This window comes from Mycolicibacterium psychrotolerans, from assembly GCF_010729305.1.
In the GTDB taxonomy this organism is placed as follows: Bacteria; Actinomycetota; Actinomycetes; order Mycobacteriales; family Mycobacteriaceae; genus Mycobacterium; species Mycobacterium psychrotolerans.
Genome location: NZ_AP022574.1, coordinates 1,809,166 through 1,865,439 on the forward strand (window position 1 = coordinate 1,809,166; position 56,274 = coordinate 1,865,439).

The window sequence follows — 56,274 nt, forward strand, 5'->3', positions numbered from 1 at the left end:
CGCCGGTGAGCTGGTGCAGTCCGATGCCGAGCAGCGCGAGCACGATGCCGATCAGGGCGGCGGTGTCCTCGGCGAACACCGCGCGAGTGGTCGGGTCGGAGGTGTCCAGCACGTGGTCGAGCAGTTCCCTGTCGTATCGGCTTGCCTCGCCGCGCAACTGGCGGAACGCCTGGAACAGCGACGAGGCTTCGAGCACGAAGGCGACGCCGAGCACGACGTAGGCCACCAGATAGTTCTCCGGTCCCGACTCGCCGTGCACGATCTCGGTGACGCCGTGCCACACCGACACGGTGCCGCCGACGACGAACAGCCCGACCGCCGCCAGCAGCGACCAGACGTAGGCCTCGCGGCCGTACCCCAACGGTCGGTCGGAGTCGGGCGGCCTCTTGCTGCGCCGGTTCGCCACGATCAGGAAGCCCTGGTTGGCGGTGTCGGCCCAGGAGTGGGTGGCCTCCGCGGTCATCGACGCGGACCCGGAGATCACCGCCGCCACCGTCTTGGCGACAGCGACGGCGAAGTTCGCGGCCAGCGCGATGGCCACCGTGAGCATGCTCTCCCCGCCGCTGTCGGCGCCGAGGGGAGAACTCGCGTCGGGCTCAGCGCTCATGACAGCGAGCGTTACCCCGCTGCCTGCAGGTGCAAACCGGCCGAAGTGGGCATTCCGGTCACCCGGGTCGGCGGGGCACTTACGCTTTCGGTGTGCGATTGGCATGGCCGCTCATCGGGCGGTCCGGGGAGATGGCGTCCATCGAGGCCGCGCTGTCGGCCTCGAGTGGGTCGGGTGTGCTCGTCTGCGGCCCGACCGGGGTCGGTAAGAGCCGGCTGGTGCGGGAGGCGCTGGCGAGCGCGGCCGCCCGTGGCTGGCAGACCCGCTGGACTGCCGGGACGTCCTCCGCGCAGGCGATCCCGCTGGGTGCCTTCACCGCGTGGGCGCCGTCGGGGGTCGGCGACACGGTCGCGCTGTTGCGCGGGGTTCTGGACGCCCTGACCGCGCCGAGTGAACCCGCCCCGGTGGTGATCGGCATCGACGACATCGACCTGTTCGACGACCTGTCGACGTTCGTGGTGCACCAGATCGTGCAGCAGCGGCTGGCGAAGGTCGCGATCACCGTCCGGGCGGGTGACACGATCCCCACCGCGGTCCAAGAGGTCTTGAAGGCCGGAGAGTTCGATCGGCTGGAGCCGGCGCCGATGAGTGCCGAGGACACGGCGGCCCTGGTGGCCGCGGCTCTCGACGGGCACGTCGAGGCCGTGACCGCGCGCCAGCTGTGGGAGCTCACCCGGGGCAACGTGTTCTATCTGCAGCACCTCGTCGAGCAGTCGGTCGCCGACGGTGCACTGATCCACAAGGGCGGGTGCTGGCGGTGGTCGGGTGATCCGGCGGTTCCGCTGGGTCTGGCCGACCTGATCGAGTCCCGGATCGGTGACCTGCCGGAGCAGGTCGGCGACGTGGTCGACGTGCTGTCGGTCGGCGAACCTCTCGATCTGCCGGTGCTGGCCCGGATCACCGACATGGCCGCGATCGAGGAGGCCGAGAGCCGCGGCCTGGTCACCCTCGAACCCGCGGGCGGCGCCATCGAGGCGCGGGTCGCGCACCCGCTGTACGGCCAAGTACGGCGACACCGCGCGCCACGCAGCAGATTGCGGCGGTTGCGCGGACTGGTCGCGGCGGAACTCGCCGCCATCCCCGAATGCGACGACGTGCGCATGGTCGTCCGTCGCGCGACGCTGGAACTGGACTCCGACTGTGCGCCGGACCCGAGGCTGCTCGTCAGGGCTGCGCACGGAGCGGTCTGGCTCGGGGATCTGCAGCTCGCCGATCGCATCGCCGCGGCGGCCGAGCGTGCGGGCGCCGAACTGGAGCCCAAACTAGTTCGAGGACACGCACTTTCATGGCTCGGACGTGGTGAGGAAGCCGAAGCTGTGCTGGCCGGTATCGACACCGCGGGCTTGCCCGATCGGGACCGCGCCCGGCTGGCGTTCCTGCGCGCGAGCAACATGCTGTGGGACCTTGCCGACCCGGCGCAGGCCAAGGAGATCATCGATGATGCCTCACACGTCACGGCTCCCGAAGCCCGCACCTATATCGACGCCTTCCTGACCGTCTACTGGTTCGCGATGGACCGCCCGGCCGAGGCGCTGCTGACGGCCGGGAATCTCGCGCTGCGCGACATTCCGGTGGTCGGCGCGGAACTGGCCTGGGCGCTCGCCCACATCGCAGCGGATGCGGGCCACATCTCGGACGCGGTGGCCGTCGCGGAGACCGGATACGCCGTCGCGGCCCACTCCCTGGATGCGCCGCACATGATCTTCAACATCGCCGACGCGCACGTGAGTGCTCTGCTGTTCGCCGGCCGGGTCGACGAGGCACGGGATGTCGCGGACCGGATGCGGCGGCAGGCGGCGAGCCTGCCCGGCGTCGCTCCTCTACTCGGCGCGGCCGTCGCCGGCCGGGCCGCACTCGGCGCCGGTGACCTCGGGACCGCCTGCCTTCTTCTCGGGCAGGCGGTCGAAGGCCTGTCCGGTCCGCATCCCGTCGGATGGGGTTACCGGTACCGGATGCCGTACGCGACCGCGCTGGCGATCCGCGGCCTGACCGACGACGCCGTCGCAGCACTCGCCCCGTTGGCCGATACCCAGCGCGGATTCCGGTCGCTCGACTTCGAGCGCAGCCTCGCCGAAGCGTGGATCTCCGCGGCGCAGGGGGCGGTCAGTGAAGCGGTCTGCTCCCTCCAGGCGACGGCGGCGCGGTGCCGGAAAGCGGGCAGATACGCCGAGGAGGTGATGGTGCTGCAGATCGCCACGCAGTTCGGCGACAGGACGGCCGCGCAGCGGTTGGGGGAGCTGGTTTCGGTGGTCGAAGGCCCGCGCGTCGCGCTGGCGAGCCGGTTCGCCTCGGCGATCCACGCCGACGACGCCGCTCAATTGGCCACGCTCGCGGACGAATTCGAGCGGATGGGCGATCGGGTCGGCGCGGTCGATGCGGCAGCGCACGCCGCGCGTGTGTACCGGCGGCACGACCGAAAGGGTTCAGCGCTTGCGTATTCCGCGCGGGCGGACGCCTTGGCCGACGCGTGCGGCGGTATCCGGACGGTGGCGCTTCGGCAGAGCGCTGAGAAAGTGCCGCTGACCGAGCGCGAGACCGAGATCGCGATGCTGGTCGGCGAGGGCTTGAGTAATCGCGCCGTTGCGGAGCGGCTGACGCTGTCGCCGCGCACCGTCGAAAGCCACATCTACCGCGCTATGGCGAAGACGGGGGCGGCGAGCCGCGAGGAACTCGCGGCGCTGTTCAAATGGCGCAAGCGCGGCTAGCCGAAGCGGTCGATGGCTGGTGCGGCCAGCGTTCACGACGGCCTTCCGGCGACCGCCTCCATCGCCGCCGCCCATACCGAATGTGCCTCGAAGCCCAGCGATTCCGCCATCTCGCGATACGACCGCACCAGGTCACCGTGAGCGGCGTCGTCGCCGCGGGTACGCGCCAGCAGCGCTCGCAGGCGCAACAGCGTGATGTCACGCATCGCCGATCCGTGGTCGGCGCGCAGGCCCGCCAGTTGCTCGATCAGCCGGTGCGCCTCGTCGAGGTCGTCGCCGGTCCCGCGCTTCAGCAGAACCTCCACGAGCTGGCCGGTGCCCAGAATCGCCCACCCCAGGCGGCCCGCCCCGTAGAGTTCGTCCACGGCTTCGCGCATCACCGGGAGGGCGAGGTCGATCTCACCGCGCCTGGCTGCCTCACCGGCCGACCACAATGCGGCATTCGGCACCAGCGACGGGATGTGGGCCGGCAGGTGGATGTCACGAATATCGTGCAACATGTGCAGGCCGCGGCGCCGGTCGTCCTCGCTGTCGCGACTCAGTAGCGCAATCGACTGAGAGAAGATTGCCCCGGTCAACGCGAAATCGCTGCTCGACCGCTGCGCGATCTGCACCGTCTCCTCGAACGCCGCCATCGCGTCGTCGTCGGCGAAGAGCACTCCGGACGCGATCGCCAGTGCGTAGGTCCACGCCACGACGGTGGCCAGCGTGACGGGATCGCTGCGTCGGGCGAGGACGACGGCGTCGCGGATGTCCGACCGCCAACCGGGCAGGCCCAGCCAGGACCGGGCGACACCGCGGAAGGCCAGAGCGACAGCCCGCGGCGATCCCAAGCCGAAACCCGAACCGGTGGAGGGGTTGTCGGCGGTCAGGTCGATGACGGTCTCCGACCACCGCAGCAGCTCGGCGAATTCGCCGGAGTTGAACCAGTTCACGAACCCGATGAAGGCCAGCCCGGCGGTGAGGTCGGGATCGCCGATCGATTCCAGCAGCGCCATCTGCTCGGACGCCATCAGGGATCCCTCGCCCGGGCGGCCCGCGTAGAGCAACTCGGTGATCAGTCCGGTCATGCCGATCGCCAGCGACACCTTGTCTCCCGTGGCATCACACAGGACGCGCAGTTCGCCGAAACGGCCGCCGCTCCTGTTGACGCCTCGGACCTGCCAGTCGGTGGCACACAGCATCGTTCGCGGCGCGATGCGCATGGTGGGTCGGGACGGTATGGCGTCGGGCAGCTGTTCGGCGATCACCGCGGCGCGTTCCCAGCTCTCCCGGGCCGCGGCGATGTCGCGTCCGGTGGCCCAGGCCGCAGCACGCATGTGCCAGCCGTACGCCGCCGCCAGTTCGCCCGCGGCGCGCAGATGTTCGGCGATCACCGCGGCGTTCTCGTCGACCCTGCCGGGCTCGGACTCCTCGATGGCGGTAGCCAGGCGCCGATGCCACCGCGAGCGGTGGGATTTGAGTTGCGACTCGTAGGCGACTGCTCGGATCAAGGGATGACGGAAGGCGTAGACCACCTCCGGGGTGTCGCTCACCTGGTCGATCAGCTCTGTCCTGAGTAACTCGTCTACAGCCGGCTCGCCCTCCAGCGCGGTGAGCAGACGGCGTCCGAACCGCACCCCGATGACCGAGGCCGCGGTCAACGTCCGCTGCGCGGGCGCGCTCAACCGGTCGATGCGCGCCTCGATGGCCGCCTGCACCGTCGCGGGCACGCTGAGTTCTGCGACGTTGGCCTGGCACCGGTAGTGGCCCGGGTCGCCGACCAGTACGCCGCGCTGCACCAGTTCGCGCACCATCTCCTCGGCGAAGAAAGGGTTGCCGGCGGCCCGTGCGGTGATGACGGCCGCCAGCTCGGCGACCGAATGATCGCTGCCGAGCAGCTCGGTGGTCAGTACCGCGCCATCGGCATCGCTCAGCGGTGCCAAGGTGATCGAGTGCGCGCCCGGCACAGTGATGAGCGCGCCGACGTACTCAGGCCGCGCGGTGACCAGAAGCATCGCCGGGGTGCCGGCCAACGAGGCGAGGAGGCCGGCCATCATCGCTTCGCTGGCGGTGTCGATCCACTGGGCGTCCTCGACGACGAACAGAGCGGGCGCGGTTCTGGTCGACACCATGGTGCTGATGAGGGCCGTCAGCCGGCGTCGCCGGGCATCCGGATCAACCGATGGCAGCCCGACGGCGGGATCGGCGATGCCGAGGAGGTCATCGAGCAGCAGCAGATCCTGGGGGTCGGCATCCGGGAGCCGGGTGTGCACCTGGACGCGCGCCGCGTCGGGATCCTCGCCGAGCCCGAGGCTCAGCCGCAGCAGCTGCGACACCGCCCAGAACGGAACGTCGCGGGCGTGCGACTCGCAGAAGGTCCAGAAAACCTCCATGCCGCACGCGCCTGCCAGCGCCGCGGACTCCCGTGCCACCCGGCTCTTGCCGACACCGGGCGCTCCGGTGACCGTGAGAACGCCTCCGCCGCCGGTGGCCGCCCGGCGCACCATCGCGTCGAGCACCGCCATCTCCCTCCAGCGGCCCACCAGCACGGCTTCGTCCTGGCGAAGCGGGCGCGCGGGCGCGTTGACGGCCAGCAGCCGACGCACGGACACCGGATGATCGATTCCCTTGACTCGCACCGCCTCGGGTGGGCCGAGCACCACGGCGCGCTCCACCAGCGCCGCCGTGGACTCCGACATCATCACCCCACCGGGGGGAGCCGCCGATTCGATCCGCTGGGCCATCCCCACCGCTTCCCCGGTCGCGCCGTAGCCCAGCGTTCCCGAACCGATGTCCCCGGCGATCACCAGACCGGAGTTCAGCCCGACCCTCACTTGCAGATCTACGCCGTCGCGCTCCTTGACCTCGCTCGCCAGCAGGCCTGTTTGTCTCTGAATCTCGTTGGCGGCCAGACACGCCCGGATAGCGTGGTCCTCCAGTGCGACCGGGGCGCCGAACGTGGCCATCACCCCGTCGCCGGTGTGCTCGACCGTCCCGCCATAGCGGTCGACGACCGCGGCGGCGCGTTCGAGCAGGTCGGTCATGATCTCGCGCAAGCGCTCGAGGTCGAGCACTGACGCGATGTCCATCGAGCGCACCACATCGGCGAACAACACCGTCACCTGCTTGTACTGGGCCGCGTCAGGCTCGGTGCTCAGGCGAGTGCCGCACTCGTCGCAGAACTTCGCGCGGGGCCGCAGCCCGGTACCGCAGAAGGCACACACCACAGGCGTCGTCATCTGCGCACCGCCGATCTGGGGACGGGCTCGCTCCGGTCGTCCTCAGAATAGGAAGCGGGGCAGCCCGGGAGGCCGGAATCGACGATCGCGTCGATGGCCCTGACCACGATGATTACCGAGATATGACTTAGCTGGATTTCGGAGTGTGCGAGCGTGGCTGCCGGGTTACGATTTGCCGCATGGCGGTCCGAGCTTCCAGTGAGACGGTGATCGACGCCCCGCCCGCGGTCATTCTCGACGCGTTGGCCGACATCGAGGCGGTCACCTCGTGGTCGTCGTTGCACAAAGAGGCCGAGGTCCTCGATCGCCATCCCGACGGCCGGCCACACCACGTCAAGGCCACCGTCAAGATCATGGGCATGAGCGACAAGGAACTGCTGGAGTACCACTGGGGCGAGGACTGGGTGGTCTGGGACGCGCAGCAGACGTCGCGGCAACGCTGCCAGCACGGCGAGTACAACCTCATCCCGGAGGGCGAGGACAGGACCCGGGTGCGGTTCGATCTGATCCTCGACCTCGCCGCCCCGTATCCGGCGTTCCTGGTCAAGCGCGCCAAGCGGATGGTCCTCGACGTCGCGCTCGAGAACCTGCGCCAACGGGTGATGGCCGACTCCCGCTGACCCGCAACCGTTCGCATCACCGTGAGTTCTTCGGTGCGGACGGAATCGGCGGGCCGGCCCGATGGTTGCTGGCCATATGAGCACCGGAATAGTGCTGTTCGCGCGGCCCGGAGCCGACAACGCAGTGGACGACATCGTCGACCAGGCGCGCCGTGCCCATCAACTCGGCACGCGCCATGTCTGGGTCGCCCAGCAGTTCGACCACGACGCCATCTCGCTGTCCGGTCTGATCGGCGCCGCGGTGCCCGGTCTCGGGGTGGGCACCTCGGTGGTGCCGTTCAATCCGCGGCACCCCCTGACCGTGGCCTCGCAAGCGCAGACCGCCCAGGCGGCCGCGCACGGCAACTTCAGTCTCGGGCTCGGCCTCGGCGCGCACGAACCCGAGCGGATCGCCTACGGCACGGCATGGCCGAACACCATCGCGCGGCTGCGGGAGTACCTCACGATCCTGCGATCGATCTTCCACAGCGGTGGTGTCGACTTCCACGGCGAGGAGTTCACGGCTGCGCCCGCATGGCCCGCCACGCTGGCGGGCGGCACCCCAGTGCCCGTTTATGTGGCGGCGATGGGCCCGAAGGCGCTGGCGGCGACGGGCGAGCTCGCCGACGGCGCCCTGCCGTATCTGGCGGGTCCCCGGACCATCGCGGAGTTCATCGAGCCGACGATCGCCCGGGCCGCCGCCGATGCCGGGCGTACGCGGCCGCGGATCATCGCCTTCGTGCCTGCGCAGGTGACATCGGACGGCGACGCTGCCCGGGACGCGGCCAACGAACAGCTCGCTTTCTACGCGACCATCCCGTCGTATCAGAAGGTGATCGCCCGGGAGGGCGTCGAAAATCTGGCGGAGCTCGCCGCGATCGGGGATGAGGAGACGGTGCTGCGGTCGTTGCGGCGCTACCTCGACGCGGGTGCCACCGACGTGGTGCTCAGTCCGCTGAACCGCGACCGGCCCGACGAGACGCTGTGGGAGCTAGCCGCGTCGCTGTAGCGCCCGCAGTCGCCGGATCGCTTCGTCGAGGGTCGGCTCACGCTTGCAGAAAGCAAAACGCACCAGATGATTCCAGTCGCCGACGTGTGGTGCTTCCGGGTCGCAGAACGCCGACATCGGGATGGCGGCCACACCGACGCTTTCGATCAGTTCCGAGCAGAACGTCCGGCTGTCGTCGTAGCCCAGCGGGCGGGGATCGGCACACAGAAAGTAGGTGCCGACGCTGTCGTAGACGTCGAAGCCGATCTCGGTCAGCGCCGCGCCCAGCCGGTCCCGTCTGGTCTGGAACGACGCGCACAGCGCCTCCACCCATTCGTCCTCGGTGTCCAGCGCCTGAGCCACCGCGGGCTGGAACGGCGCGCCGCTGACATAGCTCAGGTACTGTTTGGCCGCGCGCACGCCGGCGATGAGATCAGCTGGGCCGCAAGCCCATCCGATCTTCCAGCCGGTGACGTTGAACATCTTGCCCGCACTCGAGATCGTGATGGTGCGTTCGGCCATGCCGGGATAGTTCGCCAGCGGCACGTGGCGGTGGCCGTCGAACGTGAGGTGCTCGTAGACCTCATCGGTGATCACGAGCAGGTCGGCGGCGACGGCGAGCTCAGCCAGGCCGCGCAATTCGTCGTCGGTGGCGACCATGCCGGTCGGGTTGTGTGGCGAATTGACGATCAGCGCCTTGGTTTTCGGCGTCACGGCGTCTCGGAGCGCATCGACGTCGATGGCGAACCGCCGGCCGTCCCGGCGCATCGGCACGGCGCGGCGGTGGCATCCGGCCATCGCGATGACGGGCGAGTACGAGTCGTAGAACGGCTCGATCAGCAGTACCTCCGAGCCGGGTTCGACGAGGCCAAGCACCGATGCCGCGATCGCCTCGGTGGCGCCGACGGTCACCAGCACCTCGGTGTCGGGGTCGTAGCCGGTGCCGTAGCGGCGTTGGCGCTGAGCCGCGATCGCCTGCCGCAGGGACTCGGTACCCAGACCGGGCGGATATTGATTGACGCCATCGGCGATCGCGTTCTCGGCGGTCTCGAGCATCGCGGGCGGCCCGTCTTCGTCGGGGAAGCCCTGGCCCAGGTTGACTGCGCCGAGCAGCGCGGCGCGGGCGGACATCTCCGCGAAGATCGTCACCGCGTAGGGCTGCAGCCGCTGGACCGTCATGACAGTCGAGGCTAGTGCCGGTTCACGGACCCGGGAATGAACACGTCCGTTCAGGCGCTTGAGTCCAGCATGACCTTCACCCTCGGCGAACAGTCCGCACTTCTGCAGCCCACCGCCATCGGTGCAGTGAGCGTCGCGAACCGTCTCTTCATGGCGCCCTTGACCCGGTCACGCGCCGATGCCGACGGCACCCCGTCATCGCTGGCGGCGGAGTACTACGCGCAGCGCGCCGCAGCGGGGCTGATCATCAGCGAGGCCACCGCCGTGTGCGAGCAGGCCAATGGCGCCTACATGAACACCCCCGGCATCTACACCGACCGGCAGCAGGACAAGTGGGCGGAGATCGCCGCGGCCGTGCACCGCTCCGGCGGGAAGATGTTCGTGCAGTTGTGGCATGTCGGGCGCATGGCCCACCCCGAGATCAGCGGGTTCGAATCGGTCGGGCCGTCGCCGATCGCCGCGGAGCTTGTGACGCACACGCCCACCGGCAAGAAGCCGCTGCCGGTGCCGCGCTCGCTGACCGTCAGCGAGATCGCCGAGATCGTCGGTCAGTTCCGCGCCGCGGCCCGCCGCGCGATCGACGCCGGCATGGACGGTGTCGAGATCCATGCTGCCAACGGGTATCTGCTGCACGAGTTCCTGTCCGATGTCGTCAATCAGCGCACCGACGTCTACGGCGGTTCCCCGCAGAACAGGGCCCGCTTCGCCGCCGAGGTCGTGGAGGCGGTCGCTGCGGAGATCGGAGCCGACCGGGTCGGGTTGCGGATCTCCCCCGGGAACACGGCAGGCGACATGCACGAGATCGATCAGGTCAGCGCCTACGAGTTGCTGCTGTGCCGGATCGCCTCGCTGAAGATCGCCTACCTGCACGTGGTGAGCCAGCCGTCGGCGCCGCCGTTCGCGGCGCTGCGCACGCAGTGGGACGGCACGCTGGTGCTCAACACGCCGCGTACCGTCGACACCGACTTCGCGATGCTCGAGAGCCTCGCCGAGTGGGGCGTCATCAGTGCGGCCGCCGTCGGGCGGGCCTTCCTCGCCAACCCCGATCTGGTGACGAGGCTGACCGCGGGTGCCGAACTCAACGAGCCCGATGTGGCGACGTTCTACGCCCCCGGTCCTGCGGGTTACATCGACTACCCCACGTTGGACGAATTGGTGACGCCCCGATCGGCGTAGGTGTGAAGTGGCCGGAGGCGGGAAACACCTCCGGCATGGCTACCTACCGCGTGCTCAACCCCAAGGGCGACATCGTCGAGACCAAGGACATCGAGAGCGCTGAGGACGCACACGCCTGGTTCGTCGATCAGCGCGCCGACAACTCCGAGTTGGGGTGGCGCATGGAGGTCGAGCACGACGGCGAGTGGTCGTTCTTCGACGACACCGAGGGCTCGCCCGACTAGCCAGTTCTGTTCGCGACAAGACACGAACTCGCGTGATCTGTGACCGGATCACGCGAGTTTGCGTCTGCTCGCCACTGTCCAGAGAGGACGGCCCAACCAAGCGGTTGGGCGAGGCTGCTAGCATGCCGCTAGAGGAGCAGCCTCCCCGCGGGACCCGTCATGGGACCACCGCGGCCCCCAATCTGAACAGGACCTGGAGAGCACATGTCCGAAGATGCCTTCATCTATGAGGCGGTCCGCACCCCGCGCGGCAAGCAGCGCAACGGATCGCTCAACGAGATCAAGCCCGTCAACCTCGTCGTCGGCCTGATCGACGAGATCCGGTCTCGCCACCCCGACCTCGACGAGTCGCTGATCAGCGACGTCATCCTCGGTGTCGTCTCGCCCGTCGGCGATCAGGGCGGCGACATCGCCCGCACCGCGGCGCTGGTGGCGAAGCTGCCCGAGACCACCGGCGGTTTCCAGCTCAATCGGTTCTGCGCCTCCGGCCTGGAAGCCGTCAACCTGGCCGCGCAGAAGGTGCGCTCGGGCTGGGACGACCTGGTGCTCGCCGGCGGCGTCGAGTCGATGAGCCGCGTTCCCATGGGCTCCGACGGCGGCGCCTGGGCCAGCGACCCGGAGACGAACTACCGCATCGGCTTCGTACCGCAGGGCATCGGGGCAGACCTGATCGCCACCATCGAGGGCTTCTCCCGCGACGACGTCGACGCCTACGCCCTGCGCAGCCAGCAGAAGGCGGCCGCCGCGTGGTCGGGCGGCTACTTCGCGAAGTCCGTCGTGCCGGTCAAGGACCAGAACGGCCTTGTCGTCCTCGACCACGACGAGCACATGCGCCCCGACACCACGCTCGAGGGCCTCGCCAAGCTGAAAACCGCGTTCGACGGTATCGGCGCGATGGGCGGCTTCGACGACGTGGCGCTGCAGAAGTATCACTACGTCGAGAAGATCAACCACGTCCACACCGGCGGCAACAGCTCCGGCATCGTCGACGGCGCGGCGCTGGTGCTCATCGGTAGTGAGAAAGCCGGCCAGTCGCAGGGGCTGACCCCCCGCGCCCGCATCGTCGCCACCGCGACCTCCGGCGCCGACCCCGTCATCATGCTGACCGGCCCGACGCCTGCCACCAAGAAGGTGCTCGATCGTGCCGGCCTGACCGTCGACGACATCGATCTGTTCGAGCTGAACGAGGCGTTCGCCTCGGTGGTGCTGAAGTTCCAGAAGGATCTGAACATCCCCGACGAGAAGCTCAACGTCAACGGTGGCGCCATCGCGATGGGTCACCCGCTGGGCGCCACCGGCGCCATGATCACCGGAACCATGGTCGACGAGCTCGAGCGACGCAACGCGCGGCGTGCGCTGGTCACGCTGTGCATCGGCGGCGGCATGGGCGTGGCCACCATCATCGAGCGAGTCTGAGAGGCCTGAGACAACATGGCAGAGAACACCATTCAGTGGGACAAGGACGCCGACGGCATCGTCACCCTGACGCTGGACGACCCGACGGGCTCGGCCAACGTGATGAACGAGCACTACAAGGAGTCCATGCACAACGCCGTGGAGCGCCTTGTGCAGGAAAAGGATTCGATCACCGGCGTGGTGATCGCCAGCGCGAAGAAGACCTTCTTCGCCGGCGGTGACCTCAAGGGCATGATGAAGGTCGGCCCGGAGAACGCAGCCGAGTCGTTCGCCGAGGTGGAGTTCATCAAGGCCGACCTGCGTCAGCTGGAGACCCTGGGTGTGCCCGTCGTCGCGGCGATCAACGGCGCCGCCCTCGGCGGCGGCCTGGAGATCGCGCTGGCGTGTCACCACCGCATCGCCGCCGACGTCAAGGGTGTCGTCATCGGCCTGCCGGAGGTCACCCTGGGTCTGCTGCCCGGTGGCGGCGGCGTCGCCCGCACCGTGCGGATGTTCGGCATCCAGAAGGCCTTCATGGAGATCCTGAGCCAGGGCACCCGCTTCAAGCCCGGCAAGGCAAAGGAGATCGGTCTGGTCGACGAACTGGTCGCCAGCACCGACGAACTCGTTCCTGCCGCCAAGGCGTGGATCAAGGCCAACCCCGAGTCGCACACCCAGCCGTGGGACCAGAAGGGCTACAAGATGCCCGGCGGCACCCCGTCGCACCCGGCGCTCGCGGCCATCCTGCCGTCGTTCCCCGCCCTGCTGCGCAAGCAGCTCAAGGGTGCACCGATGCCGGCGCCGCGGGCGATCCTCGACGCCGCCGTCGAGGGTGCTCAGGTCGACTTCGACACCGCCACACGCATCGAGAGCCGCTACTTCACCTCGCTGGTGACCGGTCAGACCGCGAAGAACATGATCCAGGCGTTCTTCCTGGACCTGCAGCACATCAACGGCGGTGGATCGCGTCCCGACGGCATCGAGCCGGTCAAGATCAACAAGATCGGTGTGCTCGGCGCCGGCATGATGGGTGCGGGCATCGCCTACGTCTCGGCCAAGGCCGGTTATGACGTTGTCCTCAAGGATGTTTCGCAGGAAGCCGCCGACAAGGGCAAGGGCTACTCCGAGAAGATCGAGGCCAAGGCGCTCGAGCGGGGTCGCACCACCCAGGAGCGCTCCGATGCGCTGCTGGCCCGGATCCATCCCACGGCCGACCCGGCCGATCTGAAGGGCGTCGACTTCGTCATCGAGGCCGTCTTCGAGAACCAGGAACTCAAGCACAAGGTGTTCCAGGAGATCGAGGACATCGTCGAGCCCAACGCTGTCCTCGGTTCGAACACCTCCACGCTGCCGATCACCGGTCTGGCGACCGGGGTGAAGCGCCAGGAAGACTTCATCGGCGTTCACTTCTTCTCGCCGGTCGACAAGATGCCTCTGGTCGAGATCATCAAGGGCGAGAAGACCTCCGACGAGGCGCTGGCCCGGGTCTTCGACTACACGCAGGCCATCGGCAAGACCCCGATCGTCGTCAACGACAGCCGCGGGTTCTTCACCAGCCGCGTCATCGGCACCTTCGTCAACGAGGCGCTGGCGATGCTCGGTGAGGGTGTCGCTCCGGCGAGCATCGAGCAGGCGGGCTCGCAGGCCGGCTACCCGGCTCCGCCGCTGCAGCTTTCAGACGAGCTCAACCTCGAGCTGATGCAGAAGATCGCGACCGAGACGCGCAAGGCGACCGAGGCTGCGGGCGGCACCTACGAGCCGCACCCGGCCGAGACCGTCGTGAACACGATGATCGAGATCGGTCGTCCGTCGCGGCTCAAGGGCGCGGGCTTCTACGAGTACGTGGACGGCAAGCGCGTCGGCCTGTGGGAGGGCCTCGCCGACACCTTCGGATCAGGTAAGGCCGACATCCCGCTGCAGGACATGATCGACCGGATGCTGTTCGCGGAGGCGCTCGAGACGCAGAAGTGCCTGGATGAGGGCGTTCTCACCTCGACGGCCGACGCGAACATCGGCTCGATCATGGGTATCGGCTACCCGCCCTACACCGGTGGTTCGGCGCAGTTCATCGTCGGCTACCAGGGGGCGGGCGGTGTCGGCAAGGAGGCCTTCGTCGCCCGCGCCAAGGAGCTGGCCGCCAAGTACGGCGAGCGGTTCACCCCGCCGTCCTCGCTGACCAGCTAGCCATCGCGTCGAAATCCCCCGGAATCGCAACGGTTCCGGGGGATTTCGCGTCAGGCCGGGGCAGTGCCCGGTTCGGCGGGTAGCGGCATCGTCTCGTAGAGACGCACGCCCCTGTCGTTGAGCCGCGCGACCGAGCGCGTCAGGCCACTGGGGAGCACGGAGACGAGCCGAGCCACACCTACGAGTGCGTTGATGCCCCAACGGCTGCTCGGCACAACGGTTTTGGCGTTCACCTTCGCCAGTGCGCGGCTGCTCAGCACCGGACCTCGCATCGCGGTCTCGTAGGCCGCGAACGCCGCTGCATAGTCACGGGCTGCCCGCCGCAACTCGGTGGCCAACACATAGGCGCCGTACACCGCCAGGCTGGTGCTGCCGCCGACGGCCGGGCCGGGGCAGTAGCCTGCGTCCCCGACCAGGGTCACCCGTCCCCGTGTCCAGGTGTCCATCTGCAGTTGCGTGATCGCGTCGAAATAGAACGCCGGCGTGCTGTCCAGTTCGACGAGCCAACGATCGACCTGACCGCCCATCCCGGCGAAGGCGGCGCCCAGTTGCGCCTTCTGCCGTTCGACGTCGCGGTGGTCGTAGTCCAGCTGGTGCTCCGGCCGGAAGACGAACACGGCCCTGGCATCGTCGAGGTGATCAGCGGTGTAGACCATCGCCATGCGCCTCGGCTCGTACACTCCGGCCATCTGCCCCTCACGGGCCAGCGATTTCGGCACGGACACCACCGCAAGGTAACCGCCGAGGAACTGCTCGGAAACGTTCTCACCGAACACCAGTCGGCGCACGCCCGAGTGGAGACCGTCGGCGCCGATGATGATGTCGAACCGCTCGTCGGCAGCATTCTGGAAACTCACCGTGCCGTCGTCGGATATCGACGTGATGCGGTCACCGAATCGGTAGTCCGCATCGTCACGGCTCGCCTGGTAGTAGATCTCGCTCAGGTCATCCCGCATGATCTCGACATGGCGATCGGACATCACGCCGATGAGTTTGACGTAGTCGATGTGCGCCGGCCGTTTCGACCACGGCCGGTTCACTGTGAGTATCGTTGTCCCGGTGGCCCGTTGCTGTATCCGGGACATCACGCCCATGCGCTCGGAAATCTCCATCGCGGGGCGGAACAGGTCGATCGCGTGGCCGCCCGTCTTCCGTAGCGCCTGGGCGTGCTCGACGACTGTGACGTCGACGCCGCCACGGGCGAGCCAGTATGCGGTGACCGGGCCGGCGATGCTGGCACCTGAGATGAGCGCGCGCATCTCTTCTCCTCTGCTTACTTAACGGTCGGTAAGTGTACGTCGGCGAGCTTACCGTCCGTTAAGTCAGTTAGGGTGGGTACGTGACACGGCCGACGTCGGACACTCGCCATCGCATCCAGGAGGTGGCCCGGGGGCTGTTCGCCCAGAAGGGCGTGCAGCGCACCAGCCTGCAGGACATCGCCGACCACCTGGAGATCAGCAAGCCTGCGCTGTACTACCACTTTCGGTCACGCGACGACCTGGTGAGGAGCATCCTGCAACCCCTGGTCGACGAAGGACAGGAGTTCGTGTCCGCCCACGAGCGACGCCGGGGCAGATCCCGTGCGACACCTCGGGAACTGCTCGAAGGATATTTCGACTTCCACTATCGGCACAGGGCCGATCTCGTCCTGATCGTCTCTGAGCTGACCACTCTGGCCGACCTCGGCCTGATCGACGCGATGTTGGCATGGCGTGAGCGGCTGGCCCGGTTGGTGTTCGGCAGTCGGCCCACCCTGGCGCAGTCCACCCGAGCCGTGATCGCCTTCGGCGGACTTCAGGACTGCTGTCTGCAGTTCCCCGATGCGCCGTACGAGGAGCTCAAGCAAGCCACCGTTGCCGGGGGAATGGCCGCCCTCGGCCTTTAGAACGAGCCCATGTCCGACGACAGCCAGTGCTGCGGCTGCATGAAGATCGCGACGTTCGCGCCGAGGTTCTCGCGGGCGAACTGAAGGTAGCGTTCGGCGCCGTCGCCGCTGAGGTAGCGGTGGGTCATCTCGACCAACTGCTCGTCGGTGCCGGGCTCGATCCGGCTCACCGCGCCGTCGACGGCGACGTAGCGGGTGGTGGGCTCGACCCGCTCGACCATCAGCGAGAAGAACCCCTGCTCCTCGATCTGCCGGGCCTTGCGGGAGTCGACACCGGTGAGCACCCACGGCTCGCCCCCGGGGTGGTACTGATATCAGACCGGTACGGTCAGCGGTCCCCGGCGCTCGCCGGCGGACACCGACAGTGCCGCGATGTGGCGCTCGGCCAGGAATCGTTCGCGCTCGTCTTGTGATAGGGCCATGACCTCAGGGTAGGCGCGGGGTGCGACGTTCCCGGGCTGCTGAGTCCTGAGGAGGCGTGACCCCGTGCGCGACGCCGTGGGCTGTGTGGACGCCCGTCACGACATCGCTCAGTACGCGAAAGATTCTGTGGTCGAACACCTTTCGGCGTGGTCGTTTGTAGAGCATGCTCCTATGCTGCCCGGCCGGCGTCCAACGCAACAGTGGCCCTGAGGCCACTGTTCGTTAGGATAGTGCCATGCACACCGTCACGATCCTCGCCTATGACGGCATGACAGGTTTCGAGTCGGGATTGGCCGCGGAGATCTTCGGCATGACGGAGTTGTCCCCGCTGTTCTCCGCGGGCATCGCCCGCCCGTGGTACTCGGTGCGGTTGTGCTCGGAGAAGCCCGAGGTGCGATTGCTCGGTGGTGCCACGGTGCGCACCTCCTACGGGCTGGCAGAGCTTGCCGACGCGGACACGGTGGTGATCCCGAGCGTGCGCGACATCGACGAGCCGACCTCGCCGGCGCTCATCGAGGCGATCCGCGCGGCGGATCGGCGGGGGGCCCGGCTGGTGTCGATCTGCTCCGGTGCCTTCGCGCTGGCCGCGGCAGGGGTGCTCGACGGTCACGCGGCCACCACGCACTGGATCTACGCCGACGCACTGCAGGAACGCTATCCGGGCATCGCGATCGACCGGGCGCCCCTTTACGTCGACAACGGGCGGGTGCTGACCAGTGCCGGTTGCGCCGCCGGTCTGGATCTGTGTCTGCACATCGTGCGATCCGATCACGGTGTCAGCGTCGCCAACGACGTGGCCCGGCGCCTGGTGATCGCCCCTCATCGCGCGGGCGGGCAAGCGCAGTACATCGAGACGCCGGTGCCCGAAGCCACGGACGACGGCCGCATCGCTGCGGGCATGGCCTGGGCGCTGGAGCACCTCGATGCGCCGATCACCCTCGATGAACTGGCCGCGCAGTGTGCGATGTCGCGGCGCAGCTTCCTGCGCCAATTCGCCAAGGCCACCGGCACCACCCCGATCCGTTGGCTCATCGAGCAGCGCGTCCAGGCGAGCCTGCCGCTGCTCGAGGCGTCGTCCCTGTCGATCGAGCAGATCGGGGCCCGCGTCGGTTTCGAGTCACCGGTGACCTTCCGGTACCACTTCGTGCGCCAGATGCAGACCACTCCGAGTGACTACCGCTCCTGCTTCGCCGGCCGCCCGGCACAATGATCGGGTGCGCGAAAGCTTCACCGAGAACTTCGCGGCAGCGTTGGCCGGCTACGGCGACCGCCCGTGTATCGAGTTCGACGGCCGTTGGTACTCGGGCACCGAGGTCAAAGCCTACGGTGCTGCGCTGACGGCCGCGTTTGATGACGCGGGGGTCGACCCGGCGGCGCCGGTAGGGCTGATCGTGCGTAATCGGTTGCCCCACGCTGCAACGATCATCGGCTGCCTCGCTGCCGCTCGACCGCTGGCGATGATCTACTCGTTCCAATCGTCCGAGGCCATCGGCCGGGACATCGAGCAACTTCGGCTGTCCGCGATCGTCGCCGACCGTGAGGACTGGACCGCCGATGTCGTCGCCGCTGCCCGTCGCGCGGGCAGTGCCGGTGTCGCGCTCTCGACAGCACCGCCCGCGGTCGCAGCCGTCGTCGGTCTGGACCGACGGGACACATTGCGTGAGCATGAGCGCGCCGGGGCCGGTGTCGCGCTGCAGATCCTCACCAGCGGCACGACCGGGCCCCCGAAACGCCAGGCGATCAACGTATCCGCGCTGCAGCGCACTGTTTTCAGTGTCACGAGCGGCGAGTCAGCGCCCTACGACGACCCGCCGGAGCTCGCCTACTGGCAGTTCGGCGGTATCGGGGTCTGCCAACTGGTGGCCGGTGTGCACAACGGCCGGCGCATCGTCATGCTCGAACGGTTCAGTGTCGACGGCTTCGTCGACGCCATCAGGACGCACGGGATCACCCGTTGCGGCGTACAGCCGGCGGTCATTCGGATGCTGCTCGATGCCGAAGTGCCGAAGCACGACCTCAGCTCGCTGGAGTATCTGATCAGCGCGTCGGGGCCGCTGGATCCCCAGACGCGCGACGAGTTCGAGCAGCGCTACGGAATTCCCGTCAGATTGGCTTACGGGGCAACCGAATTCGCCGGATCGCTGTGCGCATGGACGCCCGAGACGGTGCGCGAATTCGGCGCCTCCAAGCGCCAGAGTGTGGGACGTGCTCTTCCCGACACCGAGTTGCGCATCGTCGATCCCGGCACGGGTGCCGAGATCCCGGTCGGGGAGCAGGGACTGCTCGAAGCCAAGGTCCGTCCGTTGGGCCCGGACTGGATCCAGACCACGGACGTCGCCAGCATCGACGCAGATGGATTCGTGACGCTGCACGGGAGGGCGGACGGCGCCATCAACCGCGGCGGATTCAAGGTGCTCCCCGAGACCGTGCGCCGCGTGTTGATCATGCATCCCGGTGTCCGCGACGCGTGCGTTGTCGGCGTGCCCCACCCGCGGCTCGGGCAGGTGCCTTTCGCGGCCGTCGAATCCGAGCCGCGCAAGCCGCGACCGGCCGAGCGCGATCTCGATGATCTTGTCCGGCAACATCTTCCCGTTTACGCACTGCCGGTGGCGATCGTCGTCGTCGACGAGTTGCCGCGCACCCCCGCGCTCAAGGTCAGCCTCCCCGCCGTCGCGGCCCTCTACAGGGGCGGTGATCCACGGGCATAGAGTCGATGTCATGCGCTTCGGACTGTTCATCCCGCAAGGCTGGCGACTCGATCTGGTCGGAATCGACCCCGGTGAGCAGTGGGGGGTGATGCGCGACCTCGCGTCCTACGTCGACGACGGTGGAATCTGGGACTCCCTGTGGGTGTACGACCACTTCCACACCGTTCCCATGCCGACCAAGGAGGCAACACACGAAGCGTGGTCGCTGATGGCCGCCTACGCCGCGAGTACGTCCCGAATCAAGCTGGGGCAGATGTGCACCGCGATGAGTTACCGCAACCCGGTGTACTTGGCCAAGGTCGCCGCGACGTGTGACCTCATCTCCGGTGGCCGGATTCAGATGGGCATCGGCGGCGGCTGGTACGAACACGAATGGCGGGCATACGGTTACGGGTTTCCCTCGGCCGGCGTTCGGCTGGCCCGCCTCGACGAGGGCGTGCAGATCATGGGGGACGCGTGGCGCGAGGGTGTCGTCAATTTCGAGGGCAAGCACTATCAGGTGGACGGGGCCATCGTCGAGCCCAGACCGCTGCAGAAGAGTGGCATCCCGCTGTGGGTTGCGGGCGGCGGTGAGAAAGTCACCCTGCGCATCGCGGCGAAGTATGCGCAGTACACCAATTTCACGTCGGAGCCGGAGGGCTTCGCGCACAAATCGCAGGTACTCGCCGCGCATTGCCGTGACGTCGGCACCGATTTCGGCGCCATCGTCCGCTCGGCCAACATCAACGCGGTCGTCGGCTCGACCGAGGCGGAGGTCCAGGACCGTCTGAACGGAGTGCGATCGCGAATCGGCGCGTTGACGGGCGATGCGGCCGCCGACGCGATGCTGAACTCGATGAGCACTCCAGCGGCCGGCAGCGGTACTCCTGAGCAAATCGTCGAAGCGTTGCAGAAGCTGCGCGACCTCGGCTGCGACTACGTCATCTGCTACTTCCCGGAGGCCGCGTACGACCGCTCGGGACTCGAGCTGTTCGAGAAGGAGATCATCCCGGCACTGAGCTGACGTCCTGGCGGTCGCGATGTGCCGCGAACAGGTCGTCGGCGACGAGATGTTCGCGGCGCTCGCGTCAGCGCTACTGCGTCGGGAACAGCGGTGGCGGCGGCGGCGACACCACGGGCACGTATGGCTTCGGCGCATTGGGGTCCGGCGGCGGCGGTGGTGGCGGCACACCCCACTCGTATCCGGGCGGCATCGGCCCGTTGACGGGGTAGTAGCCGGGCGGCAGTGCCGGGGCGGCGCCGCCTCCCGCGGTCGGCGCCGTGGCCGTCTCCGAACCCGGGGCGTTGAGAGACGTGAAACCGGGCGGCAGGGCGGGCGCCGGGCCTGCGCCCGGGGGCGGAGAGCCCGCCGGCGGCATGTTCGGCATGTCGGCGGTCCCGAGGAAGTTGTACGGATCCTTTGCCTGGTGCCAGGCGTCGCGCAGGAAGCCGAGCGGACCGTCACCCGACCCGTACTGCGCGTTCGGGATCTCGGGCACGGTCGGCGGGCCGATCGGTACGGGCGCGGGCGCGGGTGCGGCAAGTGCCGGATCGACTGGCACGACCACCGGCTGGCCCGGCGCCGGGGGCGCCCCGTCGGGGCCGGGAACGGGCGTCGGGATCGGCTGGGCACCGGCCAGGGGAGCCGACACGAGGGCGCCGAAAGTCAACGCGGCGGCCACGCCGGCGGCGCGCAGAGAGCTCATGGCGCGTACGCGCTGGTCTCGTCCATCACTGGTCATGTCTTCCTTCGGCGTGCTGTGAGGTCGTCCCGACTCGAGAAATGAGGCTAGCCGGTCCGCGAACGCGGCGCGCACTCTCAGCTCGATTGGGCACGGTGGGACAGCACGTTGACGACGTTGCCGGCGGCATCGGCGAAGAAGAAGCGACGCACCCCCCACTCCTCGTCGCAGAGCGGGTGGACGATGCGCAACCCGGCGGCCACTGCGCTGCGGTATGCGGCGTCGACGTCGTCGACCTCGATCGACACCGTCGGATCGACCGCCGCCGTCGCGTCGCGGGTGAGCAGACTGAGCTGATGGCGATGGTCGGGATCGGCGAGCGTGACGATCCAGCCATGGTCCATGACCACGCCGAGTCCGAGCACAGCCCGGTACTGGTCGACGGCGGTGGGCAGGTCGGTGACCGAGACGACGGGTACCACGCGTCCGACCGTCATATGGCCGGCCCGAGCAGGTCGTCGGCGTCCTTGATGACGTATCCGTAGCCCTGCTCGGCGAGGAACCGTTGGCGGTGCGCGGCGTACTCGGCGTCGAGGCTGTCCCGTGACACGACGGAGTAGAACACCGCGCCGCCCCCGTCGGCCTTGGGTCGCAACAGCCGCCCCAACCGCTGCGCCTCCTCCTGGCGTGACCCGAACGTTCCTGAAACCTGAACGGCCACACTGGCTTCGGGAAGGTCGATGGAGAAGTTCGCCACCTTCGACACCACCAGCGTGCGGATCTCGCCACGCCGGAAGGCGTCGAACAGCGTCTCGCGCTCGGCCGTCTTCGTCGATCCCTGGATCACCGGCGCGTCCAACTCGGCGCCCAACTCGTCCAATTGGTCCAGGTAGGCGCCGATCACCAGCGTCGGCTCGTCCGGGTGGCGGTTGAGGATCGACTTCACCACGGCGATCTTCGTGTGCGCGGTTGCGCAGAGCTTGTACCGCTCATCGGGTTCGGCGGTCGCATACGTCATGCGCTCGTTGTCGGTCATGGTGACGCGGACCTCGATGCACTCGGCTGGCGCGATCCAGCCCTGCGCCTCGATGTCCTTCCATGGGGCGTCATAGCGTTTGGGCCCGATCAACGAGAACACGTCGCCTTCGCGCCCGTCCTCGCGGATCAATGTCGCCGTCAGCCCCAGCCGCCGCCGGGACTGCAGGTCGGCCGTCATCCGGAACACCGGTGCGGGCAACAGGTGCACCTCGTCGTACACGATCAGCCCCCAGTCCCGGCTGTCGAACAACTCGAGGTGTTTGTACTCGCCCTTGGTCCGGCGCGTGATCACCTGATACGTGGCGATCGTGACCGGCCGGATCTCCTTCTTCTCGCCGGAGTACTCGCCGATCTCCTCCTCCGTCAACGAAGTCCGGGCGATCAGTTCGCGCTTCCACTGCCGTCCCGCCACCGTGTTGGTCACCAGGATCAGAGTCGTGGCGCCGGCTTTCGCCATCGCGGCGGCACCAACCAGCGTCTTGCCCGCTCCGCACGGCAGCACCACCACGCCCGAGCCGCCGTCCCAGAAGGAGTCGGCGGCCATCTGCTGATAGTCGCGGAGGTGCCAGCCGTTCTCATCGAGCGAGATGGGGTGCGCCTCACCGTCGACGTAACCGGCGAGATCCTCGGCGGGCCAGCCGATCTTCAGCAGCATCTGCTTGACGCGGCCGCGTTCACTGTTGTGGACGATGACCGTGTCGTCATCGAGGCGGGCGCCCAACATCGGAGCGATCTTCTTGTTGCGCAGTACCTCCTCGAGCACCGCGCGATCGAAGCTGACCAAGGTCAGGCCGTGCGCCGGATGCTTCACCAGCTGCAGACGGCCGTAGCGCGCCATGGTGTCGACGATGTCGACGAGCAGCGGCTGCGGTACCGCGTACCGCGAGAACGACACCAATGCGTCGACGACCTGTTCGGCGTCGTGGCCGGCGGCTCGCGCGTTCCAGAGCGCCAGCGGAGTGATGCGGTAGGTGTGCACGTGCTCGGGCGCGCGCTCGAGCTCGGCGAAGGGGGCGATCGCGGCGCGGGCGGCACCCGCCTGCTCGTGGTCGACCTCGAGCAGCACGGTCTTGTCCGACTGGACGATCAGTGGGCCGTCGGTCATTCCGGGCCTCGGTGGGAAGTCATCCTGCCCATTATCCGGGTTGCCGTGACGATCTCGGATAGCGGCGCCGACTAGCAAACTTCCGTGCCTACTGTCAACAGTCTGTTCATCGGGATGACGACGTGGTAAGTGGGGTTGCGCGCAGCTACCTGGCGTGACGTGCGAGGTGGTTGCCGACCGAATTGACCTTGATGCACAAACATTGCTGCAGAACAGTCCGACGAATAATAGGTCATGCAGGACGTTGCTGAATGTGCATCCTGAGAACAAGTCCTCAGAAACCGTAGTCATACGCGTCAATTTGCCCTAAGGTCATTTCCGCGGGGTGTCGCCAGACCATGGTCAACGCACGCCCAGCTATCAGTCGCGGGGGCGAACAGGCACGGGGGTCTGGGCGATGACGGAGGCCGGGCGCATGAATGGAAAACCTGTCGGACATCGGCTGTCGCGGTCGAGGTTGTCGGACGGACAGTTCTGGGCGGCGAAGGATCTGCTCGACGACGCAAGGCCCATCGCGTCACGTCGCCACGCGCGGGCGGCGGAGGCGAACTACGCCGCCCACATCGGGCGGGTAGGGGCGCTGGCCGTGTCGCTGGGGATCGGGCTTGCCGTCGCTCACTCTTCGACGGGCGTCGCCGCGGCTGCCGACGGCGATACGGACTCGGCATCGGCATCATCGTCGGCGAACACCACGACGGCCGGACCGTCCACCGGGCCCTCGCGCACATCGGAGGCCGACGATGCGGGGGCGTCCGACTCGGGTGCGGACACCGATGCAGGCGACGACTCCGACGACCGCGCCGACGAACCGTCCGACGACGACCCGTCCGAGGAGACCGACGGCGCGTCGACCGACGACCCGTCCGACGAATCGGTGACCCCGTCGGACGAGGCCGTGAAGAAGCGGTTCCCCCGCCTCCACACCCGACCGGCCGTCGTCGACACGCCATCGCTCGAGTCGGAAGGGACCAGCGTCGGCGAGGAGGCCGACCCCGACACCGTCGACGCGCCGGCCGTAGCCGCCCCGCCGGCCGCGCCGCCCATTCAATCTCGCTCGGCCGCACGAAAGCCCGTCACGATGTCGGTGGCCGAGTCCGTTCCTGCCCCCGCGGAACCCGTCGCCGACGAGAGTGTCACGGTGAGCCTGGCGAGTGCGGTGACCTCCGACGCACTCGCGCCGCTCACCGATCCGCTCGCGCCGGTGTCATCGCCGCTCAACGATGCACTGCTCGCCTACGTCCGACGGCTGATCACCCACACGTTCTTCAACAAGACCCCGGTCGTGCATTCGGTCACCACCGAACAGATCCTCACCGGGCAGGTGCTCATCACCATCGACGCGGAGGACCCGAACGGCGACCCGCTGACCTACGACATCGTGCAGCCAGACACCGGCCTGGTGTTCCGCGACCCGATCACCGGTACGTTCGTCTACACGCCGACCGTGCCCGTCATCGGTGACTCCGTACCCGTCGAGTTCAAGGTGGTCATCAGAGACGACTCCGAGGATTTCGGCTTCCTGAGGGTGCTGCACTCCGTGGCGCGACTGTTCGGGCTCGCCCAGGCCGACAACTACACGCAGACAGTGTCGTTCGTGGTCGATCCCATCGTGCAGATTCCGCCGTCCGTCATCGCGGTCGGCAATCTGTTGCCGTACACGCTGGGTGGGGATCCCATCAAGTTGCTCTCGATCGCCGAGATCCTCGATCCGGACTCCGACTCGCTGAAGAGCGCAGTGATCAAGATCAACACCGGTCGGCAAACCGGCGACACCCTGAACTACGTTGCGGCCGAGGGTATCACCATCGTCGGTACGTGGAACGGTGTCGATACGTTGACGCTGACCGGGTTGGCGTCCAAGGCCGACTACGAGGCGGCATTGAAGGCGATCACCTTCAGCGCCACCGACCTCGGGCTGTTGGGCCGCGGAGTGGGCATCACCCTCACCGACGAGCAGGACGTCAACGGCGTCCTCGCGACGCCCGTGCTCGTCACCGTGGTGCCCGGCATCGTGATCAAATTGCCTCCTGGGATCCTAGCGCTCGGTGGCCTGACCCCGTTCACGCTGGGCGGTAGCCCGGTCAAGCTGTTGTCGGTCGCCGAGATCACCGACCTGGACTCGGACTCGATGAAGAGTGCGACGGTGAAGATCACCGCAGGCGTGCAACCTGGGGACACGTTGAACTACGTTGCCCCCGAGGGCATAACGATCACCGGGTCGTGGAATGGAACCGACACGCTGACGCTGTCGGGCGTGGCGTCGAAGGCCGATTACGAAGCGGCATTGAAGGCGATCACCTTCAGCACCACCGACCTCGGGCCGGCGAGCAGAATCGTGACGGTGTCTCTCACGGATGCCGACGATGTCACCGGGCTGGGTGCGCCCGCCACCCTGCTGGTGCTTCCGGCAGTGGTCATCGAGCTTCCGTTGACCGTGACGGCGCTGGGCACGCCCGTGTACACACTGGGCAAACCGCCGGTCAAGGTCGTCTCGTCGGTGGACATCGCCAACGCCGACGGCGGTCAGCTGACCGGAGCCGTCGTGACCGTCGCGGCGCTCGCCCGGCTCAGCGGCGACAAGCTCACCTACACCGGAGCGGTCGGAACCATCGACGTGGTGCAGACCAACGCCTACACGCTGACACTGTCGGGGGCCGCGAGCGTCGCCGACTACGAAGCGGCATTGAAGCAGATCGCCTTCAGTGCAACGCAGCTCGGTCTCACCCGGACGGTGACGATCACCGTCACCGAGGCCGACGGCGACACCAACCCGCTTCCGGGAATCGTCCTGGTGAACACGTTGACGCCGCTGTCCCCGACGGTGACGGTGGTGTCACTCCCGCCGACCTACACGATCGGCAAGACCGGGGTGAAGGTGGCTTCCACGGTCGCGATCGGCGATCTCGACTCCGACACGTTGACCGGAGCCACGGTGAAGATCACGCTCGGCCGGCAGTCCGGCGACATCCTGAAATTCACGACGCTGGCCGGCATCCCGATCACGGGGACATGGAACGGCACCGACACGCTGACGCTCACCGGCACCGCGACCAAAGAGCAGTACGAGACGGCTCTGGAGTCGGTGACGTTCACCGCCACCACCCTCGGCCTGCTCGGCCGGACCATGAGCATCGACGTCGTCGACGACTCCGATCTGGGCGCCCTCCTTCCCGCCACCGTGCTGGTGGGCGTCAAGAACCCGGACCGGCCGACGATCGCCACCGTGGGCGCGACGATCGTGAAGGTCAACAACACGGTCAAGCCCATCACGTCCGCCACGATCATCGACACCGACTCGTCGGTGCTCACCGGTGCCAGTGTGGCGATCACCGCCAACTTCAAGAGCGGTGACACGCTGGCCTACACGCCGATCGCGGGCAACCCGATCACCGCGGTCTACACCCCGAGCACGGGGGAGTTGAAGCTCTCCGGAACGGCCACGATCGCGCAGTACAAGCAGGCGCTGGAAGCGGTCACTTTCAAGGCGACACAGGTCGGCGGTCTGCTCCCCACCCGAACGATCACGGTCAACGTCACCGACGACTCCAACCTCAACGCGTTGCTCTCCGGCATCGTGCTGACGACGGTGTCGCTGATCTGACAACCGCGCGTCAGCCGGAGTCCGCGGACACCACCGAGGTCACCCGGTGGATGGCGAACTCGCGGACCCGGCCCGACGCCGGGTCGTACGCGGTCAGCTGGCCGCCGCGGACATTGATCGGCGCCACCACCCGCTGACTGGCCACCCCCGCCGGATCGACATAACCGATCACCACCGACTCTTGATGATGGGCCGCCTGCTGCAGTTCGGAGATCGCGACCGCCGGATCCAGACGCAGCCCGGATGCCGGTGTGGCGGCGACCTTCCGGAGCACCGCGACGATCGCGGCGAGGGTCTGATCCGTCGGGGTGGCGTTGGGTCGGTAGGTGCGGCGGCGTACCGGCGCGGCAACGCGAGCGCCACGGCTGCGCAGGTCCACGATCGCGCCGGTCGTGTCCTCGGCCGCCGGCGCGAAGCCCGCTCTGCGCAGGGCGGCCAGTACCTCGGAGATCGGGGCCTGCGACACCGCGACGGTCGGTGCCAGGAGGCGCAGTTCGACGGCTTCGGTGGCCGGCGCGGCGGCCGCCGCAGCGAGCAGCGCCGCATCCTCGCACCGCACGAAGGAGGACGCCATGCCGACCCGAAGCTGCCCGTGCCGCCGCGCGACATCGTCGATCATGTAGGTCAATGCCTGCGGCACAGGGGTTTTGGAATGGCGGCTGAACAGCGCGTGCAGCTCGCCCGCAGTCTTGCCGGTGTCCAGCGCGCGCCGCACCGACGCCTCGTCGATCCGGTAGACCATCGCGGCGCCGGCCGACTCCACCGTGGCCACGGCGCCCAACTGCTCGGCCAGCGCCCGTTCGAGCGGTCCCGGAACGATGACCGTCAGGTCGGCCTGGAGCAGGAAGTGGTCGATCGGCGCGGGAAGGGCCTTGTCCATCGCGGCGATGACGGCATCGTCGCCCTCTCCGGCGAGCAGTCGCCGCAGCGGGGCAGCCAGCGCCCCGCGGCCGACCGCGCCGACGGCGTGGGCTTCGGTGAGTAGATCGGCCACTGGATCGGGCTGCAGCCGCGCCGACCAGCGGGGCCGCTGCCACACCAACGCCCTCGAGGCGCTCCCGGCGTCGACCCCCGAGCCCGGGGGCAGGTCGGCCAGCAGCATGAGCAGCAGCCTGCGGTCCAGCGGCGCCGCCGTGGAGAACAACGAATCAGACAGCGCCGCATAGGGTTTGCCATCCGGTCCGCGAGCACCGACCAGGCTGGGGCGCCCCGGCAGATCGAGCCACGCCGACGCCATCAGGTGCCACTTGACCGCGGTCGGCGATTCGATGAACCGGTCCGCGGCCACCGTCGGCGCCCAGAAGGAGCCGGCCGCGTCGGCCGGCTCCGGCTCGGGGATACCCGCTGCGATCAGGCCCGCCGACAGCGCGACCTCGAGGATCAGGCCGAGCCGGCGCTCGTCGACACCGGTCGCCTTGGTCAGCCGCTTGACTTCCCGAACCCCGAGCCCGCCGCTGCGCAGCTCGGGAGCCGGTGCCACGCTGAGCGTTTCGAGCACGAGCTCGACCTCGCGCAGAAGGTCGAGCGCGGCACCGGCGGCCACCGCGTCGATATCGGCGGTGGTCGTGGTCGACACCGTCGGGTCCGGTCGGGTCAGACTCACCGGACCCGGTGACTCGCCGCGCAGCACCTGACCGACAAGCCGCGGAAGAATCACCGTGTCGGCGTCGAGACGCCGCAACAGTCCCGCGCTGAGCAGCCGTTGTACCGGTCGGTCCGGCGGCGCGTCGGGCAGAGCGTCGCGGGTCCGGCCGATCGGCGAACCCTCCAACAGCCTGTCGAGCAGCTCACGCTCCGCGACGTCGAGCGCGTCGATCGCCTCGGTGACCTCGGCGCCGGACAACGCGTCAGGCTCCAGCGTCGCCTGCCCCGGATACCAGGGCAGGCAGTTGGCCGTTTCGGCGGCGACCCGGAGTGCGCCCGCACCCTCGGTGTCGCCCCACACCAGCGCGCGCTCGGTGAGGTTCCCGACAGCAGCCCGCACCGAGGAGTCGTCGGCGCGTCCGCCGAGGGCCTCGTCGAGCGCGGCGAAGGACACGGCTGCGCTGTCGGCGTGCAGGGTAAGCAGGGCGTCGAGCACCGTGAGGTGCAGGAAATCGAGGTCGTCGGTGGCGGCCTTGATCGACTGCCGCGCCGCGGCGCGGGCGGCCAGCGCCGCGATCGTGCCCGGTGGGGGCTGGGTGAGGTCGGGCCGCAGACGCAGCAGCCGGACCAGTTCCTGGTCGCCGCGCTCGGCCAACCACACGCCCAGCGGCATGCCGGGGCTCATCGCGCTCATCCTGACCAGCGTAAAGCAGCCTCCCACGCTCGCCAGCCGGCGATCGGCCTGCCACAATGTCTCCCGTGGCTGATGACAAGAAGAACCGTTACGTCGATCCAGGCTGGCCCACGGGTGACGCCGACGACCACGCCGTCAGTGAGCTGGCCGCCGACCGCACCGGGGCCCTCTCGCCATTCGGCGACATCACGTTCCCGCTGCCGGCCGAAGAGCTGCCGTTCATCCAGTCTTCGACCGTCATCAACAAGTAGCGATGGCGGATCGCCTCTCGCACCTCGACGAGACCGGCGCCGCCCACATGGTCGACGTCACCGCCAAGGACGCCACCAAGCGCGTCGCGGTGGCCGCGGGTACCGTGCGTACCCGCGCCGACGTCGTCGACCTCATCAGTACGAACGGCCTGCCCAAGGGTGATGCGCTGGCCACCGCACGTGTCGCCGGGATCCTGGCCGCCAAGCGCACCAGCGACCTCGTGCCGCTGTGCCATCCGCTGGCCATCACCGGCGTGGACATCGACTTCAGCGTCGGCGGTGACGAGGTCGGCATCACCGCGACCGTCCGGACCACCGACCGCACCGGTGTGGAGATGGAGGCGCTGACCGCCGTCAGCGTGGCCGCACTGACCGTCTACGACATGATCAAGGCCGTCGACCGGGCGGCCTCGATCGACGACATCCGCGTGCTGCACAAAGAAGGCGGCAAGACGGGTACGTGGTCGCGGTGACCCCCGCCCGCAGGGGCGTGGTCATCATCGCGTCCACGCGGGCGTCGTCGGGCGTGTACGAGGACCGCTGCGGTCCCGTGATCGCCGCCTGGCTCAACGACCGCGCCATCGCCACCGCGGCCCCCCTCGTCGTCGCCGACGGCGCGCCGGTCGCCACCGCGCTGCGCACCGCGCTCGACGACGGCCCCGACGTCGTGATCACCTCCGGCGGCACAGGGATCTCGCCGACCGACTCGACGCCGCAGATCACCGCCGAACTGCTCGACTACCAGATACCGGGGCTGGCCGACGCGATCCGGCGTTCCGGGCTGCCGCATGTGCCGACGTCGATCCTGTCCCGCGGGCTCTGCGGGGTCGCCGGACGCACCCTGATCGTGAATCTGCCCGGTTCGATCGGCGGGGTGCGCGACGGCCTCCGTGTCCTCGACGACGTCCTCGACCATGCGCTCGACCAACTCCGAGGTAAGGACCATCCGCAATGACCGTCGTCGTGCGTGCCGAACTCACCGATCGCCCGATCGACGTGTCCGAACACGAGGCACTGGTGGCGCATCACGCCGCGGGGGCCGTGGTGTCCTTCGCCGGCGTGGTACGCGACCACGACGGCGGGCGCACGGTCACGCGCCTGGAGTACTCGGCGCATCCGTCGGCTGGGCAGACCCTCGCCGACGTCGTCGGCGCGGTCGCGGCCGAATCCGGCGGCGTGCGCGCCATCGCGGTCAGCCACCGCGTGGGCAGCCTGCAGATCGGCGACGCGGCGCTGATCGCCGTGGTGGCGGCAGACCACCGCGGCGCGGCGTTCCAGACGTGCGCGCGACTGGTGGACCGCGTCAAAGAGCAGCTACCCGTGTGGAAGCACCAGTTCTTCGCCGACGGCACCGACGAATGGGTCAACTCCGCGTAGCGGACCTCAGGCCGGCGGCAGAACCGCGGCAGGCGCGGGCAGCGGTGCCTCGGGGGCGACCGGTGCTCCTGGGGCGGGCGGGGCAACCGGGTCCAGAGCCGCCGGGCCGCTGGTCAGCGGCCGCTGCGTGAGCGCAAGCAGCGCGTCCTTGCCCGAGATCTCCTGAGTCTGGATGGCGTGCCAGATGTCCTTCAGGTACGTCACATTCGGGCTCGCGTCGGTCACCACGCTCGGATCGACCGTGGTGCCGGGCGGCAGATTCTGCGGGCTGACGAGGTGCGGCATCCCGTCAGGGAGCGGAAGCTCGCCCGACACGGCCTGGTTGGCGATGTCGTAGGCCGGGCCGGGAACGGCAGCGGCTGCGGCGAGCGGAGCCAACGGGTCGGGCGCCGGCGCGGCGACGGCGTTCGGCGCGGGCGCCGGGGCCGGGGCCGGGGGCAGCGGGACGGCAGGGTCCGCGGGCGCGGGCTGCTGCGCCAGGTCGCCGGGGTGCAGCGCCCAGACCTGGGGTTGATCCACAGGCGCGGGGCCCCGCGCGGCGTCCCAGTCGGCGGCGGTCACGACGGGCTCGGCCGGCGGGAGCGCATCGACGGGCGGCGGGGCATCGGCCGGCGCGATGTTCGCGACGTCGACCACCGGGGGTGCGGCGTCAGGCAGCGGAGCCGGTGCGGGAAGCGGGGCATCCAGCGGCGCGGCGTCGACAGGCGCGGGGGCCGGCGGCAGGGGATCGCCCGGCGGCGGAGGAAGCGGGGCGTCCATCGGAGCGGGAGCCGGCGGCAGGACCTCCGGGGCCGGCGGCGCGGCGAGCGGGTCGACGGGCGGCGGGGGGAGCGGGGCCTGAGCCGACATCGCATCGAACGGAGCAGGCGGCGGAGGCGGCGCGAGAGGATCGGCCGGCGGGGGAGGAGGCAGGAGACCGTTCAGGCCGAGCGGATCGACCGGGGCCGGCGGCGCCTCGTTCACGACGTTGCGGGGCGTTGCGGCGGAGAGCGGCCCGCCGCACGAGGGCCAGGCGCCCTTCCCCTGAGACGCCAGCACGCGCTCGGCGACGGCGATCTGCTCTTCCTTGGTGGCCAGATGGGCGGCCGGGGCGAACTCGCCGCCGCCGTGTCCGGACCAGGTGCTCGCCGAGAACTGCAGGCCACCCTGGTAGCCGTTGCCGGTGTTGATCGCCCAGTTGCCGCCGGACTCGCAGCTGGCGACCTTGTCCCATTCGTTGTCGGTCGCCGCGCCGGCGGTACCGGCCAGCGCCAGGCTGCCGCCGCCGATGACAGCGCCGGTGACGGCGATCTTGGCGACGCTTACTGCTGAATTGGTGGGCTTGCGATGCCGTCCACTCATAAGTGCGCGTGGTCCTCTCGTAGGCGCCCGCGAGGTCAGCTGTCGGGTTCGGGTGGGAGAGGTCGCCCGGCCGGCGGCGTCGGAACGACGCCGGCTTCACCCCAAGGAGCCGAGTCGGCTCCTGGTCCTTCTGTCTCGGTGGACCGGTGGGTCCCCCGCCTCCATCCAGGTTGGGTCTCGTTGTCCCCGCGGACCAACGGATGGAGTTCGGCGCAGTTGGTACGCGGCGGGCCGGTCAAAGTGGGGGCGATCGGCCTGGTTCAAGACCGTAACGGCTCGCCAAGGTCCCGTCACCTCGTGTCCACCGTCGTGTCGCCGGCCAGGGCAAATACTAAAAAATCTCTAAAATCCCTGCAGAGAGCGTTGTTCCTGCAGGTGCCGCGCGTCTCAACCTCGCCGTAGCCATCTCGTGACCATTCCGTGATGTGACGTAAATCACGGAATACTCCTGTCTCGAACGGTCGTCTACCCACCGGCGAAGGGTGGTAACACGTCAACCGTCTGCCCGTCACCCAGCGGAGTCCGCGTGTCGCGCACCGCAACTCCGTCACGCAAGTAGGAACACCGGGCAAGCACCGCGGACAGGGCCGCCCCGCGGGCCCGAAGGGTGTCCACCAGATCGGCGACCGTGGCGCCCGGCTGCAGGTTGACGGTCTCGTGCTCGACCCCCGCAGCAGCGCGCGCCGCGGCGAAGTACCGCACTGTCACGCCCACCTCGTCAGCCGCCGATCGCGCTCATCGGACGGTCCGGCTGGACGAAACCGGGGTCGTTGATGCCGTGCCCGGCGGCCTTGGCCCACATCGCGGCCCGCCATGCCGCCTCGAGGGCGTCGTCGTCGGCCCCGGTGCGCAGCAGGGCCCGCAGGTCGGTCTCGTCGCGGGCGAACAGGCAGTTGCGGACCTGGCCGTCGGCGGTGAGCCTCGTCCGGTCGCAGCTGGCGCAGAAGGCGTGCGAGACGGACGCGATGATCCCGACGTCGCCGAGCACCGCAGCGCCCGCTTCCGCGCCCGACCGCACCTGCCACAGCTCGGCCGGGGCGGAGCCGCGCGGTCCCGGGTGCGGGCTGAGCGTGAACTCTCGGCGCAGCGCGGCCAGGATGGCGTCAGCACTCAGGGTGTGCTCGCGCTGCCAGGAATGGCCCGCGTCCAGCGGCATCTGCTCGATGATGCGCAACTGGTAGCCGTGCGCCAGACAGAACCGCAGCAGGGCGACGGCGTCGTCCAGCCCGATGACGGGGTCGAGCACCGCGTTGACCTTCACCGGCGACAGCCCGGCGGCCTGTGCGGCGCGCAGGCCGGCCAGCACGGCGTCCAAGCGGTCACGGCGGGTGATCGCCGCGAACCGCTGCCGGTCGACGGTGTCGAGCGAGACGTTGATGCGGTCCAGGCCGGCGTTCTTCAGCGCCTCGGCGCGCCGGGCGAGCCCGATCCCGTTGGTCGTCAGCGTGATCTCCGGACGCGGCCGCAGCGCCGCCGTCGCCGCGACGACGTCCTCGAGGTGGGGGACCACCATCGGTTCGCCGCCCGTGAAGCGCACGCTGGTGATGCCGAGCCGGGTGACCGCGATGTGCAGGAGCCGGATCAGTTCGTCGACCCGCAGCTTCTGCTCGGCCGGTAACCAGTCGAGGCCCTCGGCCGGCATGCAGTACGTGCAGCGCAGATTGCACAGGTCGGTCAGCGACACCCGGAGATCGGTCGCGACTCGGCCGAAGGTGTCGACGAGCGGTCCGTCGGCGGGCGCGCCCGACACCGGCCCGCGCACCGACGGCACCCCGAGGGCGACGGCGCTCACCGGGTCACGCCGAACGCTGTCTGGGCGGCGTCGCGGCCGCTGTCGAGGGGCACGATCTCCTTGCCGAGCGGCATCAGCGACACCGGAATCAGCTTCAGGTTCGCCAGCGCCAGCGGGATACCCACGATGGTGATCGCCATCGCGACAGCGGTGAGGATGTGCCCGATCGCCAACCACACCCCGGCGACGATCAGCCAGATGATGTTGCCGACCAGGGCGCCGGGGCGAACCCCTGGCTTGTCGACGATCGTGCGGCCGAACGGCCACAGCGCATAGAGCGCGATGCGCAGCGCCGCGAAACCGAAGGGGATGGTGATGATGAGCACGAAGCAGATGAGCGCCGCGAGCACATAGCCCAGAGCCAGCCACAGGCCACCGAAGATCAACCAGATGACGTTCAGGATCAGGCGCATCTCTTCCTCCAGCGGTGATTGCAGCCTACCGACATAAGGGGGTGCTGGCTGCGGCGACGTCCGAGTAGGATCTCCCACGACGCGTCCCGGCGCAGGCGGGGCGCTTCCTCTATGTAAAAGGTCTGTACCCACGATGGGCAGCAGACATATCGGCTCAGACAGACAAGCAGGTGAGACCAGTGCCGACCGGCCGGGTGAAGTGGTACGACGCGGAGAAGGGCTTCGGGTTCCTCTCGCAGGAAGACGGTGAGGACGTGTATGTGCGTTCCTCGGCGTTGCCCGCCGGTGTCGAGGGCCTCAAGGCGGGCCAGCGCGTCGAGTTCGGTGTCGCCGCCGGACGCCGCGGCCCGCAGGCCCTGAGCCTCAAGCTGATCGACCCGCCGCCGAGCCTGACCCGGACGCGGCGCGAGGCCACGGCCGCCGAGCACAAGCACACCCCCGACGAACTGCACGGCATGGTCGAGGACATGATCACGCTGCTCGAGGGCGCGGTGCAGCCCGAGCTGCGCAAGGGCCGCTACCCGGATCGCAAGGTGGCCCGCCGCGTGTCGGAGGTCGTCAAGGCCGTCGCGCGCGAACTCGACGCCTGACAGCAGGCCCGGCGGGGTAAGACTGAGTCATGAGCTATGTCGCCGACCCGTCGGCCTCTGACGGCGATTTCAAGCGTGACACCGACTACATCACCACCCGCGTCACCGCGGACGGCCGGGACGGCTACCCCGTCGAGCCGGGGCGCTACCGACTGATCGTGGCACGCGCGTGCCCGTGGGCGAACCGCACGATCATCGTGCGTCGGCTACTGGGGTTGGAAGACGTTCTCTCCATTGGGTTCTGCGGACCCACCCACGACGAGCGCAGCTGGACGTTCGATCTGGACCCCGGCGGTGTCGACCCGGTGCTCGGCATCCACTACCTGCGCGACGCATACAACAAGCGCATCGCCGACTACCCCAAGGGGGTCACCGTCCCCGCGATCGTCGACGTGCCGACCGGTGAAGTGGCGACCAACGACTTCGCGCAGATCACCCTCGACTTCTCGACCGAGTGGACCGCTCACCACCGCGACGGTGCGCCCCAGCTCTACCCCGAGCCGCTGCGGGCGGAGATCGACGAGGTGGCCCAGCGCATCTACACCGAGGTCAACAACGGCGTGTACCGCTGCGGATTCGCCGGTTCACAGCGCGCCTACGAGAAGGCCTACGACCGGCTGTTCACCGCGCTCGACTGGCTCTCCGACCGCCTCGCCGGTCAGCGATATCTGGTGGGAGACACCATCACCGAAGCCGACGTGCGGCTGTTCACCACGCTGGCACGCTTCGACCCCGTCTACCACGGGCACTTCAAGACCAACCGCAGCAAGCTCTCCGAGATGCCCGTGCTGTGGGCCTACGCGCGCGACCTGTTCCAGACGCCGGGCTTCGGGGACACCACGGACTTCGTCCAGATCAAGCAGCACTACTACATCGTGCACAGCGACATCAATCCCACCGGCGTCGTGCCGAAAGGGCCCGACCTGTCGAACTGGCTCACCCCGCACGGCCGGGAAGCATTGGGCGGCAGACCTTTCGGTGACGGCACCCCGCCGGGTCCGACCCGTGAGGGCGAGCAGGTGCCCGCCGGCCACGGCGCCGGCTGATCATTCCCAGACCGCGCGTACCGACCACTCGGCGTGCGGCACCGGAAACTCGTTGCCCTCCTGATCGCGCACCAGGGTGGGCAGCTGCACCGCGAATCCGGTGAGCCGCCCGCGCTGCGCATCTACGGTGGGAATGGTCACCGCGAGACGGGAATCGGGCCGGAACTCCTCGATGACGTCGCCGTCCTCGTAGGCGCGCAGCAGCACCCACGGCGCCTTCGCGATCGCGGTGGGCAGCGACAGTTGCACGGGATGGCGGCCCGTCACCGGCACCTCACCCTGGTCGCCGGGCACCACGCAGTCGGTGGGGTTCAGTACTTGGCAGAACCGGTACGGCCCGACGCGGGCCAGATGTCCGGAGGAGTAGGCGGAGATCTCCGGCAGGTCCGGCGCCCGGTCGCGGGTGAGCCGCCACACCAGCACGCCGGTGCCGATGGAGGCGATCAGGGCGACTGCCGCGAGAACAGCGACAATACGTTTCACTCGCGGGTCACCGCCGGCTCGGCGCGTACGCCTTCGGCTGCCGCGAGCACCGGGCGGTTGCCGCCCAACCCCGGCACCAGGGACTCGCCGCGGTAGCTGAACACCGTCTGGGCCAGCCCGAGGATGAGCAGCGCGGTGATCGTGGTGAAGCCGGCGTACAACTCGGTGTAGATGAGGACGCCCGTCGCGCCGCCCACCACCCACGCCAGTTGCAGCAGCGACTCCGACCGCCCGAACGCCGATGCCCGCGATTCCTCGGGCAGATCGTCCTGCAGGGACGCGTCCAGCGATGCCTTGGCGATCGCGCTCGCGCCCGACGTGACCAGAGTCGTCGCCGCGGCCACCAGCAGGTTGCCGGTCAGCGCGGTGGCCAGCGACATGGCCGTCACGGCGACGGCGCAGCGGACCACCAGCTGGGCGGGATGGCCCAGCTCGAGCCGCGCGGCGGTGAAGTTCCCGGTGAAGTTGCCGATGGCCGCCGCCGCACCGATCAGCCCGAGGATGCGCAACTGCTCCCAGCCGCTCGCGTCGTGGGCCTTGGCGACGAAGGCCGGGTACAGGAACAGGAAGCCGACCATCACCTTGACGGTGCAGTTGCCCCACAGCGCGGTGATGATGTTGCGGCCCAGGGGTTGGCGGGCCTTGGCGGTGGGCGCGGGCCCGCGACGCAGCCCGGCGGGCTGACCGTGGTAGCTCAGCGTCGCCGGCACCTCGCCCTCGGTGACCTCGACCCACTTCGGGATGCGCATCGCCAGCACCGCGCCCGCGATCGAGACCGCCACCACCACGTAGAGCGCGCCCGGCATCCGGAACAGCTGGAAACCCCATTCGGCCGCCGCCGCGATGCCGCCGCCGATCATCGTTCCGCCGAGCAGGCCGAACGTCGTCAGCCGAGAGTTCACCCGAACCAGGTCGATCGTCGGGGGCAACACCCGCGGTGTCACGGCGCTGCGCAACACCGAGAACGATTTCGACAGCACCATCATCCCGAGCGCACAGGGATACAGCACCCAGGACGGGAAGCTGCCCGTCGCGCTGTCGAAGTTGGCGATGAGAATCACGGCCAGCACGGTCCTCAGGACGAACGACGCGGCCAGCGCGACCCGCCTGCCGTGCTGCAGCCGATCCAGCGCGGGCCCGATCAGCGGGGCGATGATCGCGAACGGGGCGATCGTGATCAGCAGGTAGAGCGCCACGCGGCTCTTGCTCTCCCCGGTGGCGGCGGCGAAGAACAACGTGTTGGCCAGGGCGACCGCCATCGCTGCGTCGACAGCGAAGTTCGCGACCACCGGCCACGTCAGCGCGGTCAGCCCGGACTTGTCGGCGCCGTCGGCGGTGGCCGCCCGGTGCACGAGCCCGTACATCTTCGAACCCATCTCGCGGCTGCGCTGCGCCGCGGCGCGCGTGACGGTCACCTTCTCGCCTCCGGCCGCTCCCGGCCGGTCCGCGTCGTAGCGGTCGTAGTCGCGGCGGCGGGCCTGGTCGTCGAGTGGCGGTAGCCACCGGTTGGCGCTCTCGTTGGCCGTCGAGGACCGGCGCCGGCCCGGCGTGGCGACCGGATCACTCGGATAGTTGGCCATCCCGGGATGCTCGCCGGCGGGTGGGCGCGGGGGGTAGTAGCGTCCGCCGGGCGGACCGTCGGGGTCCGGGTGGTCGCGCCGCGCTCCTGTCACGGCTCGATTCTCCCCTATGACGGCGACACCGGGCGCGCAGGCAACCGGTGTGGCTAGCTCCCGGCCCTGTCGGGCAAGATGAACACCGATGGACAGCGTGACCGAACCCCCGCCGCACGAGGCCGAACCCGAGGCCGGGCCCGAGCCCGAGTCGACGGTGCCCGAGCCGACGGTGCCCGAGCCGATGTCCGCCGAACTGGAGGCGATCCTGCTCGGCGCGGTCGACGAGGCGCGCGCGGCGATCGCTGAGTTCAGCGGCGAGGAGACGGTCGGCGAGTACCTGGGCGCCGGTTTCGAAGGCCCCGCGTCGGCCACCCACCGGTTCCTGGCCCAGATGCCCGGTTATCGCGGCTGGCAGTGGGCGGTCGTGGTGGCCGCCTCGCCGGGCGCCACGCACGCGACCATCAGCGAAGTGGTGCTGGTTCCCGGCCCCACAGCACTGCTGGCGCCCAAGTGGGTGCCCTGGGAGGAACGCGTCCGGGCCGGCGACCTGAGTCCCGGCGACCTGTTGGCGCCCCCGGCTGACGATCCGCGCCTGGTGCCGGGCTACGCGGCGACCGGCGATCCGCAGATCGACGAGGTGGCGGTCGAGGTGGGACTCGGCCGGCGTCAGGTGCTGAGCCTGTGGGGCCGCAACGACGCCGCACAGCGGTGGCACGACGGCGAGTACGGGCCGGGCTCGGCGATGGCGCGCGCGACGCGCCGGATGTGCCGCGACTGCGGCTTCTACCTCCCGCTCGGTGGTGCGCTGGGGGTGATGTTCGGCGTGTGCGCCAACGAGTTCGCCGCCGACGGACACGTCGTCGACGCCGAGTACGGCTGCGGCGCGCACTCTGACACGCCGGCGCCGCACGGCGCAGGTTCGCCGCTCTACGACCCGTTCGACGACGGCGTGCTCGACCTGGTGGAAGGTACCGACCAGGCTTAGTTCTCGGCGGCTGCCTTGATCCGGGCCAGCGAGGCGTTCATGCCCTCGATGAGTTCCTGCTCGAAACCGGGCACTCCGCCCATGAACTTGCCCACCAGGAACGTCGATACCGCCTTCGTGCCGTTCTCGGCATTGCGGGTTTCGATCAGTCGGGTACCGGCCTCGGTGGGCTCGAGTTCATAGCTCCACACGGTGTTGTTCTCGTTGACGCGGAAGGCGAGCTTCTGCTCGGGCACCAGTTCGGTGATGCGGCACGTCGTCGGCCAGAACAGCCGCCCCCGGCGGTTCATGTTGATGGTGCGAGCCCCCTGGCGCAGCCCGCCGAGTGCCTTCATCAGCCGGCACTGCGGGCTCCACTGCGGCATCCGGTCCAGATCGGAGACCAGTCTCCACACCGTGGATACCGGTGCGTTGATGTCGATCTGCGCTTGCAAAATCGGCGCCGCCATGGCGTTTCCCCTTCGTCGTCGCCCGGGTGTCGGGTCAGTCCAAGCCGCTCTGTGCACCGCGGGAGCCGCGGCGCACGGCGTGACGTTGCCACAGAAAGATCGACGTGCCAAGGACGCCGACGCCCAGTCCCGCGATCGTCACGGGCCGCCACGGAGCCAGCGCGTCGACGGTGAAAGCCAGCAGCGTGGCGATCAGCCAACCGCAGGTGATCGTCACGATCACCGGCCACGGCGCGAGCAGCGCACGCGGCAGCGGCGGCGGTTCCGGCGGTGCGGTCATCGGACCCAACGTAGCCGATCGCCCTCAGCGCGTCGGTAGTGTCGATCGCCGTGGAAACCGGACTGGTCGACGTCGTCGACATCGACGATCCCGCCGATCCCCGCCTCGACGACTTCCGCGACCTCAACAGCGTCGACCGCAGGCCCGACCTGCCCACCGGCAAGGGACTGGTCATCGCCGAGGGTGTCCTGGTAGTGCAGCGCATGCTGGCTTCCCGGTTCCGGCCGCGTGCGCTGCTCGGCACCGACCGGCGGCTCGCCGAAATGCGGACCGATCTGGAGGGGGTCGGCGCCCCGTATTACCGGGCAAGCGCCGAGGTGATGGCCGAGGCGGTCGGCTTCCACCTCAACCGTGGCGTGCTCGCGTCGGCCTCTCGGGCCGCCGAGCTGACGGTGCCGCAGGTGATCGAGAACGCCACGACGGTCGCGGTGCTCGAGGGCGTCAACGATCACGAGAACCTCGGATCCATCTTCCGCAACGCCGCCGGGCTGGGGATCGGGGCGGTGATCTTCGGCAGTGGTTGCGCCGACCCGCTCTACCGGCGAGCGGTGCGGGTGTCGATGGGGCATGCGCTGCTTGTGCCGTTCGCCCGGGCTGCGCAGTGGCCGGGTGACTTGAAATTGTTGCGGGAAAACGGCTTTCAGCTGATCGCGATGACGCCTGACCCCGGCGCGCACACCCTGGCCGAGGCGATGGGTGAGCTGGCCGGCCGCCGGGTCGCGATCCTGGTGGGTGCAGAGGGCCCCGGCCTGGCCGAGCACACGATGCGGGCGTGCGACGTGCGGGCTCGCATCCCGATGTCGCGCGGCACGGACTCGCTCAACGTCGCCACCGCTGCGGCGCTGGCGTTCTACGAGCGGGATAGGCTCGCGCCGTGAGGACGGAAGAGTCCACGCCGTGGGCCACCGGGTTGACGGTGGCGGCGTTCGTCGCCGCCGTGCTGGGCGCCGCGATCATCGTGCTGAGCATCGGATTGGCGCGGGTGCACCCGCTGCTGGCGGTCGGCCTCAATCTGATCGCCGTCGGCGGGCTCGCGCCCACGGTGTGGGGGTGGCGCCGGGTCCCGGTCTGGCGGTGGTTCGTGCTCGGTTCCGGCGTCGGTGTGGCCGGCGCGTGGATCGGGTTGTTAGCGCTGGCCGCCGCTGGAGCGCACGCCTAGCAGCACGTCCTCCCAGGCCGGCACGGTCGGCCGCTGCTTGCGCGGCCGCACCGGCTTGGCCGCCGCCGGCGCGGGCTGGTCGACCTCCTCGACCTCCACGGCCTCGGGTTCCGGCGCCGGTGCGGGCTCCGGCTCTTCGAGAGCCAGCTGCGCCACCGGGGCCAGCGGCCGCAGCGGCCGCGCGTAGTTCGGGTCGATGAGCTGGCATGCGGCGTCGTCGAACGCCGTCACGGTGCCGCCGTGCGCGCCGGGCGCATACCGGAAATGCGCGACGTTGTCGGACAGACCGGCCTTCCACGCCATCTGCACGGTCCAGCGGCCGTCCTCGTTGCGCCAGGCGTCCCAGTTCGTCGACTCCGGGTCCAAGCCGCGCGCGATGAGCACGGCGGTCACCGTCTCCAGTAGCGTGAGCACCGACGGCCCGTCGGCCAGCACAGGATGCGCCGCGGTGGCCAGCTCGGCCGCGCGGGAGCGCTCCAGCAACACCGGGTGAGCGAAGCGTTCGACCCGCGCGATGTCGGCGCCCGAGGCGGCGGCCACCTGCTCGACCGAGGCTCCTGCGCGGATTTTGGCTTGAATATCTTTGGGGCGCAGCATGTTCGGCACCTCGACATCGATCGTGGTCTGGTTCGAGGCGACCCGGTCACCGCGCACCGCGGCCTTGAGTCGCTCGTCTGAGCGCAGGACGAACTTCTCCGCGGAGTCGTCCGATTCGCAGATGATCCGCTTGCCGTCGACGTCGAGTCCGACGACCTTAAGTTCCCGCATGACGACCTCCTCCGGGCTGCGCCGAGCCCGATACGCGGTCACCCTACTGCGTTATCCGGCCGTTACCGCGGTGACACGCGGCAGTCGCTACAACCGCTGCACGACCCAGTCGACGCAGGCGGTCAGCGCGCTGACGTCGTCGGGCTCGACGGCGGGGAACATGCCGACGCGCAGCTGGTTGCGGCCGAGCTTGCGGTAGGGCTCGGTGTCGACGATGCCGTTCGCGCGCAGGATCTTGGCGACGGCTGCGGCGTCGACCTGGTCGGTGAAGTCGACGGTGCCGACCACCGCCGAGCGCAGCCCCGGATCGGTGACGAACGGGGTGGCGAACTCCGAGGCGTCGGCCCACGAGTACAGCCGCGCCGACGAGTCCGCGGTGCGCTTGGTCGCCCAGTCCAGGCCGCCGTTGCCAAGCAGCCAGTCGATCTGTTCGGCCAGCAGCACCAGCGTGCCGATCGCGGGCGTGTTGTACGTCTGGTTCTTGACGCTGTTCTCGATCGCGATGGGCAGGGACAGGAAGTCGGGCACCCACCGGCCCGAGGCCGCGATGGCCTCGACGCGGGCGAGCGCGGCGGGGGACATCAGCGCGATCCACAGCCCGCCGTCACCGGCGAAGTTCTTCTGCGGCGCGAAGTAGTAGGTGTCGGCGGAGGTGATGTCGACCGGAAGCCCGCCGGCCGCGGACGTCGCGTCGATGACCACCAGCGCGTCGCCGGAGTCCGCCGGCCGCTGCACGGGTACGGCCACACCCGTCGAGGTCTCGTTGTGCGCCCATGCGATGACGTCGACCGACGGATCCGACACCGGCGCCGGCGCGCTGCCGGCATCGGCCTTGATCACGACGGGATCGCCGACGAACGGGTTCTTGGCCACCGCCGAGGCGAACTTCGCGCTGAACTCGCCGTAGGTCAGGTGCAGCGAGCGCTTGTCGACGAGGCCGAACGCTGCCGCGTCCCAGAACGCGGTCGACCCGCCGTTGCCGAGGATCACCTCGTACCCGTCGGGCAGGGAGAACAGCTCGCGCAGCCCGTCGCGAACCCGGCCGACGAGGTTCTTCACCGGGGCCTGCCGGTGCGAGGTGCCGAACAGGTGGCCCGCCTCGGCCAGCGCGGTGAGTTGCTCGGGCCGGACCTTCGACGGGCCGCAGCCGAAGCGGCCGTCGCGCGGCTTGAGGTTGTCAGGGATCGTCAGGTCCTGGGCCATGCGGCAAGCCTAGAACCGGGCCGTCGGATGGACCGAATCCGGCCGCCGCAGGACCACTCCAGGGTGATCTGGCTCACATGTGACGGGGGTAACGTGGTTGTCGCACAGCCGCAGAATTGGCCCTGGTTAATTCCTGGGACCGCGGGTACTGTCACTGGACAGCGAGCATATGAATGTAAACCTCAGTCGAGGCATGGAGGCTCACAATGGCTGTCAAGGAAGCGCGCACGAAGATCGTCCGGCGCTGGCGCAAGAACATGGACGTCTTCGACGACGCGGAGTACGTCAACACGCTGCAGACCCTCTCCGAGGGATCGGTGCGGCGCAATTTCAATCCCTACACCGACATCGACTGGAACTCGCCCGAGTTCGCCGTGACCCCGGACGACGAGCGCTGGATCCTGCCCGCGACCGATCCGATCGGCAAGCACGAGTGGTACCGCTCGCAATCGAGGGAACGGCAGATCGAGATCGGCATGTGGCGGCAGGCCAATGTCGCCAAGGTCGGTCTGCACTTCGAGTCGATCCTCATCCGCGGCCTGATGGAGTACGCGTTCTGGACGCCGAACGGGTCGCCGGAGTACCGCTACTGCCTCCACGAGGCGGTCGAGGAGTGCAACCACACCCTGATGTTCCAGGAGATGGTGAACCGGATCGGCGCCGACGTGCCCGGGATGCCCAAGCTGCTGAAGTGGATCCAGCCCACCATCCCCCTGGTCGCCGGTCCGCTGCCGATCCCGTTCTGGTTCGGCATCCTCGCCGGCGAGGAGCCCATCGACCACACGCAGAAGAACGTGCTGCGCGAGGGCAAGGCGCTGCACCCGATCATGGAGCGCGTGATGGCGATCCACGTCGCCGAGGAGGCCCGGCACATCTCGTTCGCGCACGAGTATCTGCGCAAACGCGTCCCGCACCTTCCGCGCCGTAAACGCTTCTGGCTCTCGCTCTACGTTCCGGTGGTGATGCGGGTGCTGTGCTCGGCGATCATCGTTCCGCCGCGGGCGTTCTGGAAGGAATTCGACATTCCGCGCTCGGTGCGCAAGGACATCTTCTTCTCCTCGCCGGAGTCCCGCCAGATGCTGCGCGACATGTTCGGCGATGTGCGGATGCTGGCTCACGACACCGGTTTGATGAACCCGGTGGCCAAGCTCGTGTGGCGGATGTGCCGGATCGGCGGCCGCCCCAGCCGGTACCGCAGCGAGCCGCAGCGCGAGCACCTGGCCTCGGTCGCGTAGGCGCATGCCCCATGTGATCACCCAGTCGTGTTGCAGCGACGGGTCCTGTGTCTTCGCGTGTCCGGTCAACTGCATTCATCCGTCGCCGGATGAGCCGGGCTTCGCCACCGCCGAGATGCTCTACATCGACCCGGTGGCGTGCGTGGACTGCGGCGCGTGTGTGTCGGCCTGCCCCGTCGGCGCGATCGCCCCCGACACCCGGCTGACCGCCGAGCAGTTGCCGTTCGTCGAGATCAACGCCGGTTTCTATCCCGAGCGGGAGGGCAAGCTGCCGCCGACGTCGAAGCTGGCGCCGGTTCCGGACGCGCCCGCCGTGGCGGCCCGCCGCGGGGGACCGCTGCGGGTGGCGATCGTCGGCTCCGGGCCCGCGGCGATGTACGCCGCCGACGAACTGCTCACCCAGCGCGGCGTGCAGGTCAACGTCTTCGAGAAACTGCCCACGCCCTATGGCCTCGCGCGCGCAGGCGTCGCGCCCGACCATCAGGCCACCAAGCGGGTGACGACACTGTTCGACACCATCGCCGCCCGCCGGGACTTCCGGTTCTACCTCAACGTCGAGGTGGGATCGGACCTCACCCACGACGAGCTCCTCGAGCACCACCATGCGGTGCTGTACGCGGTCGGCGCGCCCACCGACAAGCGCCTGGACGTCGACGGCATGGATCTGCCGGGAACCGGGACGGCCACCGAGATCGTGGCCTGGTACAACGGGCACCCCGAGTTCACGGACCTCTCCGTCGATCTGAGCGGCGAGCGGGTGGTCGTCGTCGGCAACGGCAACGTCGCCCTCGACGTCGCCCGCGTGTTGACCACCGATCCGGATGCGTTGGCGCGCACCGACATCGCCGATCACGCTCTGGCCGCGCTGCGCGCCTCCCACGTCCGGGAGGTGGTGATCGCCGCCCGGCGGGGGCCCGCCGCCTCGGCGTTCACCCTGCCCGAGCTGATCGGCCTGACGGCGCGCTGCGACGTGGTGCTCGACCCGGCCGACCACCAGCGGGTGCGCGAGGATCTCGCGGCCGCCACGGATGCGCTGACCCGGAACAAGCTCGAGATCCTCGCCAAGCTCGGCGATTCCACCGCGCCGATCACCCGGCCCCGGATCCGGCTGGCGTACCAGCTCACGCCGCGCCGGGTGCTGGGACCGACGCGGGTGACGGGCATCGAGTTCGAGGTGACCGGCTCCGATCAGATGCAGCAGCTCTCCGCGGGGCTGGTGCTGACGTCGATCGGCTACCGCGGCATGCCGATTCGCGGACTCCCGTTCGACGACACCGCGGCCGTGGTGCCCAACGACCGCGGCCGGGTCACGGACGCGGGCACCCCGGTGCGCGGCAGCTACGTCGCCGGCTGGATCAAGCGCGGACCGACGGGCTTCATCGGAACCAACAAGTCGTGCGCGGCGCAGACGGTGCACGCCCTTGTCGACGACTACAACGCCGGTCTGCTGACCGATCCGATGCACAAGCCCTCGGCGCTGCCACGGTTCGTGCGCGGCAGGAAACCCGCGGTCGTCGACGCGGTCGGCTGGAACGCGATCGACCGCGCCGAGGTGGCACGCGGTCAGGGCACCCGCCCGCGCGCCAAGTTCACCTCGGTGGACGAGATGCTGCGCGCTGCGGCCGAGGCCCCCGCCGAGCCCGTGCACCGGCGGCTGCTGGCCGGCCTGATGCGCTGAGCCGACCTACTCGGACCAGTCGGCCAGCACGTTGACGAACGGGGTGGGCTGCACCGACAAGGCGCCCACGTAGGGATGCTCGAGCGCGAAGATCAGATACATGACGAACGCCAGCAGCGACGCCGTCAACCCTACCGCCAGACCGTGCACCAGCAGATCCCGGGTGCCGAACAGATAGGTGAACAGCATCAGGACGGCGCCGCCGCCGACGAGCAGCACCCACAACTCGGCGGGCACCGAGGCGTCGCCGGTCGACACCCGAAGCTTGCGGTTGGCGCTCAGATCGTTGAGCCGCACGATCGCGTGGTCGAAGAACGCGATCTCGTTGCGGGTCTCTGGCTGCACCTTCAGGTAGGCCTGCCAGACGTTGTTCAGCGCGTCGGACTGCTCGGCGATGGTCTCGCCGTGCCGCATCCGCGGGAACTCGTTGTCGATGACATCGCGGGAGTAGGCGACCAGGTTCTGCTGCACCTCGCTGCGGTACGCGGTGGGCAGTGCGTCCGAGTCGCGGAGCAGGTCGGCGACCGCCGATGCCTCCATGCTGCTGGCGTCCTCGGCATTGCCGAACTGCTCCCACACCACCACGACGACGAACGCGACGAGCACCGCGTACAGCACGCCGGCGACCTGAAACACCGCGCTGGACACCGGATTCGCCGATTCCAGCCGGGTGTGGGACACCACCTTCCGGAACAGGACCAGACCGCCGACGGAGATACCCACGAGGACCGCGATCCAGATCAGGCCCAGGACGGGTGGGGGGAACTGCAGCAGCCAGAGCACAGCCCAGTATCACCGCGTGCGTCGCCGCCGCCGGGCAAACACACCGGCGAGCGGGCTAACTGCCGCTGCTCATCTGTGCTGCGATGTCGTTGACGTCGACGTCGCGCACCGATTCGGCGAGCGCCCAGTGGTGCCCGAACGGATCGCGCACCACGCCGTAGCGATCCCCCCAGAACTGATCCTCGAGCGGGTTGACGACAACCGCGCCCGCGTCGAGCGCGCGCTGGAAGCGGCCGTCGACGTCGGCCCCGTGCAGATGCAGCGTGACCGGCGTGCCGCCGAGCGCCTTCGGGGTGCTCGACTTTCCGTCGTTGTACTCGGGGAAGTCGTCGTTGAGGAACACCATCGAGCCGTTGATCCGCATGCACGCGTGCATCAGCTTGCCGTCTGGCCCGGGCAGGCGCACCATCTCCTCGGCGCCGAACGCCGTGGTGTAGAAGTCGAGCGCCGCGGCCGCGTCGTCGACGACGAGGTGCGGAACCAGCATCGGGGTGTTGTCGATCGCCATGGGGTCTCCTTCGCTGCGTGATGATGGCCGGGTGGCTGTCGATGCTGACCGGGCCGCCACCGGAAACTCATCGGCGCGTCAGACCACCGAGAACCCGGCGGGCAACGCGGTGCGTCCGGTCAGCGCCATCAGCAGCGCGGGCCCGCGATCCAGTTGCACGCCGATGCGCGCGGCCAGCGCCGCGGCCTCGGCCAGCACCTCACGGGGCGGTGTGCGGTCCGCTTCGACCACGGCGGCGATGTCCAGACCGTGCACCGCGATCTCGAAGGTCCGCGTCGGCAGGTAGGTGCTCAGCCGCAGACCCAGGCCGCCGATCACCTCGATGAGCGGGTCGTCGGCGGCGTCGATCTCACCGAGCACACGCTCGACGAGCCCGTCGATCGTCGCGACCGGATCCGGGCCGAGGTCGCGACCCGCCTGACGGCCGCGCTCGACGATCGCGGCGGCGCCCATCCCCGCGGCGTAGTCGTTGATGCGGACGTAGTAGTCGGCGGGCTCGGTGACGTCCTCGCGCTGCGCGGGGGCCCCCAGGTAGGTGCTCACCGTGATCAGCGACCGTGACGTGTGCCCGACGAGGTCGCGAACCGACCACTCGCCGAGTCCCGCATCGTTCCACCGGTGATCGGGTACGTCGCGCACCAGTGACGCGAAATACCTTGCCGCCGAAGCGAAGACGGCCCGCGGGTCGGTCATGGCCGGGTCAGCTGGTCCCAGCCCTCGACCGACTGGGGGCTGCGCGGCGCCGGCCCGACGTAGATCGCCGACGGCCGCACCAGCTTGCCCAGCCGCTTCTGCTCGAGGATGTGCGCGCACCAGCCGGCCGTGCGGCCACACGTGAACATCGCGGGCATCATCGTCGGCGGCACCTGGGCGAAGTCGAGGATGACGGCCGCCCAGAACTCGACGTTGGTCTCGATCGCGCGGTCGGGCCGGCGTTCCCGCAGCTCGGCCAGGGCGGCCTGCTCGAGGGCCGCGGCGACCTCGAAGCGCGGCGCCTCGAGCCGCTTGGCCGTCGCCCGGAGCACCCGGGCCCGCGGGTCCTCGGCCCGGTACACCCGGTGTCCGAAGCCCATCAACTTCTCGTCGCGGTCGAGGATGCCGCGGACCACCGCGCGCGCGTCCCCGGTCCGCTCGGCCTCCTCGATCATCGGGATCACCCGCGCCGGGGCACCGCCGTGCAGCGGCCCGCTCATCGCGCCGATCGCGCCCGACAGCGCGGCCGCCACGTCGGCGCCCGTCGACGCGATCACGCGGGCGGTGAACGTCGACGCGTTCATGCCGTGCTCGGCGGCGCTGACCCAGTACGCGTCGATGGCCTCGATGTGCCGCGGATCGGGGTCCCCCTGCCAGCGGGTCATGAATCGCGCTGTGACCGTGTCGCATTCATCGACCCTGCGCTGTGGCACAGCGGGCTGGTAGATGCCGCGGGCGGACTGCGCGACGTAGGACAGTGCCATCACCGACGCCCGTGCCAACTGGTCGCGCGCGGTCTGGTCGTCGATGTCCAGCAGCGGTCGATACCCCCAGATCGGGGCGAGCATGGCCAACCCGGCCTGCACGTCGACGCGGACGTCGCCGCTGTGGATCGGCAGCGGGAACGGTTCGGCGGGCGGCAGACCGTGCCCGAACCGGCCGTCGACCAGCAGGCCCCACACGTCCCCGAAAGTCACCCGGTCGCCGACCAGGTCCTCGATGTCCACGCCGCGATAGCGCAGCGCGCCGCCGTCCTTGTCCGGCTCGGCGATCTCAGTCTCGAACGCCACCACGCCAGCCAGTCCGGGAGCGAAATCCTTCGGCACCGCAGTCATGCGGTGATTGTCGCATCACCGCCTGTGGCTGCTGCCGACGGTTGCGCTCGGCGCGTAGCGTGATCGCGTGGGCACATCTGACGACCTCGCCCGGATGCGGGTGGAATACGGCTCGGTGGAGAAGGACGGCAGCTCCGATCTGGACGTGGACTGGCTCGACGTCGGATGGGTGGCCCTGCTGAACAGCTGGTTGGCCGACGCCGGGGAGGCCGGGGTGGCCGAGCCCAACGCGATGGTGGTCGGCACGGTCGACGCCGAGGGAAGACCCGTCACACGGACCGTGTTGTGCAAGAGCGTGACCGAGTCGGGCATCACGTTCTACACCAACTACGCCTCCGCCAAGGGCGAGCAACTGGCCGCGCAACCGTATGCGTCGGTGACGTTCCCGTGGTTGGCTCTGGGCCGGCAGGTGCATCTGCGCGGCCCGGTGACCAAGGTGCCGACCGCGGAGACCGCCGACTACTGGGCCAAGCGGCCGCGCGGCTCGCAGCTGGGGGCGTGGGCGTCGGCGCAGAGCAGGCCCATCGCATCGCGGGACGCGTTGCGAGGCCAACTCGCCCAGGTCACCGAGCGGTTCGCCGACACCGAGACCGTCCCGGTACCCCCGCACTGGGGCGGCTACCTGATCGCACCCGATGAGGTGGAGTTCTGGCAGGGCCGGGAAAACCGGCTGCACAACAGGATTCGGGTCCGCAGCGGGCTCGTCGAGCGCCTCCAGCCGTAGTGGGCCGGCTCTTCGCCGACACCACACCCCTGCAGGCCCCCGACTTCCGGCGGCTGTGGCTGGCCGGGATCGTCACCGTCATCGGCGCGAACCTGACGATCTTCGCCGTCCCCGTCCAGCTGTACACGCTCACCCAGAACTCGCTCTACGTCGGATTGGCCGGGCTGTTCGCGCTGGTGCCCCTGGTGGTGTTCGGGCTGTGGGGTGGCGCCTGGGCCGACGCGATGGATCGGCGCCTGCTGCTCGTCATCACCTCGTGCGGGCTGGCCCTGTCGTCGGTGCTGCTGTGGCTGCAGTCCGCGCTGGGGCTGAACAACGTGTGGGTGGTGCTCAGCCTGCTCTCGGTGCAGCAGGCCTTCTACGCGGTGAACTCGCCGACCCGCTCTGCGGCCATTCCCCGCATGCTGCCCGGGGGCCAGTTGCCCGCCGCCAACGCCTTGAACATGACCGTGATGCAGTTCGGCGCGATCGCCGGCCCGCTGTTGGCCGGGGTGATGCTGCACTGGGTCGACCTGTCCGCGCTGTATCTCATCGACGCGATCACCTGCCTCGCGGCGGTCTGGGCGACGGTCCGGATGACCCCGATGCCGCCGACGGTGACCGGTGACGGCGCCTCCGGCTACGGGCCGGCCGCGGTTCTCGACGGTTTCCGCTACCTGGCGGGCAATCGGGTGGTGTTGATGTCCTTCGTCGTCGACCTGATCGCGATGATCTTCGGGATGCCGCGGGCCCTGTTCCCGCAGATGTCGCACGAGAGCTTCGGCGGCCCGGTACAGGGCGGAACGACGATGGCGTTGCTCGCCGCCGCGATGTCGGCGGGTGCGGTGGCCGGCGGAATCTTCTCCGGCTGGCTGCCCCGGGTTCAGCGTCAGGGGCTGGCGGTCGTGGTCGCCATCGTGGCGTGGGGCGTGGCGATGGTCGGCTTCGGCGTGGTCGGCGGCGCGGCGCACGGCACGGCGGGCGCGATGCTGTGGATCGCGTTGGCCTGCTTGGCTTTCGGGGGTGCCGCGGACATGGTGTCCGCGGCGTTCCGGTCGACGATCCTGCAGGAGGCGGCGTCCGACGAACTGCGCGGCCGGTTGCAGGGCGTGTTCACGGTGGTCGTGGCCGGCGGCCCCCGGCTGGCCGACGCGGCGCACGGAGCGGTGGCGGCCGCGGTCGGGACGACGGTCGCCGCGGCGGGAGGGGGCGTGCTGGTCGTGATCGGTGTGGTGCTCGCCGTCGTGGCGGTGCCCGCGTTCGTCCGCTACCGGGTGGCGCGGGTGCTCTGACCCGGCGGTGCCGGCAACTGTCGGGCGACGTCAGTTCGACCTCCCCGCCGTACCGAACGGACTACCATCCGAACGTGGTCGAAGTCAGAGGGGAGCCTGTCCTGGGCTTGCGCGAGCGCAAGAAGCGCCGCACGCGGGCCACCCTGATCGACGCCGCGGCCGGGCTGTGCGACCGCCAGGGTTTCGACGGCACGACCGTCGACCAGATCGCGGCGATCGCCGACGTCTCTCCCCGCACCTTCAGTCGCTACTTCTCCACCAAGGACGCCATCGCGCTGGCCCTGATCGACGAGGTGCTCGACCGGGTCGCTGCCGAGCTGGTTCGTCAGCCGCCGGAGCTGTCCCACTTCGAGGCGCTGCGCCGCGCCTACGTCGCGATGGCGCTGAGCACCAAGTCGGCGCCGGTGGGTGTGCTGTCATCGGAGCGGTTCATGCAGATCCTGCGGATCCTGGTCTCGTCGGGCACGCTGCAGCAAGCCGCCGTCGATTTCCGCGGGAACCCGGTCGATGTCGCCGTGGCCGCCCGGATGGGCACCGCCGTGGATGACCGCCGGGTCAAGCTGATGGCCGCGGTGTGGGGCGGCATCCTGATGACGGCGCTGCGCGAACTCGCTCAGGACACGACGGCGCTGCGCGGCGTCCGGGTCGACGACGCAGTCGCCGCGTTCGAGGTGACCTACGCCGACTTCATGGTTGAGATCGCGGGGCTCGGGCAACACGTCTGATGCTCTCGTCAGCGACCCCCGCGGGCGTGCGCACGGGAATGGGACTACCTTCTGTAGTCAGATTCCGATTCCCGATAGACCCGAGACCGAAGGGATCCCAGTGGCCGATAACGCCGAAGCCGGGAAAGAGCACGCCACCCTCTCCTACCCCGGCGGCGAGCTGGAACTCGACATCGTCAAAGCTTCTGAGGGCGCGGACGGCATCGCGCTCGGATCGTTGCTGGCAAAGACCGGCTACACCACGTTCGACGGCGGATTCGTCAACACGGCGCCCACCAAGAGCGCGATCACGTACATCGACGGCGACGCCGGCATCCTGCGGTACCGCGGCTACCCGATCGAGCAGCTCGCGGAGAAGTCGACGTTCATCGAGGTCAGTTATCTGCTGATCTACGGCGAGCTGCCGACCGAGGAGCAGCTCGAGAAGTTCACCACCCAGATCCAGCGGCACACGCTGCTGCACGAGGACCTCAAGCGGTTCTTCGACGGCTTTCCGCGCAACGCGCACCCGATGCCGGTGCTCTCCAGCGCGGTGAACGCGCTGAGCGCCTACTACCAGGACTCACTGGATCCGTTCGATCCCCAGCAGGTCGAGCTGTCGACCATCCGGCTGCTGGCCAAGCTGCCGACCATCGCCGCCTACGCGTACAAGAAGTCCGAGGGTCAGCCGTTCCTCTACCCCGACAACTCGCTGACGCTGGTCGAGAACTTCCTGCGGATGACGTTCGGGTTCCCCGCCGAGCCCTACGAGGTGGACCCCGAGATCGTTCGGGCGCTGGACATGCTGTTCATCCTGCACGCCGATCACGAGCAGAACTGCTCGACCTCGACGGTGCGGCTGGTGGGCAGCTCGCAGGCCAACCTGTTCACCTCGATCTCCGGCGGCATCAACGCGCTGTGGGGCCCGCTGCACGGCGGCGCCAACCAGGCCGTGCTCGAGATGCTCGAGAAGATCCGCAAGGGTGACGACGACGTCGCGACGTTCGTCAAGAAGGTGAAGAACCGCGAGGACGGTGTGAAGCTGATGGGCTTCGGGCACCGCGTGTACAAGAACTACGACCCGCGCGCCCGCATCGTCAAGGAGCAGGCCGACAAGATCCTCGGCAAGATCGGCGTGCAGGACGAGCTGCTCGACATCGCCAAAGAGCTCGAGGAGATCGCGCTGACCGACGACTTCTTCGTCGAGCGCAAGCTCTACCCGAACGTCGACTACTACACCGGCGTGATCTACCGGGCCATGGGCTTCCCGACGCGGATGTTCACGGTGCTGTTCGCCCTGGGCCGGCTGCCCGGGTGGATCGCCCACTGGCGTGAGATGCACGGTGAGCCGAACAAGATCGGCCGGCCGCGGCAGATCTACACCGGCTACACCGAGCGCGACTACGCCGACATCGGCTCCCGCTGACTCCGTCCCCTTTTTCGCCCAAACCAACGTTCGGGCGGGAAATGGCGAGTGATCTTCGCCATTTCGTCGAGTTCGATGCGCTTCCCGGCTTGCGATCATGACAGTTGTAGTTTCACAATAGTTGTGTGAATGAAACTGTCGGCACGCTCACGCCGAGACGCAAGACCATCGTGCTGGTGTCCTGCTGTCTGAGCCTGCTCATCGTGTCGATGGACGCCACGATCGTCAACGTCGCGATTCCCGCCGTCCGCACGGATCTCTCGGCGTCACCGGCGCAGATGCAGTGGGTGGTCGACATCTACACGCTGGTGCTGGCCTCGCTGCTGATGCTGGCGGGCGCGACCGGCGACCGCTTCGGCCGCCGACGGGTGTTCCAGACCGGCCTGGTGCTGTTCGCGGTGGGATCGCTGGCCTGCAGCCTCGCCCCCACGATCGACACGCTCATCGGTGCCCGCCTGCTGCAGGGCATCGGCGGGTCGATGCTCAATCCCGTTGCGCTGTCGATCATCTCGCAGATCTTCGTCGGCCGACAGGAGCGGGCGCGGGCCCTGGGGGTGTGGGGTGCCGTGGTCGGCATCTCGATGGCGCTCGGCCCGATCGTCGGGGGGCTGCTCATCCAGACCGTGGGCTGGCGCTCGGTGTTCTGGATCAACCTGCCGATCTGCGCCGCCGCCCTGCTGCTCACAGCGATCTTCGTGCCCGAGACCAAGTCGGCGACCATGCGCAACGTCGACCCGATCGGTCAGCTGCTGGCGGTCGTCACGCTCTTCGGCCTCGTCTACACGCTGATCGAGGGCCCGGTGCTGGGCTGGACGCACGTCCGGGTGGTCGGCGTCGCCGTCGTCGCGGCCGTCGCGCTCGCGGCGTTCCTGCGCTACGAGTCCCGCCGCCACGACCCCTTCCTGGATCTGCGCTTCTTCCGCAGCATCCCGTTCACCTCCGCGACCGTCTCGGCGGTCAGCGCGTTCGCCGCCTGGGGCGCCTTCCTGTTCATGATGTCGCTGTACCTGCAGGGGGAGCGGGGTTACTCCGCGATGCACACCGGCCTTATCTACCTGCCGATCGCGGTGGGCGCGCTGGTGTTCTCCCCGCTGTCGGGTCGGCTGGTTGGGCGCTTCGGGGCCCGCCCGTCGCTGGTGATCGCCGGCGTGCTGATCGCCGCGGCGTCGACGATGCTGACGTTCCTGACAGCCTCGACGCCGGTGTGGTCGCTGCTGGTCGTCTTCGCGGTGTTCGGCATCGGGTTCTCGATGGTCAACGCCCCGATCACCAACGCCGCCGTCGGCGGGATGCCGCTCGACCGGGCCGGTGCCGCCTCGGCGGTGACGTCGACGAGCCGCCAGGTCGGCGTCAGTATCGGTGTCGCACTGTGCGGTTCGGTCGCCGGATCGGCGATGACGATGGCGGTCGCGGATTTCGCCGCGGCCGCCCGGCCGCTGTGGTTCGTGTGCACCGCCCTCGGACTGGTCATCCTCGCGCTGGGACTGTTCTCCACGTCGCCGCGGGCGATGCGCTCGGCCGAGCGGTTGGCGCCGCTGATCGCGGGAACACCGAACCGGGAGGACGCGCATGTCCGGTGACGGCCTGGCCGACGCGGTGTGGCGGGACCTGTCGTCGCTGGTGATGGATCACCGCGACGGCTGGAAGCGGGCGGTGGTCGAGCGCTCCGGGTTGCCGTTCAGCAGGATCCGAATTCTCAAGCGGCTCAGTCGGACCCCGATGACTGTCAAGGAACTCGCCGCCGCGGCGACCATCGACGCGCCCGCGGCGACCGTCGCAGTCAACGACCTCGAGGAACGCGGGCTGGTGGTGCGTGAGGTGAACCCGCAGAACCGACGCTGCAAGGTGGTGTCCCTGACCGACGCGGGGCGGGAGGTGGTGCGCACGATCGACGCTGTCCGGGACCCGGCACCCGAGGTTCTCACCGCGCTGGACGACGCCGACCTGGCCACACTGCGCGCCCTGCTCGACAAGCTGACCTAGCTGTACTGACCTGAGAGGTTAGGTACGCGGCTGGCGGGTGGTTGGCCGCCGAGTGCGGTGTGGCCGCGGTGGTGATTGTAGGCGTGCAGCCAGATCGGGAATTGCTCGCAGCGTTGGGCGTCGCTGGTGTAGAGGCGGGCGTAGGCCCATTCGTCGGCCAGGGTGCGGTGGAATCTCTCGACCTTGCCGTTGGTCTGCGGTCGGTATGGGCGGGTGCGCCGGTGTTCGATGTCGCCGAGAGCGTCCCGGAAGGCATGGGATCGGTAGCAGGAGCCGTTGTCGGTCAACACTTTCCGCACTGTGATGCCGCACTCTGTGAACCAGGCGTCGGCGCGTCGCCAGAATGCTGCGGCGGTCTCTTTGCGTTCATCACTTAGCAATTCGGAGTAGGCCAGCCGAGAGTGCGCGTCGATCGCGGTGTGCAGGAAGTGATAGCCCCGCCGGGGATTGCGGTATTGCGTCATGACCGCGCTGCTCTTGTCAGCCTGGCGATTGGCCCTGCCCACAGCGCGGCCCAGCATGCGCCAGCCACCGCCGGCGGGAATCTTGCCGAGCTTCTTGACGTCGATGTGCACCAATTCCCCACACCCGGTGGTTTGGATGCGCCGGATCACTCGGCCGGTAGGTCGGTCCAGCCACCGCAGCTTGGCCACCCCGTAGCGGCTCAGTACCCGATGCACTGTCGAGGGATGAATGCCCAGCTGATAGCCGATGCGGGCCGGTCCCCAACGGCGCAGCACGCGGATTTTGATGATGCGCCGCTCTGTGCGGGTCGGTGTCTGATTCGGGCTGTGGTGCGGCCGAGAGCTGCGATCGACCATCCCAGCCGGACCCAACTCCCGGTATCGGCTCGCCCAGCGGGCCGCCGTAGTCACCGCGACCTGAAACCGTTCGGCAGCCCGGCGCAGCGACCAGCCGTCCTCGACGACGCAGCGAGCCAGCCTCAGACGACCGGTTTCGGACAAGGGGGCATTACGGTGGGACACGAAGACCTCCGGTGAATTGGTGCGTTCCTAGACAGCTCGCACTTCACTCGGAGGTCTTCGTCATGTCACCACGCCACGCCGTACCTAACGTCCGTGGTCAGTACACCTAGCCCTCGAGTACCGCCATCGCCGCGTTGTGCCCGCCGATCCCCGAGACGGCGCCACCGCGGCGAGAACCCGATCCGCACAGCAGGATTCGCTCGTGGCGGGTGGCGACACCCCAGCGCTGCGCGGGCGTCGCGAGAAGGTCGTCGTCCTCGGCGAACGGCCACGACAGCGCCCCGTGGAAGATGTTGCCGTTCGTCATGCCCAGCGCATCCTCGAGATCCGACGTCGTCTTGGCCTCGATGCACAGCCGGCCGACCGCGTCCTCCATCAGCACGTCCTGAATCGGTTCGGCCAGCACTGAGTTCAGCGAGGTCAGGGCCGCGGAGGTGA

The 56,274-nt window shown here is 69.0% G+C and carries 53 protein-coding genes, 1 pseudogene and 1 riboswitch (2 of these 55 cut by a window edge); of the genes and pseudogenes, 29 read left to right on the plus strand and 25 right to left on the minus strand.

Annotation, left to right across the window (positions count from 1 at the left end; all coding sequences use genetic code 11):
* Positions 1 to 607, minus strand: the 5' portion of a protein-coding gene (locus tag G6N45_RS08965) for a cation diffusion facilitator family transporter (RefSeq protein ID WP_163721773.1). 365 nt of this gene lie to the left of the window's left edge; 607 of the gene's 972 nt are visible here — the first part of the coding sequence; its start codon is at positions 605 to 607; the stop codon falls past the left edge of the window.
* Between the two features lie 92 nt (positions 608 to 699).
* On the opposite strand from G6N45_RS08965, the gene G6N45_RS08970 reads away from it, so the two are divergent.
* Positions 700 to 3,312 (plus strand): helix-turn-helix transcriptional regulator, encoded by a 2,613-nt coding sequence (locus G6N45_RS08970; protein ID WP_163721776.1) that lies wholly within the window; start codon positions 700 to 702, stop codon positions 3,310 to 3,312.
* Between the two features lie 32 nt (positions 3,313 to 3,344).
* Here the strand turns inward: G6N45_RS08970 and G6N45_RS08975 are convergent, their stop codons facing one another.
* Entirely contained in the window at positions 3,345 to 6,533 is a 3,189-nt protein-coding gene (locus G6N45_RS08975; RefSeq protein ID WP_163721778.1) for an adenylate/guanylate cyclase domain-containing protein, read from the minus strand.
* A gap of 179 nt (positions 6,534 to 6,712) precedes the next feature.
* Between G6N45_RS08975 and G6N45_RS08980 the strand changes: the two genes are divergently transcribed.
* Both G6N45_RS08980 and G6N45_RS08985 read left to right on the plus strand, forming a co-directional pair.
* Complete coding sequence (locus G6N45_RS08980; RefSeq protein WP_057149133.1) at positions 6,713 to 7,153, plus strand: SRPBCC family protein; 441 nt, start codon at positions 6,713 to 6,715, stop codon at positions 7,151 to 7,153.
* A 76-nt stretch (positions 7,154 to 7,229) separates the two neighbouring features.
* Positions 7,230 to 8,141, plus strand: a complete 912-nt coding sequence (locus G6N45_RS08985) for an LLM class F420-dependent oxidoreductase (RefSeq protein WP_163721780.1) — start codon at positions 7,230 to 7,232, stop codon at positions 8,139 to 8,141.
* On the opposite strand, the gene G6N45_RS08990 is transcribed toward G6N45_RS08985, so the two are convergent.
* Positions 8,124 to 9,299, minus strand: coding sequence for a pyridoxal phosphate-dependent aminotransferase (locus G6N45_RS08990; RefSeq protein ID WP_163721781.1), 1,176 nt, complete (start codon positions 9,297 to 9,299; stop codon positions 8,124 to 8,126). The two genes, G6N45_RS08985 and G6N45_RS08990, sit on opposite strands and share 18 nt — an antisense overlap.
* Positions 9,300 to 9,368: 69 nt before the next feature.
* Between G6N45_RS08990 and G6N45_RS08995 the strand changes: the two genes are divergently transcribed.
* From G6N45_RS08995 to G6N45_RS09010, 4 genes are all read left to right on the plus strand, one after another.
* The gene (locus G6N45_RS08995; RefSeq protein WP_163728086.1) at positions 9,369 to 10,475 is read left to right on the plus strand and encodes an alkene reductase; all 1,107 of its coding nucleotides are present in this window, start codon (positions 9,369 to 9,371) and stop codon (positions 10,473 to 10,475) included.
* 35 nt (positions 10,476 to 10,510) lie between these two features.
* The gene (locus G6N45_RS09000; protein WP_163721782.1) at positions 10,511 to 10,699 is read left to right on the plus strand and encodes a hypothetical protein; all 189 of its coding nucleotides are present in this window, start codon (positions 10,511 to 10,513) and stop codon (positions 10,697 to 10,699) included.
* A 204-nt stretch (positions 10,700 to 10,903) separates the two neighbouring features.
* Complete coding sequence (locus G6N45_RS09005) at positions 10,904 to 12,115, plus strand: acetyl-CoA C-acetyltransferase (RefSeq protein ID WP_163721783.1); 1,212 nt, start codon at positions 10,904 to 10,906, stop codon at positions 12,113 to 12,115.
* A gap of 15 nt (positions 12,116 to 12,130) precedes the next feature.
* Positions 12,131 to 14,278, plus strand: a complete 2,148-nt coding sequence (locus tag G6N45_RS09010) for a 3-hydroxyacyl-CoA dehydrogenase NAD-binding domain-containing protein (protein ID WP_163721784.1) — start codon at positions 12,131 to 12,133, stop codon at positions 14,276 to 14,278.
* A 50-nt stretch (positions 14,279 to 14,328) separates the two neighbouring features.
* On the opposite strand, the gene G6N45_RS09015 is transcribed toward G6N45_RS09010, so the two are convergent.
* A complete protein-coding gene (locus G6N45_RS09015; RefSeq protein ID WP_163721785.1) occupies positions 14,329 to 15,537 on the minus strand; it encodes an FAD-dependent monooxygenase in 1,209 nt (402 codons plus the stop codon).
* Between the two features lie 80 nt (positions 15,538 to 15,617).
* On the opposite strand from G6N45_RS09015, the gene G6N45_RS09020 reads away from it, so the two are divergent.
* Entirely contained in the window at positions 15,618 to 16,163 is a 546-nt protein-coding gene (locus G6N45_RS09020) for a TetR/AcrR family transcriptional regulator (RefSeq protein ID WP_163721786.1), read from the plus strand.
* Here G6N45_RS09020 and G6N45_RS09025 read toward each other — a convergent pair.
* Positions 16,160 to 16,585: pseudogene (locus G6N45_RS09025) on the minus strand (pyridoxamine 5'-phosphate oxidase family protein). The gene G6N45_RS09020 and the pseudogene G6N45_RS09025 sit on opposite strands and share 4 nt — an antisense overlap.
* Positions 16,586 to 16,821: 236 nt before the next feature.
* Here G6N45_RS09025 and G6N45_RS09030 point away from each other — a divergent pair.
* From G6N45_RS09030 to G6N45_RS09040, 3 genes are read left to right on the plus strand one after another with little or no spacing between them, the layout of a single operon-like run.
* Positions 16,822 to 17,796: a helix-turn-helix domain-containing protein gene (locus tag G6N45_RS09030; RefSeq protein ID WP_163721787.1), complete on the plus strand. Its 975-nt coding sequence runs from the start codon at positions 16,822 to 16,824 to the stop codon at positions 17,794 to 17,796.
* Positions 17,797 to 17,800: 4 nt separating this feature from the next.
* A complete protein-coding gene (locus G6N45_RS09035; protein WP_163721788.1) occupies positions 17,801 to 19,294 on the plus strand; it encodes a class I adenylate-forming enzyme family protein in 1,494 nt (497 codons plus the stop codon).
* A 10-nt stretch (positions 19,295 to 19,304) separates the two neighbouring features.
* Complete coding sequence (locus tag G6N45_RS09040; protein WP_163721789.1) at positions 19,305 to 20,297, plus strand: LLM class F420-dependent oxidoreductase; 993 nt, start codon at positions 19,305 to 19,307, stop codon at positions 20,295 to 20,297.
* Positions 20,298 to 20,367: 70 nt separating this feature from the next.
* Here the strand turns inward: G6N45_RS09040 and G6N45_RS09045 are convergent, their stop codons facing one another.
* The 3 genes from G6N45_RS09045 to G6N45_RS09055 all read right to left on the minus strand — a co-directional run bounded on the left by G6N45_RS09045 (position 20,368) and on the right by G6N45_RS09055 (position 23,098).
* Positions 20,368 to 20,979, minus strand: a complete 612-nt coding sequence (locus G6N45_RS09045) for a hypothetical protein (protein WP_179965301.1) — start codon at positions 20,977 to 20,979, stop codon at positions 20,368 to 20,370.
* A gap of 113 nt (positions 20,980 to 21,092) precedes the next feature.
* Positions 21,093 to 21,452: a VOC family protein gene (locus G6N45_RS09050; RefSeq protein WP_163721790.1), complete on the minus strand. Its 360-nt coding sequence runs from the start codon at positions 21,450 to 21,452 to the stop codon at positions 21,093 to 21,095.
* Positions 21,449 to 23,098: a DNA repair helicase XPB gene (locus G6N45_RS09055; RefSeq protein WP_163721791.1), complete on the minus strand. Its 1,650-nt coding sequence runs from the start codon at positions 23,096 to 23,098 to the stop codon at positions 21,449 to 21,451. The genes G6N45_RS09050 and G6N45_RS09055 overlap by 4 nt, the downstream gene beginning before the upstream one ends.
* Before the next feature lie 415 nt (positions 23,099 to 23,513).
* On the opposite strand from G6N45_RS09055, the gene G6N45_RS09060 reads away from it, so the two are divergent.
* Positions 23,514 to 26,699, plus strand: coding sequence for a hypothetical protein (locus tag G6N45_RS09060; RefSeq protein WP_246228927.1), 3,186 nt, complete (start codon positions 23,514 to 23,516; stop codon positions 26,697 to 26,699).
* Between the two features lie 10 nt (positions 26,700 to 26,709).
* On the opposite strand, the gene G6N45_RS09065 is transcribed toward G6N45_RS09060, so the two are convergent.
* Positions 26,710 to 28,977, minus strand: coding sequence for a helicase-associated domain-containing protein (locus G6N45_RS09065; protein WP_163721792.1), 2,268 nt, complete (start codon positions 28,975 to 28,977; stop codon positions 26,710 to 26,712).
* Between the two features lie 56 nt (positions 28,978 to 29,033).
* On the opposite strand from G6N45_RS09065, the gene G6N45_RS09070 reads away from it, so the two are divergent.
* From G6N45_RS09070 to G6N45_RS09085, 4 genes are read left to right on the plus strand one after another with little or no spacing between them, the layout of a single operon-like run.
* On the plus strand, positions 29,034 to 29,228 hold the full coding sequence (locus G6N45_RS09070; RefSeq protein ID WP_057149118.1) for a hypothetical protein: 195 nt from the start codon (positions 29,034 to 29,036) through the stop codon (positions 29,226 to 29,228).
* A 2-nt stretch (positions 29,229 to 29,230) separates the two neighbouring features.
* Positions 29,231 to 29,701, plus strand: a complete 471-nt coding sequence (gene moaC / locus G6N45_RS09075) for a cyclic pyranopterin monophosphate synthase MoaC (RefSeq protein WP_057149117.1) — start codon at positions 29,231 to 29,233, stop codon at positions 29,699 to 29,701.
* On the plus strand, positions 29,689 to 30,183 hold the full coding sequence (locus G6N45_RS09080; protein ID WP_246228928.1) for a MogA/MoaB family molybdenum cofactor biosynthesis protein: 495 nt from the start codon (positions 29,689 to 29,691) through the stop codon (positions 30,181 to 30,183). The genes moaC and G6N45_RS09080 overlap by 13 nt, the downstream gene beginning before the upstream one ends.
* Positions 30,180 to 30,605 (plus strand): molybdenum cofactor biosynthesis protein MoaE, encoded by a 426-nt coding sequence (locus G6N45_RS09085; RefSeq protein ID WP_163721793.1) that lies wholly within the window; start codon positions 30,180 to 30,182, stop codon positions 30,603 to 30,605. Before G6N45_RS09080 ends, G6N45_RS09085 begins: the two co-directional genes overlap by 4 nt.
* 6 nt (positions 30,606 to 30,611) lie before the next feature.
* Here the strand turns inward: G6N45_RS09085 and G6N45_RS09090 are convergent, their stop codons facing one another.
* The 4 genes from G6N45_RS09090 to G6N45_RS09105 form a co-directional block, all read right to left on the minus strand.
* Complete coding sequence (locus tag G6N45_RS09090) at positions 30,612 to 31,946, minus strand: transglycosylase family protein (protein WP_163721794.1); 1,335 nt, start codon at positions 31,944 to 31,946, stop codon at positions 30,612 to 30,614.
* Positions 31,947 to 31,955: 9 nt separating this feature from the next.
* Positions 31,956 to 32,133, minus strand: a riboswitch (cyclic di-AMP (ydaO/yuaA leader).
* A gap of 278 nt (positions 32,134 to 32,411) precedes the next feature.
* Positions 32,412 to 32,660, minus strand: a complete 249-nt coding sequence (locus G6N45_RS09095) for a MoaD/ThiS family protein (protein ID WP_163721795.1) — start codon at positions 32,658 to 32,660, stop codon at positions 32,412 to 32,414.
* Between the two features lie 4 nt (positions 32,661 to 32,664).
* Complete coding sequence (gene moaA / locus G6N45_RS09100; protein ID WP_163721796.1) at positions 32,665 to 33,738, minus strand: GTP 3',8-cyclase MoaA; 1,074 nt, start codon at positions 33,736 to 33,738, stop codon at positions 32,665 to 32,667.
* A complete protein-coding gene (locus tag G6N45_RS09105) occupies positions 33,735 to 34,151 on the minus strand; it encodes a YccF domain-containing protein (protein WP_163721797.1) in 417 nt (138 codons plus the stop codon). The genes moaA and G6N45_RS09105 overlap by 4 nt, the downstream gene beginning before the upstream one ends.
* A 179-nt stretch (positions 34,152 to 34,330) precedes the next feature.
* On the opposite strand from G6N45_RS09105, the gene G6N45_RS09110 reads away from it, so the two are divergent.
* Together G6N45_RS09110 and G6N45_RS09115 are read left to right on the plus strand one after the other, a co-directional pair.
* Entirely contained in the window at positions 34,331 to 34,741 is a 411-nt protein-coding gene (locus tag G6N45_RS09110; RefSeq protein ID WP_048419732.1) for a cold-shock protein, read from the plus strand.
* A 29-nt stretch (positions 34,742 to 34,770) separates the two neighbouring features.
* A complete protein-coding gene (locus G6N45_RS09115) occupies positions 34,771 to 35,787 on the plus strand; it encodes a glutathione S-transferase family protein (RefSeq protein WP_163721798.1) in 1,017 nt (338 codons plus the stop codon).
* On the opposite strand, the gene G6N45_RS09120 is transcribed toward G6N45_RS09115, so the two are convergent.
* Both G6N45_RS09120 and G6N45_RS09125 read right to left on the minus strand, forming a co-directional pair.
* The gene (locus G6N45_RS09120) at positions 35,788 to 36,270 is read right to left on the minus strand and encodes a DUF2771 domain-containing protein (RefSeq protein WP_163721799.1); all 483 of its coding nucleotides are present in this window, start codon (positions 36,268 to 36,270) and stop codon (positions 35,788 to 35,790) included.
* Complete coding sequence (locus tag G6N45_RS09125; RefSeq protein WP_407664311.1) at positions 36,267 to 37,943, minus strand: MFS transporter; 1,677 nt, start codon at positions 37,941 to 37,943, stop codon at positions 36,267 to 36,269. Before G6N45_RS09125 ends, G6N45_RS09120 begins: the two co-directional genes overlap by 4 nt.
* A 184-nt stretch (positions 37,944 to 38,127) precedes the next feature.
* Here G6N45_RS09125 and G6N45_RS09130 point away from each other — a divergent pair, with 184 nt between their 5' ends.
* A complete protein-coding gene (locus tag G6N45_RS09130; protein ID WP_246229055.1) occupies positions 38,128 to 38,871 on the plus strand; it encodes a DUF3027 domain-containing protein in 744 nt (247 codons plus the stop codon).
* Here the strand turns inward: G6N45_RS09130 and G6N45_RS09135 are convergent.
* Both G6N45_RS09135 and G6N45_RS09140 read right to left on the minus strand, forming a co-directional pair.
* Complete coding sequence (locus tag G6N45_RS09135; RefSeq protein ID WP_163721800.1) at positions 38,868 to 39,320, minus strand: SRPBCC family protein; 453 nt, start codon at positions 39,318 to 39,320, stop codon at positions 38,868 to 38,870. The two genes, G6N45_RS09130 and G6N45_RS09135, sit on opposite strands and share 4 nt — an antisense overlap.
* 34 nt (positions 39,321 to 39,354) lie before the next feature.
* Positions 39,355 to 39,600: a DUF2530 domain-containing protein gene (locus G6N45_RS09140; RefSeq protein WP_163721801.1), complete on the minus strand. Its 246-nt coding sequence runs from the start codon at positions 39,598 to 39,600 to the stop codon at positions 39,355 to 39,357.
* Between the two features lie 50 nt (positions 39,601 to 39,650).
* On the opposite strand from G6N45_RS09140, the gene G6N45_RS09145 reads away from it, so the two are divergent.
* On the plus strand, positions 39,651 to 40,478 hold the full coding sequence (locus tag G6N45_RS09145; RefSeq protein ID WP_163721802.1) for a TrmH family RNA methyltransferase: 828 nt from the start codon (positions 39,651 to 39,653) through the stop codon (positions 40,476 to 40,478).
* Positions 40,475 to 40,759: a DUF2537 domain-containing protein gene (locus tag G6N45_RS09150; protein WP_163721803.1), complete on the plus strand. Its 285-nt coding sequence runs from the start codon at positions 40,475 to 40,477 to the stop codon at positions 40,757 to 40,759. Before G6N45_RS09145 ends, G6N45_RS09150 begins: the two co-directional genes overlap by 4 nt.
* Here G6N45_RS09150 and sepH read toward each other — a convergent pair.
* Positions 40,727 to 41,527 carry a septation protein SepH gene (gene sepH / locus G6N45_RS09155; RefSeq protein WP_163721804.1) on the minus strand — a complete coding sequence of 267 codons (801 nt, stop codon included), beginning with the start codon at positions 41,525 to 41,527 and terminating at the stop codon, positions 40,727 to 40,729. The genes G6N45_RS09150 and sepH overlap by 33 nt on opposite strands.
* A gap of 87 nt (positions 41,528 to 41,614) precedes the next feature.
* On the minus strand, positions 41,615 to 42,730 hold the full coding sequence (gene serC / locus G6N45_RS09160; protein ID WP_163721805.1) for a phosphoserine transaminase: 1,116 nt from the start codon (positions 42,728 to 42,730) through the stop codon (positions 41,615 to 41,617).
* Positions 42,731 to 42,936: 206 nt separating this feature from the next.
* Between serC and G6N45_RS09165 the strand changes: the two genes are divergently transcribed.
* Both G6N45_RS09165 and G6N45_RS09170 read left to right on the plus strand, forming a co-directional pair.
* Positions 42,937 to 43,965, plus strand: a complete 1,029-nt coding sequence (locus G6N45_RS09165) for an AurF N-oxygenase family protein (RefSeq protein ID WP_163721806.1) — start codon at positions 42,937 to 42,939, stop codon at positions 43,963 to 43,965.
* A 4-nt stretch (positions 43,966 to 43,969) separates the two neighbouring features.
* Positions 43,970 to 45,643 carry an FAD-dependent oxidoreductase gene (locus G6N45_RS09170; RefSeq protein ID WP_163721807.1) on the plus strand — a complete coding sequence of 558 codons (1,674 nt, stop codon included), beginning with the start codon at positions 43,970 to 43,972 and terminating at the stop codon, positions 45,641 to 45,643.
* A gap of 6 nt (positions 45,644 to 45,649) precedes the next feature.
* Here G6N45_RS09170 and G6N45_RS09175 read toward each other — a convergent pair whose 3' ends face one another.
* The 4 genes from G6N45_RS09175 to G6N45_RS09190 form a co-directional block, all read right to left on the minus strand.
* On the minus strand, positions 45,650 to 46,426 hold the full coding sequence (locus G6N45_RS09175; protein ID WP_163721808.1) for a bestrophin-like domain: 777 nt from the start codon (positions 46,424 to 46,426) through the stop codon (positions 45,650 to 45,652).
* A gap of 55 nt (positions 46,427 to 46,481) precedes the next feature.
* Positions 46,482 to 46,934, minus strand: coding sequence for a VOC family protein (locus tag G6N45_RS09180; RefSeq protein WP_163721809.1), 453 nt, complete (start codon positions 46,932 to 46,934; stop codon positions 46,482 to 46,484).
* 78 nt (positions 46,935 to 47,012) lie between these two features.
* Positions 47,013 to 47,627: a maleylpyruvate isomerase N-terminal domain-containing protein gene (locus G6N45_RS09185; protein ID WP_163721810.1), complete on the minus strand. Its 615-nt coding sequence runs from the start codon at positions 47,625 to 47,627 to the stop codon at positions 47,013 to 47,015.
* Complete coding sequence (locus tag G6N45_RS09190) at positions 47,624 to 48,742, minus strand: citrate synthase 2 (RefSeq protein ID WP_163721811.1); 1,119 nt, start codon at positions 48,740 to 48,742, stop codon at positions 47,624 to 47,626. The genes G6N45_RS09185 and G6N45_RS09190 overlap by 4 nt, the downstream gene beginning before the upstream one ends.
* A gap of 94 nt (positions 48,743 to 48,836) precedes the next feature.
* Between G6N45_RS09190 and pdxH the strand changes: the two genes are divergently transcribed.
* The 6 genes from pdxH to G6N45_RS09220 all read left to right on the plus strand — a co-directional run bounded on the left by pdxH (position 48,837) and on the right by G6N45_RS09220 (position 54,850).
* Positions 48,837 to 49,466 (plus strand): pyridoxamine 5'-phosphate oxidase, encoded by a 630-nt coding sequence (pdxH, locus tag G6N45_RS09195; protein WP_163728102.1) that lies wholly within the window; start codon positions 48,837 to 48,839, stop codon positions 49,464 to 49,466.
* Positions 49,466 to 50,737 carry an MFS transporter gene (locus tag G6N45_RS09200; protein ID WP_163721812.1) on the plus strand — a complete coding sequence of 424 codons (1,272 nt, stop codon included), beginning with the start codon at positions 49,466 to 49,468 and terminating at the stop codon, positions 50,735 to 50,737. Before pdxH ends, G6N45_RS09200 begins: the two co-directional genes overlap by 1 nt.
* Before the next feature lie 74 nt (positions 50,738 to 50,811).
* Positions 50,812 to 51,462, plus strand: a complete 651-nt coding sequence (locus tag G6N45_RS09205; protein ID WP_163721813.1) for a TetR family transcriptional regulator — start codon at positions 50,812 to 50,814, stop codon at positions 51,460 to 51,462.
* Positions 51,463 to 51,562: 100 nt separating this feature from the next.
* Positions 51,563 to 52,867, plus strand: a complete 1,305-nt coding sequence (locus G6N45_RS09210) for a citrate synthase (RefSeq protein ID WP_163721814.1) — start codon at positions 51,563 to 51,565, stop codon at positions 52,865 to 52,867.
* A 125-nt stretch (positions 52,868 to 52,992) separates the two neighbouring features.
* Positions 52,993 to 54,447, plus strand: a complete 1,455-nt coding sequence (locus tag G6N45_RS09215) for an MFS transporter (RefSeq protein ID WP_163721815.1) — start codon at positions 52,993 to 52,995, stop codon at positions 54,445 to 54,447.
* Positions 54,437 to 54,850, plus strand: a complete 414-nt coding sequence (locus G6N45_RS09220) for a MarR family winged helix-turn-helix transcriptional regulator (RefSeq protein ID WP_163721816.1) — start codon at positions 54,437 to 54,439, stop codon at positions 54,848 to 54,850. Before G6N45_RS09215 ends, G6N45_RS09220 begins: the two co-directional genes overlap by 11 nt.
* Here G6N45_RS09220 and G6N45_RS09225 read toward each other — a convergent pair.
* Positions 54,847 to 55,836, minus strand: a complete 990-nt coding sequence (locus G6N45_RS09225) for an IS481 family transposase (protein ID WP_163721817.1) — start codon at positions 55,834 to 55,836, stop codon at positions 54,847 to 54,849. The genes G6N45_RS09220 and G6N45_RS09225 overlap by 4 nt on opposite strands.
* 106 nt (positions 55,837 to 55,942) lie before the next feature.
* Positions 55,943 to 56,274: the 3' portion of a phytoene desaturase family protein gene (locus tag G6N45_RS09230; protein WP_163728105.1), read on the minus strand. The gene runs 1,237 nt beyond the window's last position; only the last 332 of its 1,569 coding nucleotides appear in the window; its start codon lies beyond the right edge, outside the window; its stop codon occupies positions 55,943 to 55,945.

Excerpts from the sequence above, each read along its gene's own strand:
- G6N45_RS09105 (WP_163721797.1), bottom strand. The coding sequence starts at position 34,151 with ATGCGCCTGATCCTGAACGTCATCTGGTTGATCTTCGGTGGCCTGTGG.
- G6N45_RS09000 (WP_163721782.1), top strand. The coding sequence starts at position 10,511 with ATGGCTACCTACCGCGTGCTCAACCCCAAGGGCGACATCGTCGAGACC.
- G6N45_RS09045 (WP_179965301.1), bottom strand. The coding sequence starts at position 20,979 with ATGAGCTCTCTGCGCGCCGCCGGCGTGGCCGCCGCGTTGACTTTCGGC.
- G6N45_RS09040 (WP_163721789.1), top strand. The coding sequence starts at position 19,305 with ATGCGCTTCGGACTGTTCATCCCGCAAGGCTGGCGACTCGATCTGGTC.
- G6N45_RS09060 (WP_246228927.1), top strand. The coding sequence starts at position 23,514 with ATGAATGGAAAACCTGTCGGACATCGGCTGTCGCGGTCGAGGTTGTCG.
- G6N45_RS08985 (WP_163721780.1), top strand. The coding sequence starts at position 7,230 with ATGAGCACCGGAATAGTGCTGTTCGCGCGGCCCGGAGCCGACAACGCA.
- G6N45_RS09010 (WP_163721784.1), top strand. The coding sequence starts at position 12,131 with ATGGCAGAGAACACCATTCAGTGGGACAAGGACGCCGACGGCATCGTC.
- G6N45_RS09170 (WP_163721807.1), top strand. The coding sequence starts at position 43,970 with ATGCCCCATGTGATCACCCAGTCGTGTTGCAGCGACGGGTCCTGTGTC.
- G6N45_RS09140 (WP_163721801.1), bottom strand. The coding sequence starts at position 39,600 with ATGACCGCACCGCCGGAACCGCCGCCGCTGCCGCGTGCGCTGCTCGCG.
- G6N45_RS09135 (WP_163721800.1), bottom strand. The coding sequence starts at position 39,320 with ATGGCGGCGCCGATTTTGCAAGCGCAGATCGACATCAACGCACCGGTA.
- G6N45_RS08995 (WP_163728086.1), top strand. The coding sequence starts at position 9,369 with ATGACCTTCACCCTCGGCGAACAGTCCGCACTTCTGCAGCCCACCGCC.
- G6N45_RS09220 (WP_163721816.1), top strand. The coding sequence starts at position 54,437 with ATGTCCGGTGACGGCCTGGCCGACGCGGTGTGGCGGGACCTGTCGTCG.
- G6N45_RS09015 (WP_163721785.1), bottom strand. The coding sequence starts at position 15,537 with ATGCGCGCGCTCATCTCAGGTGCCAGCATCGCCGGCCCGGTCACCGCA.
- G6N45_RS09185 (WP_163721810.1), bottom strand. The coding sequence starts at position 47,627 with ATGACCGACCCGCGGGCCGTCTTCGCTTCGGCGGCAAGGTATTTCGCG.
- G6N45_RS09090 (WP_163721794.1), bottom strand. The coding sequence starts at position 31,946 with ATGAGTGGACGGCATCGCAAGCCCACCAATTCAGCAGTAAGCGTCGCC.
- G6N45_RS08980 (WP_057149133.1), top strand. The coding sequence starts at position 6,713 with ATGGCGGTCCGAGCTTCCAGTGAGACGGTGATCGACGCCCCGCCCGCG.
- G6N45_RS09055 (WP_163721791.1), bottom strand. The coding sequence starts at position 23,098 with ATGACCGACGGCCCACTGATCGTCCAGTCGGACAAGACCGTGCTGCTC.
- pdxH (WP_163728102.1), top strand. The coding sequence starts at position 48,837 with ATGCGGGTGGAATACGGCTCGGTGGAGAAGGACGGCAGCTCCGATCTG.
- G6N45_RS09130 (WP_246229055.1), top strand. The coding sequence starts at position 38,128 with ATGTCCGCCGAACTGGAGGCGATCCTGCTCGGCGCGGTCGACGAGGCG.
- G6N45_RS09085 (WP_163721793.1), top strand. The coding sequence starts at position 30,180 with ATGACCGTCGTCGTGCGTGCCGAACTCACCGATCGCCCGATCGACGTG.
- G6N45_RS09180 (WP_163721809.1), bottom strand. The coding sequence starts at position 46,934 with ATGGCGATCGACAACACCCCGATGCTGGTTCCGCACCTCGTCGTCGAC.
- G6N45_RS09050 (WP_163721790.1), bottom strand. The coding sequence starts at position 21,452 with ATGACGGTCGGACGCGTGGTACCCGTCGTCTCGGTCACCGACCTGCCC.
- G6N45_RS09115 (WP_163721798.1), top strand. The coding sequence starts at position 34,771 with ATGAGCTATGTCGCCGACCCGTCGGCCTCTGACGGCGATTTCAAGCGT.
- G6N45_RS09030 (WP_163721787.1), top strand. The coding sequence starts at position 16,822 with ATGCACACCGTCACGATCCTCGCCTATGACGGCATGACAGGTTTCGAG.
- moaC (WP_057149117.1), top strand. The coding sequence starts at position 29,231 with ATGGCGGATCGCCTCTCGCACCTCGACGAGACCGGCGCCGCCCACATG.
- sepH (WP_163721804.1), bottom strand. The coding sequence starts at position 41,527 with ATGCGGGAACTTAAGGTCGTCGGACTCGACGTCGACGGCAAGCGGATC.
- G6N45_RS09165 (WP_163721806.1), top strand. The coding sequence starts at position 42,937 with ATGGCTGTCAAGGAAGCGCGCACGAAGATCGTCCGGCGCTGGCGCAAG.
- G6N45_RS08990 (WP_163721781.1), bottom strand. The coding sequence starts at position 9,299 with ATGACGGTCCAGCGGCTGCAGCCCTACGCGGTGACGATCTTCGCGGAG.
- serC (WP_163721805.1), bottom strand. The coding sequence starts at position 42,730 with ATGGCCCAGGACCTGACGATCCCTGACAACCTCAAGCCGCGCGACGGC.
- G6N45_RS09070 (WP_057149118.1), top strand. The coding sequence starts at position 29,034 with ATGTCTCCCGTGGCTGATGACAAGAAGAACCGTTACGTCGATCCAGGC.
- G6N45_RS09190 (WP_163721811.1), bottom strand. The coding sequence starts at position 48,742 with ATGACTGCGGTGCCGAAGGATTTCGCTCCCGGACTGGCTGGCGTGGTG.
- G6N45_RS08975 (WP_163721778.1), bottom strand. The coding sequence starts at position 6,533 with ATGACGACGCCTGTGGTGTGTGCCTTCTGCGGTACCGGGCTGCGGCCC.
- G6N45_RS09065 (WP_163721792.1), bottom strand. The coding sequence starts at position 28,977 with ATGAGCGCGATGAGCCCCGGCATGCCGCTGGGCGTGTGGTTGGCCGAG.
- G6N45_RS09005 (WP_163721783.1), top strand. The coding sequence starts at position 10,904 with ATGTCCGAAGATGCCTTCATCTATGAGGCGGTCCGCACCCCGCGCGGC.